Origin of the sequence: Hymenobacter sp. PAMC 26628 (assembly GCF_001562275.1) — a bacterium.
In the GTDB taxonomy this organism is placed as follows: Bacteria; Bacteroidota; Bacteroidia; order Cytophagales; family Hymenobacteraceae; genus Hymenobacter.
This window is the reverse complement of the sequence record NZ_CP014304.1, coordinates 3,753,742-3,810,051: the sequence shown is the minus strand read 5'-3', so window position 1 is coordinate 3,810,051 and position 56,310 is coordinate 3,753,742. Positions and strand designations below refer to the sequence as shown.

At 64.4% G+C, this 56,310-nt stretch carries 55 protein-coding genes (2 of these 55 cut by a window edge); 35 read left to right on the top strand and 20 right to left on the bottom strand.

Annotated features, from left to right (window positions below; all coding sequences use genetic code 11):
• From AXW84_RS16580 to AXW84_RS16570, 3 genes are all read right to left on the bottom strand, one after another.
• On the bottom strand, positions 1-814 hold the 5' portion of the coding sequence (locus AXW84_RS16580; protein ID WP_068235689.1) for a UbiA family prenyltransferase. It extends 59 nt beyond the left edge of the window; only the first 814 of its 873 coding nucleotides appear in the window; its start codon is at positions 812-814; the stop codon falls past the left edge of the window.
• Positions 815-935: 121 nt separating this feature from the next.
• Positions 936-1,727 (bottom strand): hypothetical protein, encoded by a 792-nt coding sequence (locus AXW84_RS16575; RefSeq protein WP_071891450.1) that lies wholly within the window; start codon positions 1,725-1,727, stop codon positions 936-938.
• Positions 1,728-1,820: 93 nt separating this feature from the next.
• Positions 1,821-2,975, bottom strand: a complete 1,155-nt coding sequence (locus AXW84_RS16570) for an NAD(P)/FAD-dependent oxidoreductase (protein WP_068235683.1) — start codon at positions 2,973-2,975, stop codon at positions 1,821-1,823.
• Between the two features lie 95 nt (positions 2,976-3,070).
• Between AXW84_RS16570 and AXW84_RS16565 the strand changes: the two genes are divergently transcribed.
• The 10 genes from AXW84_RS16565 (at position 3,071) to AXW84_RS16520 (ending at position 12,819) form a co-directional block, all read left to right on the top strand.
• A complete protein-coding gene (locus AXW84_RS16565) occupies positions 3,071-5,209 on the top strand; it encodes a hypothetical protein (protein ID WP_157887084.1) in 2,139 nt (712 codons plus the stop codon).
• A gap of 178 nt (positions 5,210-5,387) precedes the next feature.
• Positions 5,388-6,077, top strand: coding sequence for a hypothetical protein (locus AXW84_RS16560; RefSeq protein WP_068235675.1), 690 nt, complete (start codon positions 5,388-5,390; stop codon positions 6,075-6,077).
• Positions 6,074-6,370 carry a winged helix-turn-helix domain-containing protein gene (locus AXW84_RS16555; protein WP_068235672.1) on the top strand — a complete coding sequence of 99 codons (297 nt, stop codon included), beginning with the start codon at positions 6,074-6,076 and terminating at the stop codon, positions 6,368-6,370. Before AXW84_RS16560 ends, AXW84_RS16555 begins: the two co-directional genes overlap by 4 nt.
• A gap of 140 nt (positions 6,371-6,510) precedes the next feature.
• A complete protein-coding gene (locus AXW84_RS16550; RefSeq protein ID WP_068235669.1) occupies positions 6,511-8,121 on the top strand; it encodes a DUF4153 domain-containing protein in 1,611 nt (536 codons plus the stop codon).
• A 56-nt stretch (positions 8,122-8,177) separates the two neighbouring features.
• Positions 8,178-8,396 (top strand): hypothetical protein, encoded by a 219-nt coding sequence (locus tag AXW84_RS16545; RefSeq protein ID WP_157887083.1) that lies wholly within the window; start codon positions 8,178-8,180, stop codon positions 8,394-8,396.
• Between the two features lie 30 nt (positions 8,397-8,426).
• Positions 8,427-8,939, top strand: a complete 513-nt coding sequence (locus AXW84_RS16540; RefSeq protein ID WP_068235663.1) for a hypothetical protein — start codon at positions 8,427-8,429, stop codon at positions 8,937-8,939.
• Between the two features lie 39 nt (positions 8,940-8,978).
• Positions 8,979-9,338, top strand: a complete 360-nt coding sequence (locus tag AXW84_RS16535; protein ID WP_157887082.1) for a hypothetical protein — start codon at positions 8,979-8,981, stop codon at positions 9,336-9,338.
• A 137-nt stretch (positions 9,339-9,475) separates the two neighbouring features.
• The gene (locus tag AXW84_RS16530; RefSeq protein ID WP_068235656.1) at positions 9,476-9,868 is read left to right on the top strand and encodes a hypothetical protein; all 393 of its coding nucleotides are present in this window, start codon (positions 9,476-9,478) and stop codon (positions 9,866-9,868) included.
• Positions 9,869-9,921: 53 nt separating this feature from the next.
• Entirely contained in the window at positions 9,922-10,350 is a 429-nt protein-coding gene (locus tag AXW84_RS16525) for a hypothetical protein (protein ID WP_068235653.1), read from the top strand.
• 84 nt (positions 10,351-10,434) lie between these two features.
• On the top strand, positions 10,435-12,819 hold the full coding sequence (locus AXW84_RS16520) for a transglycosylase domain-containing protein (RefSeq protein ID WP_082773945.1): 2,385 nt from the start codon (positions 10,435-10,437) through the stop codon (positions 12,817-12,819).
• A 5-nt stretch (positions 12,820-12,824) separates the two neighbouring features.
• On the opposite strand, the gene AXW84_RS25395 is transcribed toward AXW84_RS16520, so the two are convergent.
• The 4 genes from AXW84_RS25395 to AXW84_RS16505 form a co-directional block, all read right to left on the bottom strand.
• Positions 12,825-13,172: a hypothetical protein gene (locus AXW84_RS25395; RefSeq protein WP_162268272.1), complete on the bottom strand. Its 348-nt coding sequence runs from the start codon at positions 13,170-13,172 to the stop codon at positions 12,825-12,827.
• Between the two features lie 15 nt (positions 13,173-13,187).
• On the bottom strand, positions 13,188-14,114 hold the full coding sequence (locus tag AXW84_RS16515) for a TIGR01777 family oxidoreductase (protein ID WP_068235650.1): 927 nt from the start codon (positions 14,112-14,114) through the stop codon (positions 13,188-13,190).
• Positions 14,115-14,197: 83 nt separating this feature from the next.
• The gene (gene folE / locus AXW84_RS16510) at positions 14,198-14,857 is read right to left on the bottom strand and encodes a GTP cyclohydrolase I FolE (RefSeq protein WP_068235648.1); all 660 of its coding nucleotides are present in this window, start codon (positions 14,855-14,857) and stop codon (positions 14,198-14,200) included.
• Positions 14,850-15,257: a 6-pyruvoyl trahydropterin synthase family protein gene (locus AXW84_RS16505; RefSeq protein ID WP_068235645.1), complete on the bottom strand. Its 408-nt coding sequence runs from the start codon at positions 15,255-15,257 to the stop codon at positions 14,850-14,852. Before AXW84_RS16505 ends, folE begins: the two co-directional genes overlap by 8 nt.
• A gap of 270 nt (positions 15,258-15,527) precedes the next feature.
• On the opposite strand from AXW84_RS16505, the gene AXW84_RS16500 reads away from it, so the two are divergent.
• Together AXW84_RS16500 and AXW84_RS16495 are read left to right on the top strand one after the other, a co-directional pair.
• On the top strand, positions 15,528-16,235 hold the full coding sequence (locus tag AXW84_RS16500; RefSeq protein WP_068235643.1) for a hypothetical protein: 708 nt from the start codon (positions 15,528-15,530) through the stop codon (positions 16,233-16,235).
• A gap of 127 nt (positions 16,236-16,362) precedes the next feature.
• Positions 16,363-16,770 (top strand): hypothetical protein, encoded by a 408-nt coding sequence (locus tag AXW84_RS16495; RefSeq protein WP_068235640.1) that lies wholly within the window; start codon positions 16,363-16,365, stop codon positions 16,768-16,770.
• Positions 16,771-16,930: 160 nt separating this feature from the next.
• Here the strand turns inward: AXW84_RS16495 and rplS are convergent, their stop codons facing one another.
• The 9 genes from rplS to AXW84_RS25125 all read right to left on the bottom strand — a co-directional run bounded on the left by rplS (position 16,931) and on the right by AXW84_RS25125 (position 27,156).
• Complete coding sequence (gene rplS / locus AXW84_RS16490) at positions 16,931-17,314, bottom strand: 50S ribosomal protein L19 (RefSeq protein WP_068235637.1); 384 nt, start codon at positions 17,312-17,314, stop codon at positions 16,931-16,933.
• A gap of 152 nt (positions 17,315-17,466) precedes the next feature.
• Positions 17,467-18,156, bottom strand: coding sequence for a tRNA (guanosine(37)-N1)-methyltransferase TrmD (gene trmD, locus AXW84_RS16485; RefSeq protein WP_068235634.1), 690 nt, complete (start codon positions 18,154-18,156; stop codon positions 17,467-17,469).
• Between the two features lie 15 nt (positions 18,157-18,171).
• Complete coding sequence (rimM, locus tag AXW84_RS16480; protein ID WP_068235631.1) at positions 18,172-18,747, bottom strand: ribosome maturation factor RimM; 576 nt, start codon at positions 18,745-18,747, stop codon at positions 18,172-18,174.
• A 91-nt stretch (positions 18,748-18,838) separates the two neighbouring features.
• Entirely contained in the window at positions 18,839-19,387 is a 549-nt protein-coding gene (locus AXW84_RS16475) for a 30S ribosomal protein S16 (protein ID WP_068235628.1), read from the bottom strand.
• Positions 19,388-19,778: 391 nt separating this feature from the next.
• On the bottom strand, positions 19,779-20,552 hold the full coding sequence (locus AXW84_RS16470) for an acyl-CoA desaturase (protein WP_068235626.1): 774 nt from the start codon (positions 20,550-20,552) through the stop codon (positions 19,779-19,781).
• A 220-nt stretch (positions 20,553-20,772) separates the two neighbouring features.
• A complete protein-coding gene (locus AXW84_RS16465; RefSeq protein WP_068239580.1) occupies positions 20,773-21,483 on the bottom strand; it encodes an RluA family pseudouridine synthase in 711 nt (236 codons plus the stop codon).
• 155 nt (positions 21,484-21,638) lie between these two features.
• Positions 21,639-23,102 (bottom strand): cell envelope integrity protein CreD, encoded by a 1,464-nt coding sequence (gene creD / locus AXW84_RS16460; RefSeq protein ID WP_068235623.1) that lies wholly within the window; start codon positions 23,100-23,102, stop codon positions 21,639-21,641.
• Positions 23,103-23,257: 155 nt separating this feature from the next.
• Positions 23,258-24,073 carry a 3-methyl-2-oxobutanoate hydroxymethyltransferase gene (panB, locus tag AXW84_RS16455; protein ID WP_068235620.1) on the bottom strand — a complete coding sequence of 272 codons (816 nt, stop codon included), beginning with the start codon at positions 24,071-24,073 and terminating at the stop codon, positions 23,258-23,260.
• Positions 24,074-24,138: 65 nt separating this feature from the next.
• The gene (locus AXW84_RS25125) at positions 24,139-27,156 is read right to left on the bottom strand and encodes a putative LPS assembly protein LptD (protein WP_068235617.1); all 3,018 of its coding nucleotides are present in this window, start codon (positions 27,154-27,156) and stop codon (positions 24,139-24,141) included.
• Between the two features lie 97 nt (positions 27,157-27,253).
• Here AXW84_RS25125 and AXW84_RS16445 point away from each other — a divergent pair, with 97 nt between their 5' ends.
• The 12 genes from AXW84_RS16445 to AXW84_RS16395 all read left to right on the top strand — a co-directional run bounded on the left by AXW84_RS16445 (position 27,254) and on the right by AXW84_RS16395 (position 39,521).
• The gene (locus tag AXW84_RS16445) at positions 27,254-28,033 is read left to right on the top strand and encodes an N-acetylmuramoyl-L-alanine amidase family protein (RefSeq protein ID WP_071891447.1); all 780 of its coding nucleotides are present in this window, start codon (positions 27,254-27,256) and stop codon (positions 28,031-28,033) included.
• An 87-nt stretch (positions 28,034-28,120) separates the two neighbouring features.
• The gene (locus AXW84_RS16440) at positions 28,121-29,131 is read left to right on the top strand and encodes an MlaD family protein (RefSeq protein ID WP_157887080.1); all 1,011 of its coding nucleotides are present in this window, start codon (positions 28,121-28,123) and stop codon (positions 29,129-29,131) included.
• A 91-nt stretch (positions 29,132-29,222) separates the two neighbouring features.
• Positions 29,223-30,857 carry an acyl-CoA carboxylase subunit beta gene (locus AXW84_RS16435; RefSeq protein ID WP_068235611.1) on the top strand — a complete coding sequence of 545 codons (1,635 nt, stop codon included), beginning with the start codon at positions 29,223-29,225 and terminating at the stop codon, positions 30,855-30,857.
• Positions 30,858-30,874: 17 nt separating this feature from the next.
• Positions 30,875-31,915: a hypothetical protein gene (locus AXW84_RS25120; RefSeq protein ID WP_157887079.1), complete on the top strand. Its 1,041-nt coding sequence runs from the start codon at positions 30,875-30,877 to the stop codon at positions 31,913-31,915.
• A 19-nt stretch (positions 31,916-31,934) separates the two neighbouring features.
• A complete protein-coding gene (locus tag AXW84_RS16430) occupies positions 31,935-32,234 on the top strand; it encodes a HigA family addiction module antitoxin (protein WP_068235608.1) in 300 nt (99 codons plus the stop codon).
• 69 nt (positions 32,235-32,303) lie between these two features.
• Positions 32,304-33,461, top strand: a complete 1,158-nt coding sequence (locus AXW84_RS16425; RefSeq protein WP_068235605.1) for a hypothetical protein — start codon at positions 32,304-32,306, stop codon at positions 33,459-33,461.
• 322 nt (positions 33,462-33,783) lie between these two features.
• Complete coding sequence (locus AXW84_RS16420; protein ID WP_068235602.1) at positions 33,784-34,644, top strand: ABC transporter ATP-binding protein; 861 nt, start codon at positions 33,784-33,786, stop codon at positions 34,642-34,644.
• Entirely contained in the window at positions 34,628-35,398 is a 771-nt protein-coding gene (locus AXW84_RS16415; protein ID WP_068235599.1) for a hypothetical protein, read from the top strand. Before AXW84_RS16420 ends, AXW84_RS16415 begins: the two co-directional genes overlap by 17 nt.
• 2 nt (positions 35,399-35,400) lie before the next feature.
• A complete protein-coding gene (locus AXW84_RS16410; RefSeq protein ID WP_068235596.1) occupies positions 35,401-35,802 on the top strand; it encodes a GntR family transcriptional regulator in 402 nt (133 codons plus the stop codon).
• The gene (locus tag AXW84_RS16405; RefSeq protein WP_068235592.1) at positions 35,789-36,508 is read left to right on the top strand and encodes a hypothetical protein; all 720 of its coding nucleotides are present in this window, start codon (positions 35,789-35,791) and stop codon (positions 36,506-36,508) included. The genes AXW84_RS16410 and AXW84_RS16405 overlap by 14 nt, the downstream gene beginning before the upstream one ends.
• Positions 36,509-36,701: 193 nt before the next feature.
• Entirely contained in the window at positions 36,702-38,429 is a 1,728-nt protein-coding gene (poxB, locus tag AXW84_RS16400) for a ubiquinone-dependent pyruvate dehydrogenase (RefSeq protein ID WP_068235589.1), read from the top strand.
• A gap of 228 nt (positions 38,430-38,657) precedes the next feature.
• Entirely contained in the window at positions 38,658-39,521 is an 864-nt protein-coding gene (locus AXW84_RS16395; RefSeq protein WP_068235586.1) for a transglutaminase-like domain-containing protein, read from the top strand.
• A 136-nt stretch (positions 39,522-39,657) separates the two neighbouring features.
• On the opposite strand, the gene AXW84_RS16390 is transcribed toward AXW84_RS16395, so the two are convergent.
• Both AXW84_RS16390 and AXW84_RS16385 read right to left on the bottom strand, forming a co-directional pair.
• On the bottom strand, positions 39,658-40,257 hold the full coding sequence (locus AXW84_RS16390) for a redoxin domain-containing protein (RefSeq protein ID WP_068235583.1): 600 nt from the start codon (positions 40,255-40,257) through the stop codon (positions 39,658-39,660).
• An 11-nt stretch (positions 40,258-40,268) separates the two neighbouring features.
• A complete protein-coding gene (locus AXW84_RS16385) occupies positions 40,269-40,961 on the bottom strand; it encodes a 4'-phosphopantetheinyl transferase family protein (protein ID WP_068235580.1) in 693 nt (230 codons plus the stop codon).
• Between the two features lie 54 nt (positions 40,962-41,015).
• On the opposite strand from AXW84_RS16385, the gene AXW84_RS16380 reads away from it, so the two are divergent.
• From AXW84_RS16380 to AXW84_RS16330, 11 genes are all read left to right on the top strand, one after another.
• Positions 41,016-41,936: a WD40 repeat domain-containing protein gene (locus AXW84_RS16380; RefSeq protein WP_068235577.1), complete on the top strand. Its 921-nt coding sequence runs from the start codon at positions 41,016-41,018 to the stop codon at positions 41,934-41,936.
• Positions 41,937-42,028: 92 nt separating this feature from the next.
• The gene (locus AXW84_RS16375; protein ID WP_068235574.1) at positions 42,029-43,039 is read left to right on the top strand and encodes a DivIVA domain-containing protein; all 1,011 of its coding nucleotides are present in this window, start codon (positions 42,029-42,031) and stop codon (positions 43,037-43,039) included.
• A gap of 321 nt (positions 43,040-43,360) precedes the next feature.
• Positions 43,361-43,717 (top strand): dihydroneopterin aldolase, encoded by a 357-nt coding sequence (folB, locus tag AXW84_RS16370; RefSeq protein WP_068235571.1) that lies wholly within the window; start codon positions 43,361-43,363, stop codon positions 43,715-43,717.
• A 182-nt stretch (positions 43,718-43,899) separates the two neighbouring features.
• Complete coding sequence (locus tag AXW84_RS16365; protein ID WP_068235567.1) at positions 43,900-44,328, top strand: BlaI/MecI/CopY family transcriptional regulator; 429 nt, start codon at positions 43,900-43,902, stop codon at positions 44,326-44,328.
• Positions 44,315-46,804, top strand: coding sequence for a M56 family metallopeptidase (locus AXW84_RS16360; protein ID WP_068235564.1), 2,490 nt, complete (start codon positions 44,315-44,317; stop codon positions 46,802-46,804). Before AXW84_RS16365 ends, AXW84_RS16360 begins: the two co-directional genes overlap by 14 nt.
• 200 nt (positions 46,805-47,004) lie before the next feature.
• Entirely contained in the window at positions 47,005-47,559 is a 555-nt protein-coding gene (locus tag AXW84_RS16355; RefSeq protein WP_068235561.1) for an RNA polymerase sigma factor, read from the top strand.
• Between the two features lie 32 nt (positions 47,560-47,591).
• Positions 47,592-48,485 (top strand): HEAT repeat domain-containing protein, encoded by an 894-nt coding sequence (locus AXW84_RS16350; RefSeq protein ID WP_068235558.1) that lies wholly within the window; start codon positions 47,592-47,594, stop codon positions 48,483-48,485.
• A gap of 41 nt (positions 48,486-48,526) precedes the next feature.
• Complete coding sequence (locus tag AXW84_RS16345) at positions 48,527-49,369, top strand: DUF4097 family beta strand repeat-containing protein (protein ID WP_157887078.1); 843 nt, start codon at positions 48,527-48,529, stop codon at positions 49,367-49,369.
• Between the two features lie 165 nt (positions 49,370-49,534).
• Complete coding sequence (locus AXW84_RS16340; RefSeq protein ID WP_068235552.1) at positions 49,535-50,416, top strand: DUF4097 family beta strand repeat-containing protein; 882 nt, start codon at positions 49,535-49,537, stop codon at positions 50,414-50,416.
• A 174-nt stretch (positions 50,417-50,590) separates the two neighbouring features.
• Positions 50,591-53,176: a DUF5916 domain-containing protein gene (locus AXW84_RS16335; protein ID WP_157887077.1), complete on the top strand. Its 2,586-nt coding sequence runs from the start codon at positions 50,591-50,593 to the stop codon at positions 53,174-53,176.
• Between the two features lie 82 nt (positions 53,177-53,258).
• The gene (locus AXW84_RS16330) at positions 53,259-54,536 is read left to right on the top strand and encodes a gliding motility protein GldB-related protein (protein WP_068235547.1); all 1,278 of its coding nucleotides are present in this window, start codon (positions 53,259-53,261) and stop codon (positions 54,534-54,536) included.
• Between the two features lie 18 nt (positions 54,537-54,554).
• Here the strand turns inward: AXW84_RS16330 and AXW84_RS16325 are convergent, their stop codons facing one another.
• On the bottom strand, positions 54,555-56,009 hold the full coding sequence (locus AXW84_RS16325) for a carotenoid oxygenase family protein (RefSeq protein ID WP_068235544.1): 1,455 nt from the start codon (positions 56,007-56,009) through the stop codon (positions 54,555-54,557).
• A gap of 135 nt (positions 56,010-56,144) precedes the next feature.
• On the bottom strand, positions 56,145-56,310 hold the 3' portion of the coding sequence (gene meaB / locus AXW84_RS16320) for a methylmalonyl Co-A mutase-associated GTPase MeaB (protein WP_068235540.1). It continues 818 nt past the right edge of the window; the window shows 166 of its 984 coding nt (coding positions 819-984); its start codon lies off the right edge, out of view; it ends in the stop codon at positions 56,145-56,147.

Here is a 56,310-nt window from a genome sequence, read left to right as displayed (position 1 = left end):
TCATGCGCATCGTCCAGGTGAAGTTGGCGTGGGCTGCGTCGTGCCATGACAGCCAGGCCCAGCGCCCAAACAGCGCCACCACGGGCCCCGTAGCCACCAGAAAAACGAGGATGTTGCGCGGTTCGCCCCGCAGCCAGTAGGTGAACGCCAGGGCCCCGGCGCCGGCCAGCAGCCCCACCGCCGCAAACACAAATGTGCCCCGGATGCCCAGCCGGAGGCTCAGGGTGCGGTCGCCGCGGCGGCCGTCTTCGGCGTGCTGGTACACTTGAGTGAGCGGGTAGGAGCCGCACAAAAACAGCGTGCTGACGACGGCCAGTAGCAGGTTGGTTTTCTCAAAAAGCTGCGCCGGTAGGGCCCCGGCGCCCACCTGCGTCATCAAAAACGTGAAGGCGCCCTGGAACACCACCACCACGGCCGTGCTCAGCAGCGGGTACTTTTTCAGGCGGATGCCGTCGTAGCTGTAGGCCTTGGAAACCAGCAGGTACACCACCACCAGGGCCGCAAAGGTGGCCGAAATCAGCGCCGCCCCTACCACCGCCAGCAGGTCGAACAGCCGCACCAGGTGCAGCAGCTCGGGCGTGACCTTGGGCGGCGTTTTCAGGCCGCCGATGCTGTCTTCATCTTTGTCGTAGTAGGAGTTATAGCCGTTCGACGCGGGGTAGGCCAGCAGGTGCAGCACCACGAACACACCTGCGGCCCGCACGCCGCTCCAGGGCCCCCGCAACGCGCTGAGCCCGAACCAGAACACCGGCATCAGGTACAATGAAAACGGGATGCGCAGCAGCGGCAGCGCCTTTCGGTAAGCAGTTAGCATTTAGCAGCGGGTATTTATCGGGCGCGGAGGGCGCAAAGGTGGCAAGAACAGCCCGCCCGCGCTGCCCGAAATGGCTCGCCCAGGGAATAGACAGTAGCCCGCAGCGGGGCAACGGTGGCTGCTACGCGGCAGCCGGCCAGCCCACCAGGTACGTGACCTGGGGGCCCCACCAATGGCTTTTTTTGCCGGCTTGCCAGTGGTAGCAGCCGGTAGGGTCGGCCAGGCTGGCCAGGGCCAGCAGCTCGTCCGGCGAGTACATGCGCAGCAGCGACACGGTCCCATCCCAGATGGTGCAGAGCGGAATAATGGGCACCAAGTACGTGAACACCAGGCGGCTGAACCGGAAGGGGCGGAAAAAGGGCGTCAGTAGCAGTTGGGCCACGGGCAGCGCGGTGCCGGCCAGCAGCAGCTCAGCCCAATGCTTGCCCGCGCCCTCGAACACGCCGATGCCGGTGCCGGCCTGTACGGCGTCGCGCAGCAGGGCCGTGGCCGCGGTGGGCGGGAAGTGGTGAAACGCCGAAAAAATGACCCGCAGCCCCGGCAGGTGCCCGGGCACGGCCAGCGCGTTCACGGGCGCGGGCTCGGCCGAAATGGCGCCGGCCGTGCGTCGGCTGATGTCGGCCCAAGCAGCGGGCTGGGGGTAGAGGTCCGTTAGGGTGATGGTAGCGGCGGGGCAACCCTGGGCGCGCAGGGCCGCCAGTACGGTTTCGGTGCCGCCGCCCGCGCCGGCGCCCAGCTCCAGCAGGCGGGTTTGGCCGGTGCGGCGCAGGGCCTCGGCCAGCAGCGGCACAATGGGCCGGTAAGTGCCCAAGGTGGTAATCATGAACCGCAAATAGTCCATCATCCCGGCCCGCACCACCGCCGGGAACCAGGACAAATCTTCAAATTCAAACAAGCGGAGCCGTAAGCGCATGCAAGTATAGTTGTCAGTTGTTTGTTGTCCGTTAGCAGGACGGCCTGGGGCCCTAAACCCTGCTAACGAACAACGGACAATAAACAACTAAAATCAGCCCACCAGCCGTTGCAGCCAGCGGCCGATGGGCGGCACCTGGGCCAGGCGCACCCCGGCGTTTACCAGCCACGGCTTGTTGCCCAAAAACCGCATGATGCGGTAGCTGCGCGCCAGCTGGGGCCCCAGGCGGGCCTGCACGGCGCGGGCGTACTGCTGAAGAAAGTCGGCGCTGAAATCCTGCGCCTCGAAGCAGGCCACGGCCTGGGCGGCGGCCAGAATGCCGCTGCGCACGGCCGTGTCGATGCCGTGGCCCTGCAACGGGTCGATAAGCGAGGCGGCGTCGCCGCACAGCAGCCAGCGCGGGCCGGCCAGGGCGTGGGCCGGCCGGCCGGTGCCCAGCGGCAGCCCGAAGCCCACGACGGGCCCCAGTAACCGGGCCCCGGCGAAGCGCGGGGCCAGCTGCGGGTGCGTGCCGAGCAGCTCCAGCAAGGTTTTCTTTAGATCAATATCTTGGGCAGTAATGTCTTTCGAGAGCATGCCGAAGCCCACGTTGTGCACGCCGCCGCCCACCGGAAATACCCACAGGTAGCCGGCGGGGTACTTTTTGAGGAAGAAAAACTCGGTGGTGCCGCCGTCGGCCCCGGCCACATCGGCGTAGTAGGCGCGCACGGCGGCGCAGTGGTGGGCCCGGTCAATTTGGCGGTGGGCGAGCTGGCGGGCGGCCACGGAGTTGGCCCCGTCGCAGGCAATGAGCAGCGCCGCCCGCAACTCCTGGCCGTTGGGGGCCGTCAGCGTCACCGCATCGAGGGCCCCGGCGATGGTTTTGACGGCGAAGTTTTCGAGGACGTCGGTGGCGGTGTGGCGGCGCACCAGGGCCAGCAGGGCGGCGTCGAAGTGCAGGCGCGGGCTGTTGAAGGTGGGCAGGTGCCAGCGCACGCCCAGGCCGCGGCCGTTGGGGGCCACCACGCGGCTGGTACGGGTTTCGGCCTTGGGGTGCAGGCCGGCCAGCAGCTCGGTGGCGTAGGCGGGGTCGAGCTGGCGCAGGGCCTTCAGGGCCGGGCCGGGGATGGCGTCGCCGCAAATTTTGTCGCGCGGAAACCGGGCTTTGTCCACCAGTGCCACCCGCAGGCCGGCCCCGCGCAGGGCCAGGGCGCAGGCCGTGCCCGCCGGGCCGGCGCCAAGAATGGCAACATCGTAGGATTCGGGCACGGCGCGATTAGAATAAATGCCTAAAAGTACCGTTTTCATGTCAACAGCCCGGGCCCCCGCTTACTTTTGGTCCCGATAAGTTTCTATTTGAACTCATGCGTTTATCAATTCTTTGGGCGTGCGTGCTGCTGGGCTTGGGGCTACCCCTGGCCGGCCCGGCCCGGGGCCAGGCCGCCGCGCCGGGGGCCCTGGTGCAGGGCGTCACCCTCACCCTCGACACCACCCGCTACGCCCTGCCGGCTCAGCAGTTGACCGTAGCCGGCGAACCGCGGCTGTATTTCTACTACCGCACCGACGACCAGGCCGCCGAGCTGCGCGCCACGCCCACGGGCCCCGTGAAAGGCCTGCGCCTGCTGCCCTCGGCCGATTTCAAGCTCCAAGACTCGCTGGTGCGCGCCGCCGATGGCAGCTACCGCGGCACCGTGCGCTTCCGCAACCTCACGGCCACGCCCTTTGTGCAGCTGGTGTTCGTGGCCACCGCCGACTCGGCGGGGCGGCCCGCGCGCCAGCAGCAAATCGTGAGCCTGCTGCCCCTCACCCGCAGCAGCCTCGACATGCGGGTGCCCAATCCCGAACTGTTCGTGGGCGAGGAGCGCGTCATCGACCTCAGCACCGACAACCCCGCCAACGTGCGGGTGACCAACACCTGGACGCGCGGCCAGGACATTGACTACAAAATTACCCGCGAGGGCGCTGGCCTGCGCCTGCACCTGCTGCCCAACGACCCGGGGCCCCACCCGCTGGTGCTGAACCTGCTGGCCGAGCGCCCACGCCTGGGCCCCGACGGCAAGCTCACGTACGCGTACCCGCCGCTGCGCCAGGATTTTGTGGTGAAAGCCAGCCGCTTGCGCTTCCTGAGCGTGGACCGCAAGGACATTGCCTTCGACGAGGCCGGGCGCTTGCAGGGCACGGAGCTGATCCTGGACGACGGCCAGTCGTTCGACCTGCACCGCACCTATCGGCTGGAGGCCCAGCAAGACCCCGGCGGGGCCCTGGTGGCCGAGCTTTATACCCGCAACTACCTCACCAACAACCGCGTGCTGTGCCAGCTGCGCGTCTTCAACCCCCACCGGCAAACGGCGGGCTACCTCTACATCAAGGACGGCGACGTGGCCCGCTACATCACCAACTTCGACATTGCGCCGCGGCCCCGCATCACGGCCGTGAGCGTGCTGCACCGCGGCGGCGACTGGACCCAGAACCTGGCCGTGGGCCCCGGCGAAATCGTGGACGTGCGCCTCGAAGGCGAGTCCTTGCTCAAGGGCCGCTTCCACGTCGAAGACCTGCTCTCGGTACCTTCCGACTCGTCGGTACGTTCGGATAACTCGTTGATTTACCGCATGCAGGTGCCCCTGAACGTGGTGCGCCGCCGCCTGGCCATCCTGGAAGGGGCCAACCCCACGGGCTTCGTGCTGACGGTGCGCGAGGCCCAGCGCCCGCACCCGCTCAACTTCGTGAGCGTGAGCTACGGCGAGGGCCCCGTGCCCGTTACCCGCCTCAGTGGGCCGGTGCTCTACCAGCACAGCATCCCCGACGTGGTGTTTTCCTTCAACAACGCCGCCATCGACGGGGCCACGGCGCTCTACGGCAAGCAGTACCTGACGCTGGACGTGCGCGTGGTGGACGCCAAAAACAACTTGCTCGACCAAAAAACCGTCGATAACCTGGTGATTTGCCCGTGCGAGCCGTCGCCGCGCGCCGCTTACTACCAGGACAAGCAGTGCCAGAGCGGGCCGTTTAGCCTGAACACGCTACTGGCCCGCAAAACCTACGACCTCGACGATTGGGCGCGCATTACCATTACCATCAGGCACAACGCCAGCCAGTACGGCGAGCCTGGCTACACCCAAGTGGTGGACCTGGTGCTGAGCCGCCGCGCCAGCTTCGACATTGACGTCAGCTTTCCCGCGGGCCTGCTTACCAAAAACCAGAACGGCGAGTACGGCAGCTTCAGCGGCATCAGCATTGCCACGCTGGCACAGCTTAGCTTCTATTCGCCTGGGCGCATTAACCATTTGCGGCCCTACAAGATAGGGGCAGGTTTCGTAGCCCTGAACGCCTTTAACCTGTCCCAAAATGCAACGGACCGCGACCTGGGCGTGGTGGTGCTGGGGTCGGTGACGCCGCTGCACACGGGGCGCCTCACGTTCCCGCTCTACCTGGGCGGGGGCTACAAGCTGTCGGCCGGCCAGTGGTTTTTCCTGCTGGGGCCCGGCATTGGGGTGAGCTTGTAACGGCGCGAGGCGAACAAAAAAGTGGTTCCGCGCGCTGCTTTGGCATGCGGAACCGCTTGATGGTAATACACTCGTTGGGTAGTAGCGGGGCCCTAACTCGCCTGTGGTGTCGAAGAGCAATCAGGCAATAGTGAATCTCGATTTTCCTCTTAACTTTGCATCACAAAGCACTTCGTGTATGCAGCTCGACCCCTTAGCCCAACTCACCGAAATCCGCGCCATTATGGAGCGCAGCTCGCGCTTTTTGTCGCTTTCCGGCCTGAGCGGGGTGGGGGCGGGCGTGGTGGCGCTGCTGGGCACGGCGGCCGGCCACTTCTACTTGCAGGGCCACTACCCCAGCGAATACGGCGCCAGCGGCTACCAGCACCTGCTGGCGAGCACCGCCGAAGAGCGGCAGGCGGCGCTGCCGTTTCTGCTGCTGCTGGCGGCTGCGATGGTAGCGGCGGCGCTGCTCGTGGCCTGGTTTTTCACGCGGCGCCGGCAGCAGCAGCAGGGCCCTGGCCAGCCGCTGTGGAACAGCCTGACGCGGCGGTTGCTGGTGGCCTTGGCGCTGCCGCTGGCAGCGGGCGGGCTGTTTTGCCTGCGCCTGTACCTGGGCGGCGACGCGGGCCTGGTGGTGCCCGGCCTGCTCGTGTTTTACGGCCTGGCGCTGCTGAACGCCAGCAAGTACACCTTCGACGAAATCCGTTGGCTGGGGCTCACGCAGCTCGGGCTGGGGCTGGTGGCGATGCTGCTGCCGGGCTGGGGCGTAGCGTTTTTTGCGCTGGGCTTTGGGCTGGGCCACATCGGCTACGGCCTGCGGATGTACCAGCGCTACGAGCGGCCCGGCCCGGCCGGGGCCCCCGCCGCATCCGTATTGGGCCGGTGAAGCACCTTATCCACACCCTCAACAAAGCATTTGACCACCGCGTGCGGCTGGGCGTCATGGCCGTGCTTTTGGCCACCGACGCCGTCAGCTTCAACGACTTAAAAGAAGTGCTCGACCTCACCGATGGCAACCTCGCCAGCCACGTGGCCGCCCTCGAAAAAGCCGGCTATGTGCTGGTCAGCAAGCAGTTCATCGGCAAAAAGCCCAACACCACTTACACCGCCACCGCCGAGGGCCGCGCCGCCTTCCAGCAGCATTTGGAAGCCCTGGAGAAGCTGCTGCGCCCCGGTTAGCGCATCACCGCCGGGGCCCCAGCTTGGGCCCGTAAACGAATTTTCCGGCCTGTCGGCCGTTGCCTCCGTGCCTGACCCGCACGTTTCTTTTTGTCCTTTTACTTTGAAATACAAAGTTCTTTATTAAAAAAACCCCTCTTATGGAATTGCCCCAAACATATGAAACCCTTTGGCGCGACGTCAGCCCCCGGCCGGCTGCGGTCCCGCTCTCCGCCGCCCAGAAGCTGCTGCTGCCGCTGGGCCTGCTGCTGTTCAACTGGCTGTTTTGGGCCGAGAAAACGGGCCTGAACGTGCTCGTTTACAGTCTATTTGTGGTGGGGGCCCAGGTGGGGCTGCGGCCGCGCCACGCACCGGCGCGGCGGGCGGGGCTGTTTTGGCTGGCGGCGGCGGGCAGCCTGTTTAGCGGGGTGATGGCGGCGGTGTACGGCTCGGGGGTGGCGGTGCTGGCCAGTGCGGCGTCGCTGCTGCTGCTGCTGGGCTACGCCAACCAGCCCCACCTGCGGCTGCTGGCCTACGCGCTGCTGACGGCTGCCGGCGGCACGCTGCGGGCGGCGCTGGCGGTGCCCCGCGCCTGGCAAGGGCGGCTGCTGAGCGGGGCGGGAGCACGCCGCAGTTGGTACTACGGACGGCTGCTGTTGGGGCCCCTGGCGGTGCTGGCGGTGTTCCACGGGCTGTTTGCGGTGGCCAACCCGCGCTACGCCGACCTAAGCGGGCGGGCGCTGGCGGCGGTGGGCGCGTGGCTGGCGCGCCTCTGGCCCGATTTGACGCTGGGCCACTTGCTGTTTCTGGGGCTGGGCTACGTGCTGACGGCGGGGGCCCTGGTGGCCGTGCCAGTGTACTACTTCGCCGACCACGAGTCGCGGCTGGGCGAGTTTGTGCGGCGGCAGCGCGACCGGGTGGCGTCGCTGGGCGTGCGGCGGCCCGATTTTCGGGCGCGCGCGTTTGGGGCCCTGGGCCTGCGCAAGGAGTGGCTGATGGCCGTGGCCGTGCTCGGGCTGGTGAACGCGCTGCTGCTGGCGGTGAATATTATCGACATCAACTGGCTGTGGTTTGGCTTCGTGCCCGCGCCGGGCTTCGACCTGGCGCAGTTCGTGCACGAGGGTACGTACGTGCTCATATTCAGTATTTTGCTGGCGATGGCGCTGGTGCTGTGGTTTTTCCGGCGCAACCTGAACTTCTACGGTCCTGGGCTGCCGTGGCTGCGCGCTGGGGCCACGGCTTGGGTGCTGCAAAATGCGGTGCTGGCCGTGTCGGTGGGCCTGCGCAACTACTACTACATCGAGCACCGGGGCTTGGCTTACAAGCGCCTGGGCGTATGCTTCTTCCTGGTGCTCACGCTGTTTGGGCTGGGCACCATGCTGCTCAAAATCTGGCAGCGCCGCTCCGTGTACTTCCTCGTGCGCCGCAACGCGCTGGCCGCCTACGCGGTGCTGCTGGTGCTGGCGGCCGGCAATTGGGAAGTGTGGATGGCCCGCTACAACCTCCAGCTGCGCTTCCAAACCGTCGATGTCGGCTTCCTGCTCGACCTGCCCGGCCGCGCCCTGCCCGAGCTGCTAGCCGACCGCGCCCGGCTGAATAGCATTCCGCAGCTCACCAGTGAGAGCTACAGCGGGGCCGTGGTCGTCAGCGCCGCCGATGCCCAGCGCCGCCTCGATGCCACGGTGGCCGCCTGGCGCCAGCGCCAACGCACCTACGCCGGCTGGCAGGGCTGGAACTACGCCGACTGGCAGGCCGCGCAAGCCCTGCGCTAAACGGCCCGGGGCCCCAATATGCACTTAAAAAGGCTGTCAATTAATCCATTAATATAATGACAATCAAACAATTTGCCTGTTTGGCGCTGTGCCTGGTGACTTGCTTCGGCGACCTGGCCACTTTCGGGTTTTTGCTTTCGTGGCGCGACCGGGCGGCTACGCCCGGCCTGCGGCGGGCGCGGCTGCTGCGCGGGGTGCTGCCGGGCGCGGTAGCGCTGGGGGCCCTGCTGCTCGCGGCCCTGGTGCGCACCATGCTGCTGTGGTCGGAGCAATAGGAAAACAGTTCGTTCAAAGCCTTTATAATCATGCCATTCGTTCGCGCAACCAAGCTGAATGCCTACCAGGTGCTGGCCCGCAAAATCATCGTGCACGCCCGGACGTCGTTCCTCATCCCCATTTTCCAGCGGCTGTACGGGCGCGAGCCGGCAGGCATCCGGCTAGCCGAATTGCAAAGCCTGCCGCCCGGTACCTTGGGCCGCGGCGTGGCCGACGTGCTGGCCCGCCACGGCCTGCAACTGATTCCGCACTACGAAGACCACGACCTGAAGCACGTGTTGCTGGGCTACGACATGACGCCCGAGGACGAGCTGAAGCTCAAGGCTTTCACGCTAGGCAACGGCGACTGGTTCGTCACCTGCGTGGGGTTTTTGCTCTTCGCCGTGCTCACGCCCGAGGGGTGGCCCGGGCTGCTGCGCCACTACCGCCGCGGCCGCCGGGTGCCGCCCGTGTTCCACTGGAAGCTGGCCGATTATGTAGCCCACGACCTTGCCTATCTGCGCCAATCTATCGGCCTGCGCGTGGGCGCTGCCAGAAGCTAGGTCGCCGTACAGAACCCAGCGCAACTCGTTCAGGGCCCCATGAAACCACTCGCTACTCCTCGCTCTGCGCACTGGCTGCCGCCGTGGCCGGTGGTGCCGCCGCGGCTGTGGGCCACGGCCGCCGTGGCGGCGCTGGCCGTGCTCAGCCTGGTTTTTGAGCGCGAGCTATGGACCCGCCCGGGCCCCGCCTGGCTCGTGAGCGCCGCAATGCTGCTGGGGGCCCTGGTAGCGGCCGGCCCGCAGATGGCGTGGGTGCTGTGGCGCTGGCCGGCGGCCTACGCGGGGCCCCGGTGGCTGGGCATATTGTTCGAAATAGGGGCCCGGGCGGTGGCCGTTGGGTTGCTCGTGCTGGAAGCGCTGTGCTGCCTGGGGCTGGCGTTGCTGCTGGCCGGCGGGTGAAGCGCCAGGGTGCGGGCGGCTAACGTGCAAGCCGGCTGATTTTTTGGCGCGATTTGGTTAGTTTCGCCGCGCCGGCCGATTCGGGCTCCGCCGCGGAGCAGGGGCCCCGGTCGCTCTTCCTTAACCATCTCCCACCCATGGCCCGCTTTTTCCTATTGCTGCTGCTGTTGGTGGCCATTGTGCTGGAGCTGGCGCTCACGGGCGGGGCCTTTTTTGCGCCGGCCTTCACGCTGGGCAAGTTTGGGGTAAAATACGGGCCCAATACGGCTTTTTTGGGCTACCTCACGGGTTGGTTTCTGCTGTTGGTGTCGGCGGTGGCGATACAGGCTTTTGCCTGGGTGTGGCAGCGGCGGCCGCATTTTGCGGCCCTGTGCTACCTGCTCGGGGCCTGGTGGATTGGCATTGGCGTGGGGATCTACGTCGTTTTCGGCAAGCCCGACAACCTAGTGCTCGACTCGCTCAAGGGGACCCTGCTGGTGTTGCTGGCCTGGCGTTGCCAGGGCGGCCGCATGCCGCTGCGGCGCTACTAAGCCGGCGGGGGCCCTATCTTGGGGCCGGGGCCGGTTGCGCCCCGCCGCTGCTTATGCTTCCTCCGCTTTCGCTGCCCACCCCGCCCAAACTCTCGCGCCTGGGCCGGGCGCTGGCCGCTGCCCAGGCCGCCAAAGAAACCCTGAGCTTCCTGCTGCTGGTGCTGCCGCTGGCCCTGGAGGCCCCGTTGGTGCTGGTATCGGCCCTGCCCGGGCTAGGGCTGTACCTGCTGCACCTGTACCTGGCCGGCGGGCGGGCCAGCCGGGTGCTGGCCGTGGCCGCCTGGGTGCTCACGCTGGCCGACGAGTTGTGGGCCGTGCTGCTGTACCACGACCTGGGGGCCCCGCTGCCGGCGCGGCGCCTGCACCTCAGCCACTGCCTGGGCATCGGCCTCAGCCTGCTGGCCCTGGCCGAGTTGGCGTGGCGCTGGCCGCGCCGCCGCCGGCCGGCGGCCCCCGCGGGCCCGGGCCCGCGCCTGGCGTAGGGGCCCCGCTGCCGGCCCGGCCAGCGGTATATTTGCACTTCCGCGTGGCGGGGCCTTGGCCCCGCCTTCCACCTGCGTTCCTGCATGGCTGTTCCTTCCCCGCCGCTCCCACCCGCCTCGCCGGCGCGCTTACCCACCCCTTCTGGCCGCTGGCCGCGCCGCCTGGTGCGGTGGGCCTGGGTGCTGTTTGGGCTGAGCCTGGTGCTCTTCCTGGTTTACCCTATCCTGGTCAGCACCAACTTCTTGTTCCTGTTTGGGAAGTCGCCGAGCTTGGCCGAGCTGGAAGATCCCAAAGTAGAGCAAGCATCTGAGCTGTATACCTCCGACGGGGTGCTGATGGGTAAATACTTCCGCGAAAATCGCTCGCCGGTGCCGCTGAGCAAGATTTCGCCGGTGCTCATCAAGGCCCTGGTGGCGACGGAAGACGTGCGCTTCTACGACCACGCCGGCATCGACGGCCCAGCCCTGCTGGGGGCCCTGGCGGCGGCCGCGCGCGGCGAAAAACGCGGCGGCTCGACCCTCACCCAGCAGCTGGCCAAAAACTTGTACAAAACCCGGCGCGGCGAAACCCGCGGCGGCCTCGGCCACATCGCCGGCGTGAGCACCATCATCAGCAAAACCAAGGAGTGGCTGACGGCCGTGGAGCTGGAGCGCCGCTACACGAAGGAGGAAATCCTGCGCATGTACCTGAACACGGTGGAGTACGGCTCGAACTCCTACGGCATCAAGGTGGCGGCCAAAACGTACTTCAACACCTCGCCCGACAGCCTGTCGGCGGTGCAAGCGGCCATGCTGGTGGGCGTGCTGAACAACCCCACGGCTTACAACCCGCGCTTCCACCCCGAAGCCGCCCGCCGCCGCCGCAACGTGGTGCTGGAGCGCATGGGCCAGGCCGGCATCCTCAAAGCCAGCGAAGTAGGGGCCCTGCAAGCGCAGCCCGTGGCGTTGGACTACCACGTGGAGCGCCACATCGACGGGCCCGACAACTACTTCCGCGGGGCCATCGGCCAGGTCGTCACCAAGTGGTGCGACGACCACGACCTGGACCTGTACCGCGACGGGCTGCGCATCTACACTACCCTCGACTCGCGGATGCAGGACCACGCCGAGGTGGCCCTGCACGAGCGCATGAAGGCCTTGCAGGGCAACTTCGACAGCTTCTGGCGCAACCGCCACCAAAACCCCTGGGTGGACGAAAAAGGCGAGGAAATTCCAGATTTTATCAATACCCAAATCAAGCGCACCGAGGTCTACAAAACCCTCCACAACCGCTACCACGGCAACCAGGCCCAGATCGAAGCGGCCCTGAACCTGAAGCGCCCGATGAAGGTGTTCACCTGGAAGCACGGCGACGGCGACACCACACTGGTGATGTCGTCGCTTGATTCGCTGGCGTATTACAAGCACTTTTTGCAGGCCGGCATGATGACGATGGACCCCTATACGGGCTCCATTAAGGCCTGGGTGGGGGGCCTGGACTACCGCTTTTTCCAGTACGACCACGTGAAGCAAGGCCGCCGCCAGGCCGGCTCCACCTTCAAGCCTTTCGTGTACCTCACGGCCCTCGACAACGGCTACTCGCCCTGCGACCGGATTCGGGACCAGCGCGTGACGATTAAGTACGTCGAGAACGGCAAGCCCATGGAGTGGCAGCCCGACAACGTGACCCGCGAATACACGGGCATCAACATGACGCTTCGCCACGCCATGGCCCGCTCCGTCAACTCCGTCACGGCCCAGCTGACGGAGCTGGTGGGCTGGGACAAAGTGGCTGTGTACGCCCGCAAGGTGGGCATTACCAGCCCGTTGCTGCCGGTGCCGAGCATCGGCCTGGGCTCGGCTGGCGACGTGAGCGTGTACGAAATGGTGGACGCCTACAGCACGTTTCTGAACACGGGCTTCCGGTCGCAGCCCCGCCTCATCACCCGCATCGAAGACCGCCACGGCAACGTCATCCAGCAGTTCGACCCCGTGCAGCGCCGCGCCATTTCGCCCGAAACGGCTTGGCTGATGACCTACATGCTGCGCGGCGGCATGGAGGAGCCCGGCGGCACTTCGCAGGCCCTGTGGGACTACGACCTCTGGCACAAGGACAACCAAATTGGGGGCAAAACCGGCACCACCTCCAACTACTCCGACGGCTGGTACATGGGCCTCACCAAAGACCTCGTGACCGGCGTGTGGGTGGGCGGCGAAGACCGCAGCATCCACTTCGTGGGCTCGCAGCAGGGCGAGGGCGGCCGCACGGCCCTGCCCATCTACGGCAAGTACATGGAGAAGATTTACCAGGACAAATCCCTAGGCTACGACTACGGCCACTTCCCCGCCCCCACGGTCAAAATCAACAAAAAGTACACCTGCGTGTCCCCCAGCGAGCCCCGCCGCCGCGAAGCCGCTGTAGATACCATCGCCGCCGACAACCTCTTGGAGCGCATGAACGGCAACGGCGTGCCGGACAGCGTGCGGTAGAGTTTTTAAAGAAGCTCTACTGTGACCGTTCTGTTTTCATAATCAACTCTTATCCAATCGTCATTATCAATGGGGGGGACGCACGCTTGCATGTCGTTCCCTCTCATGTAATAGCGGATAGCTTTCTTCCCGAATTTTATAATCAATCTATAGAGTTCCTGTCCACTTTGGCCAAACCAAGCCTGTGTTATTACTTGCTTGGTGTTATTCAGCTGTTTAAGTGAATAAGCTTCTGTTAAATCAGGCATTGAAACGCCGTCGCACCAATGCCGTCTTCTGTTTGGATCCGCAGAGGCTGATAGAGACTTCGATATTTGATACTCTAGATAATTACAGAATTCTTGGTCGAACATTCTCCAGCTTTGTTTTTAGCGTTGCCGCGATAATTGCTTATCCGCGCTATACAGCTCCTTCAGGGCCCCGCGGAGCACCGGGTAATCGAACTCGAACCCTTGCGTCATTACTTTTTCGGCGCTTACGTACTGGCCAGCCAGCACTATTTCGCTTTGCTCACCTAGCAGCAGCTTGAGGGCAAAGCCGGGCACTTTGGGCAGTAGCAACGGGCGGTGCAGCACCTCGGCCAGTACTTCGGTGAAGGCTTCGTTGGTGGCGGGGTAGGGGGCCACGGCGTTGTAGGGGCCCTGCCAGGCATCGTCGGCCAGCATGGCCATGAAGAGGTGGCACAAGTCGTCGAGGTGAATCCAGGACAGGTACTGCTGGCCAGTGCCGAGGGGGGCCCCCAGGCCCAGCTTCACGGTGGCGGCCAGGGGCACCAGGGCCCCACCCTTGGTGCTGAGCACTACGCCGATGCGCGGCGTGACGAGCCGGATGCCCAGGGCCGCAATGGGTGCGGCGGCCTGCTCCCAGCGCTGGGTTAGTTCGGCCAGGAAATCGTGCGCCGGGGGCGTTTCCTCAATTGCCAGTTGGTCGCCGGTGTTGCCGTAGTAACCGATGGCCGACGCCGAGAGCACGGCTTGCACGCGGTGGCCGGGCTTGGCCAGCTCGCGGTGTAGCAGGGCAAGGCTGTCGAGGCGGCTGGCCGTCAGCTCTTTTTTGCGGGCCTCGGTCCAGCGGCCTTCGCCCACGTTGGCCCCGGCCAGGTTCACCACCACATCGGCAAAGGGCACGGCGGCCGGGTCGATGGTGCCCGCGCCGGGGGCCCAAACAAACGTTTTATAGGGCCCCGCGCTGCTTGCCTCGCGGCTGAGCAGCGCCACTTCGTGGCCGGCTTCGGTGAGCAGTTGTGACAGGCGGGTGCCCACGAGGCCCGTGCCGCCGGTGATGAGGACTTTCATACAGAAGCGAGTACCGTTAGATAAAGAACCGCATCTACGACAAATGTTGCCCAGTGGTACCACCACGCCAACCGCCCCAGGGCCTACTTCCCGATTTGCCGCAGAAACTCAGTACGCAGCGCCGCATCGGTGGCAAAGCGGCCGCCGTATTCGCTGGTGAGCGTCGAGCTGCTTGTGTCGTTCACGCCGCGGCTCATCACGCACAGGTGGTCGGCCTCGATGAGCACGGCCACGTCGGGCGTGCCCAAGCTTTGCTGAAGCTCCTCGGCAATCTGGCGGGTGAGGCGCTCCTGCACCTGCGGGCGGCGGGCATAGTGCTGCACTACGCGGTTGAGCTTGCTGAGGCCTACTACATTGTCGGCCGGCAAGTAGGCCACGTGGGCCTTCCCCACGATGGGTACGAAGTGGTGCTCGCAGCACGAAAACAGCGTGATGTCGCGCTCTACCAGTAGCTGGTGGTACTGGTAACGGTTCTCAAACAGCTTCACGTCGGGCCGGTGGGCTGGGTTGAGGCCCTGGAACCACTCTTGCACGTACATTTTAGCCACCCGGCGCGGCGTGCCGGCCAGGCTGTCGTCGGTCAGGTCGAGGCCCAACTCCTGCATAATGGCCGCGAAGTGGCCCGCGATGGCCGTGATTTTGGTTTCGTCCGCCGCGTCGAAGGCGTCGGGCCGCAAAGGGGTACGCAGGCCAGCGGGCAGGTGCGCGTCGGGGGCGGGGCGGGCCCCGGAGTCGTTATCCATGGTATTCGACAAAGTTACGCTCCGTCTCGTGGAGCGTGACCGACAGCGCCAGCTCGGCCGCCAAGTGCGGGCGCAAGCGCTGCCAGATGGCCACGGCGATGTGCTCGGCCGTGGGGTTCAGGGCGCGAAATTCCTCCACGTCCAAGTTGAGGTTGCGGTGGTCGTAGCGGTCGAGTACCTCGCGCTTGATGAGGTCACTCAGCCGCTTCATGTCGTACACGTAGCCCGTGTCAGGGTCCACGGCGCCGGTGAGGCGCACCACCAGGTTATAGTTGTGGCCGTGGTAGTTGGGGTTGTTGCAGGGACCAAACATGCGCTGGTTCCGGGCGTCGTCCCAGGCGGGGTTGTGGAGGCGATGGGCAGCGTTGAAGTGCTCGGCGCGGCAGACAGTTACGAACATAGTTACACTTAACCGGGCCTTCATTAATTTGTTTAGCGGCTGGCCAAGTAAAAAATGCCGCCCAATGGGCCCCGTTATTCAAAGTCCAATTCTATGATGTAAGGACGAGGGAATTTAAATTATCTAATAAAAATACAGTTTTAGACTAAATTTTTGGTACTTTATGGTGCAGGCTTGCAGAATAAGCATAAATTTGAAATACCAAATCAATCCAGTATCCTTTACGCGTTTACAGTCCTATCTTTTTAGCTTTTTCTAATATTTACTCTCATGATCCAACGCTTACTTTTCTTCCTGTTCGCGTGCCTGGTTTCCTTCGGGGCCCTGGCGCAACGCTCGCCGGTGGACGAAACTGACAACACCATCGACGGCATTCCGCGTAAAGGTCAGCGCGTAACCATTCAGCTCGACAACCGCCGCGTAGAAGCGGCTTGGCTTAAATACCTCAACGACAAATATCCTGGCAAGGTGAAGAACGTCAAGGGCGTTGTTAAGCTCGACGGCGTGGTGATTGAAGACGTTGCGCCCACACCGGTGCGCGTTATTTCCAAAGTTGACGGCATCCCGACGGGCACCACCGTGTGGTGGAGCATCGACTTGGGCAACGCTTACTTGGGCCGCGAGGCCACTCCGGTGCAGTGGAAAGCAGCCGAGAAGTACCTGAAGGACTTTGCCCGTGGCATGTACCGCGAGGACGTAGTAGCGCAGATTTCGGAGGCTGAGAAGGCCTTGGTGCAGTCGCAAAACAACCACGCGGCCATCATCGCCAAAGTCGAAGTCATCAAGAAAGACGTGGACAAAAACAAAGCCCGCAAGATGGAAATCCAGCAGCAATTGGCCCAGAACGCGGCTGAATTGTTGCAATACAACAACATGGTCGACGCCAACCTGAAAGAGCAGGAGTCGGCCCGGGCCGACATTGTGAACATGCGCGTGTCGCTGGAATCGGTGAAGGACCGCATGAACAAGATTGAGTAGGCCCCCCGCCCGCCCCGTCCCGCAGGGGCCCCGCTAGCAGCTGGCGGGGCCCCTTTTTTTGGCCTCGGCCAACCCTAAGCGGCGTTTCTGCGTTTGGATCAGACGTTTTACATACGATTCAGTACCCATGGAAAAGACCGAAGTTCAGCACCAGAACCACCTCGACGGCGCCGTCAACATTTTGTCGCAGGACTTGGTGGAAGAAGCCAGCCGCGCCGGCCTCGACAACCACCTGCAACGCTGGATTGAAGACCTCAAGGCCGTTAGCAACCCCCAGCTGCACCAGTTGATTGTGGACCTGCAAGAGCTCAAGGCCCACTTTGGCAGCGGCACCTACGACAAAGACACCATCAGCCGCCTGCTTTCGCGCCTGGGCAAGAGCACGAGCCAAGCCGCCGTGTTCGCCGAAGGCAACACGCAAACGCGCGTGGAGAAGCTGGGCGAAGCCCTGACCGCCGCCGCCAAGCAAGTGCAGGACAGCGACAAGAGCACCCCCGCCAGCGACCTGGAAGCCGATTCGGCCAGCAGCAAGTAAGCGTTGGAGCTTAACGCAAAAAGCAAAAGGCCAGCTCCTACATAGGGGCTGGCCTTCTTATTGGCCAGTGCCCCAGCTGTAGGAACCGCTCTGCGGGGCACAAACAAAGCCGGCCTTCTCCGCGAGGAAAAGGCCGGCTTGGCAAACAACCGAAGGTGCCTTAAGCGGCGGCTACGGGCTTGATGGCGTTCAAGCGGCGCTCTTTGATGCGGGCTTGCTTGCCCGAGAGGCCACGCAGGTAGAACAGGCGGGCGCGGCGCACCTTGCCGCGGCGGATCACCTCAATTTTGTCGATGTTGGGCGAGAGGAGGGGGAAAATCCGCTCGGTGCCGATCTGGTTCGAAATCTTGCGCACGGTAAAGGTTTCGCCGTTCGAGCTCGGGTTGCGGCGCTGGAGCACCACGCCCTGGAACTGCTGGATGCGCTCCTTGTTGCCCTCGCGGATTTTCACGTGCACGTTCACGGTGTCGCCGGCGGCGAAGAGGGGGAAGCTGGCGCGGCGCTCCTGCGCTTCGGCATTAATAAAGTCAAGTAGTACGCTCATGGCGAAAGAAATTGCGAAGGGACGGCGCCGCCGGCCCGGATTGATTTTACGAAACGGAGCGCAAAGATAAGGATTCTAGCGCACGATAGCAAATGCGTAGCAGATGAGGCGGATAGATAAGGCGTTATCTACTGAAAAACCGGGCCGGGGCCCTATTTTTCCTCCGTACCATCCAATAAATCGGGCCGCCGGGCCTGGGTGCGGGCCAGGGCTTGGGCGTGGCGCCACTCTTCGATGAGCGGCGTGTTGCCCGACAGTAGGATGGCGGGCACCGCTTGGCCGCGCCACTCCGCCGGCCGCGTATACACGGGCGGGGCCAGCAAATCATCCTGAAACGAATCGGACAAGGCCGATTCTTCGTTGCCCAGCACGCCGGGCAGCAGCCGCACCACGGCATCGACCAGAATGGCGGCCCCCAGCTCGCCGCCGCTCAGCACGTAGTCGCCCACGCTGATTTCGTGGGTGATGTAGGCCGCCCGCAGGCGCTCGTCGATGCCCTTGTAGTGGCCGCAGAGCATGATGACGTTGGTGAGCAGCGAGAGGCGGTTGGCCAGCGGCTGGCGCAGGGTTTCGCCGTCGGGCGTGAGGTAAATCACGGCGTCGTAGGGCCGCTGAGCCAGTAGCTCGTCCAGCCAAGCCGCAATGGGCTCCACGCGCAGCACCATGCCGGCCCCGCCCCCAAACACGTAGTCGTCAATCTGCCCGTGCTTGTTGATGGCGTGCCGGCGCAGGTCGTGCACGTGGATTTCGGCCAGGCCTTTGTCCTGGGCCCGCTTCACGATGGAGTGGGCGAAGGGGCTGGCCAGCAGCTCGGGCTGGCAGGTGATGATGTCGATACGCATTGTGGGGCCCCGGGGCTAGGCGGGTTCGTCGGCCTCGTCCTGCTGGCGGGTCGTGGGAGCGAGATAAATGTCGAGCAAGCCATCAGGCAGGCGCACAAACACCTGGCGGGCGGCCATGTCGGCGCGCAGCACGATTTCGTCCACCACGGGCACCAGCACCTCGTGGCCCTGGTAGCGCATGGCCAGCATGTCCTGCTGGGGCAGCTCGTAGAAGTTTTCGACCAGGCCCAGTTCGCCCAGCGCCTCGTCAATCACCGTAAAGCCGATGACGTCGTGGTAGTAAAACTGGTCGTCGTCGAGGGCGGGCAGGGCCTCCAGCGGCAAGTGCAGCGTAGCGTTGCGCAGCGGCTCGGCCTCCTCGATGCGCTCGATGCCCTGGAGCTTGAGCAGCACGCGGGTGCCCGATTGGGGCTGCACCTTCTCCACGGCGTGGGCCACGAGCTTGGTGGGGGCCCCGGGCAGGGCCAGGTACACGGTTTTCAGTTTTTGGTACGCGGTGGTGTCGTCCACGTCAAAATCGGCGGCCACGAAGCCGCGCAGGCCGTGGGGCTTCGTGATTTTGCCGAGCTGGTAGGTTTCGTCGGGGAGCATGGCGGGCGAAAAAGGGGTGAAAAAAGAATCCGGCAGCCGCTGCCCGGGCGGACAACAACTGCCGGACTTTTCAGTCGCTAAGCGGCAAAAACTAAGCGGCGTCCTCGGCCGATACTTCGGCGGTTTCGGTCGTCTCGGTTTCGGCAGCGGGAGCCGGGGCCGGAGCAGCAGCGGCCAGGGCGGCGGCTTGCTTCTGGCGCTGGGCTTCGCTGCGGGCCTCTTTCACCTTGGTTTCGGCGGCCAGGGCAGCGGTGCGGGCATCCGATTTAGCGTCCACCAAACCGGTGCGCTTGCCTTCGATGCGGGCATCCTTATCGGTTTTCCAATCAGCGAAGCGCTGGTCGGCCACGTCCTGGGTGAGGGCGCCTTTGTCGACACCCAACTGGAGGTGACGGCGGTAGAGCACGCCGCGGTACGAGAGCATGGCGCGCACCGTGTCGGTGGGCTGGGCGCCGGTCATCATCCAGTAGAACGCACGATCAGCGTCGTAGTTGATGGTGGCGGGGTTGGTGTTGGGGTTGTAGGTACCGAGTTTCTCGATGAAACGGCCGTCGCGGGGCGAGCGGGCGTCAGCTACTACGATGTCGTAAGTCGCGGCTTTTTTACGGCCACGGCGGGCGAGGCGGATTTTGACTGCCATAAACCTTGGGGGTTGTGCAACGCAACTCGTGCGTTTGGTTGAAAATTATTTGGGCCCGCAAAGGTACGCACGAAAAGGCGACAAACCGTGGAGCTATTCATTAATAAAGTATATCCCCCACGGCTGGGAAAGCGGAAAACACCAAAGGCAGTAGGAGCAAGTAATTCTAGGCTCCGCGTTGGTTTTTCTCCCTCTTTTTTTAAACGCGTAATTTTTTGCTGGCCGCTAGCTAGCCATTGCTCGTTGGCAGGAGCAACCCAACCTGCGCCCGCACTCGCCCGGCGAATAATGGCGTGCTGGCATTGCAGAAGTAGGGCTGGGGCCCCAAACGCAAAAAGAGGGGGCCCCTTCCGCAGAAGGGGCCCTCTCTTTTTACTTGGGTCAAGCAGACTTAAGCCGATACGGCTACTTTTTTAACGCGCTGCTTGGGCTGCACATTTTTGCGCTTGATTTTGATGATGCGGGCCTTGTCTAGGGTCCAGATGACCGAGTAGGTGGGGTCCAGCTCCCACCACTTCACGCCGAAATTCACGCGCATCGGCAGCTTGTGGTGGTTATTTTGGAACAGCTCGCCGAAGGCCAGGAAGTCCAGGGCCAGCGTGTTCTTGCTCTTGTCGTGGTTGTCGAAGTTTTGGTAGCCGTACTTGTGGCCGCCCCAGTTCACGATGGCGCCGTGGATGGGGCCCATCAGGAAGTGAATTGGGAGCAGCAGGTACTGCCACCAGGCCGTGGCGAAGTTGATGTAGAACAGCACGTACGCCGTGCCCCAGCCCAGACGTGAATACACCGTACCGCCGAACGCCTCCAGCGACTTCCACTCCGGAATGTCGCCCTCGAAGCGTTTGGCCTCCTCGTGCTTATGGTTCACCACGTCGTTGTAGATGTTTTTCGTCTTCCACATCATGTCGAACGCGTTGTTCGAAAAGTGCGGCGAGTGCGGGTCCAGCGCCGTGTCGGAGTAGGCGTGGTGCATGCGGTGCAGCAGGGCGTAGGCCCGCGGCGAGAGGAAGCTGCTACCTTGGCAGACGTAAGTGAACAGGAAGAAGAACCGCTCCCAGAACTTATTCATCGTAAACATCTTGTGCGCCGCGTAGCGGTGCAGGTAGAACGTCTGCGTAAACAGCGACAAGTAGTAATGGGCAACGAAGAAAACAAGGATAGCCATAGGTGTAGGAAGCGTGAATTGCCCGCACAAGTAAAATACCCGGCGGTTGGTTCAGCGGCTGTACTACAAAATTACGGCCAGCGCCCCAGCTTGGACTTCGCGTGAGCAAAAACCCCCAAATCTTGCACGTAACGCGGTTACTATCAATAAATGTTATTCAGCAATAATCATTTATGATGCCCGCCGGGGCCCCGGGGCGCAGCCGGGCGCGGGGTGTTTTTTAGCAGAAAAGCTCACGGGCTGCGTCCCAGTGGGGAGCGTCGGGTAGGGGCGCCACGAAGGTCATGGCCTCTTTCGTGACGGGGTGCTGAAGCTGGAGCTGGCGGGCGTGCAGGGCAATGCTCACGTCGGGCAGCGGGGCGATGAAGCCGTACTTCACGTCGCCGATGATGGGCGTGCCCAGGCCGGTGGCCAGCTGCGTCCGAATCTGGTGGGGGCGGCCCGTGATGGGGTTGATTTTCAGCAGGAAGCGGTTGGCCGCGGGGCCCAGCAGCTCATAGCGCAGCTCGGAGCGCAGGCCCTGGGTGTGCTTTTCGGGGTAGGCTTTGGTTACGTTGCGAATCGTGTCCTTCACCAGCCAGTGCACCAGGGTGCCGCTTTCGGGCACGGGCGGCTTGCCGGTGAGGGCCCAGTAGGTTTTGGTCATCAGCGAGTCGCGGAACATCTCGTTCAGGCGGCTCAGGGCCTTGCTGGTTTTGGCCAGCACCACCACGCCGCTCACCGGTCGGTCGATGCGGTGGCACACGCCCACAAAGGCCTCGCCGGGTTTCTTGTACTTGAATTTCAGGTACTCAGCGGCTTTCTTGGACAGGGGCTCGTCGCCGGTGGCGTCGCCCTGCACGAGCAGGCCCGCGGGCTTGTTGATGACGAGGAGATGGTTGTCTTCGAACAGAATTTCTCTGCCTTCGGACCAGATATTGGGACGGTTCACGCGGCGAATGCGGGCGGAAAATGGGAAGTAGGGGCGCGAGCAGATCAGGGCCCTGGGGGCCACCGCACATCGTCAGACCACACCAATCGGATACCCCGCTTTTGCTTTTGCTAGGGCGAAGATACACGCCCGGGCGGAAGCAAAACCTCGCCGCCTTAGGTGGCGGCCGGCGGAGCCGCCGGCTGGTACCAGTCCACGTTGCGCGAAAGGAACATGACCGCGCCCAGCACCACCACCAAACCCAGGCTGCCCACCAGCAGCGCGTAATCCTGCAATTGCAGCACCACGAACAGAAACCCGTACACCAGCGCCAGTACGCCGGCGGTGGCGGCCGCGGGGCGGCGCTGCCGGAAACTCGCCGCCGCGTAGGCCGCCACCAGGCCCACGATTACCGCCGCGGACAGGCCGTACGCCGCATCAAAGGGCATTTGTTCGGACAGGGCCAGCAGCAATACGTAAAAAATGACCAGCGCCAGCCCCACCAGAATGTATTGGAACGGGTGAATACGGCGGCGGTTCAGCACTTCCACGAAGAAGAACACCAGGAACGTGAGCGTGAGCGGCAGCAGCGCGTACTTGGCGGCGCGCATGGTTTTCAGGTACTCGTTGACGGGCACCAGCAAGCGCACGCCAAAAGTCGACGCGTCGACGTTGGGCCGCTCGCCGTCGGTGCGCCAGTGCTGGGGGTAGCTGCGGTTGAGGTGCAGCACCTGCCAATCGGCCGTGAACTGCCGGGGCCCCACGGTGTGGCGGGCCGGCAGAAAGGCGCCGATAAAGCTCGGGTCGGCCCAGGGCGCGCTCAGGTGCAGCGTGGTTTGGCGGCCCAGCGGCGCCACCAGCAGGCCATTGCTGCCGTTCAGGTCGAGGTCGAAGGCAAAGGTGTGGCGGCGGACCAGCGCCGCGGCGTCGGGCACGGGCACCAGCGTGTTGAGGCCGTTGGCGGTTGGGCCGCCTGTTGCGCCATCGTCTGCGGTGGGGGCCCTGGACAGGCGGCCGCGCTCGTTCACCACCGCTGTAACCTGGGTGGTGGTGCTGGGGGCCGTGCCCACCGGCAGCACGCTGGCGCTGGGCACGCCCGGCTCGAAGCTGCGGGCCTGGCCGTCCCAGCGCAGCACCAAGCCGTTGCGGATGCCCTTCATGTCGGAAATGCCCAGGGTTACGAATGCTTCGGCCCAGCGCACCGCCCCGGCGGCTACGCCCACGTCGGCCAGCGGCGGGGCCTGGAAGGCACCTTGTACGTGTAGCCCCGCCCGGTACACCACGGCCTCGTAGATGCCGCGGTGCCGCCGCTCGGGCACCAGCGTGCCGGTGGTGGCCAGCGTGTCGGGCAGCAGGCTCAGGTACTGCGTGGTTTCGCTCACGCGGCCCTTGTCGTCGGTGCTGCGCGCGGTGTAAGGCAGCACGAGCACGGGCCCCAGCACCAGTTGCGGCCCGCCCCACTGGCCGCTGATTTCGGCGGTGGCCGCGTCGCGGTTCTCGGCCCGCTCCGTGATCAGGCCCTGCACCATGCTCGACGGGATGAGCAGCAACAGCAGCAAGATGCCGATGCTGATTAGCTTCAGCGTGACCGAGTTACTCATCCAGGCATTGAGGCGGTCGTAGGCGGTGGGCGAGGTCATGACGGATAGTTTTATAAAGTACTTTGTTTAACAAAGTAAATAACAAAACGTCATCGTTGGTGCCTATCAGAAAAATAAATAAGCCGGGGCCCCAGCGCAACTGCACTGGGACCCCGGCTTGCGGTTTGGTGGCGAACGGACGGGGCCCCGGCGGGCTAGTAGCCTTCCTCTTTGCTGGGGAAGTCGCGGCTTTTCACATCGGCCACGTAGTGCTGCACGGCTTCGGTCATGATGTCGTGCAGCTCGGCGTAGCGGCGCAGAAAGCGGGGCTTGAATTCCTTGGTGATGCCCAGCAGGTCGTGCACTACCAGCACCTGGCCGTCCACGTCGGGGCCCGCGCCGATGCCGATGACGGGGATGGTGAGCTCCTCGGCCACGCGCTTGGCCAGGGCGGCCGGAATTTTTTCGAGTACCAGCGCGAAGCAGCCGATTTCCTGAAGCAGGCGGGCGTCTTCGAGCAGCTTTTGGGCCTCGTCGTCTTCCTTGGCGCGCACCGAGTAGGTGCCGAACTTGTAGATGCTCTGGGGCGTGAGGCCGAGGTGGCCCATCACGGGGATGCCCGCGGTGAGGATGCGGGTGATGGAATCCTTGATTTCGGCGCCGCCTTCGAGCTTCACACCGTGGCCGCCGCCCTCCTTCATGATGCGGATGGCCGAGCGCAGGGCCTCCGAGCTGTTGCCCTGGTAGGAGCCAAACGGCAAATCGACCACCACAAAGGCGCGCTTCACGCCGCGCACCACGCTCTGGGCGTGGTAAATCATCTGGTCGAGGGTGATGGGCAGGGTGGTTTCGTGGCCGGCCATCACGTTGGAGGCCGAGTCGCCCACGAGCAGCACGTCGATGCCGGCCCCGTCCAGAATCTGGCCCATCGAGTAGTCGTAGGCCGTAAGCATGGAGATTTTCTCTCCGCGCTGCTTCATGGCCAGCATCTGGTGGGTGGTGACGAGCTTGATTTCTTTGTGCTGCGACATGGCAAGGCGGGGCAAGAGGGGCGGGTGGGGCGCAAAGGTGGCACTGCGCGCCCAAACCCGGGGCCCTACTGGTACTGCACGTTGCGGTTGCGGTTGTATTTCAGGTCTTGGAGCAGGCTGCTCTTGGCCGAAATCGTGAAGTTGTAGCCCCGGTACGTGCCGAAGGGCGTCCACTGCCCGGCCACCTGCCAGCAGTGCAGGTCGCGGAAAAAGCTGATGGTGGTGAGCGACGCCTGGCTGCTGTGGAAGTCGTAGCCCGTGGTGTAGGTCAGCTTCAGGTTTTCGGTAAGCTTGACGCTGCCCGTGGCGCTGAGCGTGGACAGGGCCAGCAGCGGGTTGGCGGCCAGCAGGCGGGCGTTGAGGACGCGCTGCTGGAGGGGAATGGCGTTGGTGGTGTAGCCGGCGGTGTAGCTCAGGGCTAACTCCCACGGAATGTCGAAGTCTACGTAGTCGGCGTACATGGCTGGGGGCCCCACGCCACCCAGGGTGGGGTCGTTGGCCGGGGCCACCTGGCGCGGCACCACGCTTTTCTTCTTGCCCGACACGGGGTTGAAGGCGTAGCTGGTGGTGAAGCTGGCCGACGAGAGGCGCAGCAGCTTGCGGCTGCCGGGCTGCTGAAACAGGAAGCGGTTGAGCATGGCCCCGGAGCTATCGCGCTGGTAGGCCTCGAAGCTGGCGTTGGAAATGAGGCTGAGCTTGCGGGCCACCTGCGTGCGGAACGACACCGAAAGGGGCGACAGGTTGAAGGCCGGGGCCAGGAAATTGTAGGAGCCGTTGAAGTCCAGCCCGTCAATTAGGCTCACTTTTTTCACCGGGTTAGTGCCCGTGGTGTCCTTGTCGTCGCGCACCTTCATTTCCACCGCGTTTTGCAGCGAAAAGCCAATCTGGCTCACCGCGCCCGAGCTGGGGGCCCCGTACAGGAAGCCCTGGTAGCGTGAGTAGTTGCGCGGGTCGAGAAACACCCCGGTAGCGTCGCGCAGGCCAGCAATTTGGTTGCCGGCAGCGTCCCGAACAACGTCGGTGCCGTTGGCGTTGAGCTGGGCGAAGTACGTTTTTTGAAATGCCGAGCCCCGGGTTAGGTCGGGCGAGTAGCTGTAGTTGAGGCTGGGCGTGACTTTGTGGCGCAGGGCCTGGATTTTGTGGGTGCCCTTGCGCACCAACGTGCCGTAGAACGTGGTGTTCAGGCTGACGCTGGCCGAATACGAGTAGGCCCGGCTGAAGCCCGGTATAGTGTCGACGCGCACGGCTTGGGCCCGGTCTACATACTTGTAGTCCAAGCTTCGGGCGTACCAGGTTTCGCCGTAGTTGAAGCCCGGGCTGATGTGCAGGAACTTGTAGGTGTAGGAACCCAGCGAGATGCCGAATTGGTGCTGCATGCCGTTTTGGGCGTTGCGCAGCAGCGAGCCAATGTTTTTAAAGCTAATCGGCAGGGTGCTGCCGGCCGTGGAGCCGCCCAGCAGCGGCACGCTGCCGTCGAGGGTACGGGCGGCCACGGTGTTGGTAATCTGGTTCTGGGCCACCAGGTTGTAGCTGATGCTGATCTGGTCGTAGAACGGCCGCGCCTTCAGCTTGAACCACTGGTAGGGGTACTGCCGGGCCACGCCCACGCTCACGTCGGGCAGGGTGAAGGCCATGACGCCGGTTTGGGTGTTCTGGCTCTGGCTCAGCTTCAGGCTGTAGTTGATGGGCAGGTAGCGCAGCTGCTTCGTGTACGACACGCTGGAGCTGAACGTGGGTGAAAGAAATGCGCGCGATGATAAGCTGTTGGTGCGGTTGTAGCTGCTGCTGCCGGCCTGCACGCTGGCCGAGAAGCGCCCCCCGCCGGGCCGCGCCACCGGCGTGTGGCTCCAGCTGATCCAGAACGTTTGGGCCGAGGGCGGCTTCACGTAGTCGAGGCTGGTGTTGAGTGAGGCCGAGGACAGGATTTGGATGCCCGGGCGGTTGGTGTAGCGGAAGTTGAAGTTGCCCTGGTACTGATAGCGCTTGAGGTAGCTCACGTCGGCCGTGACGCCGTAGCCCCCGAAGGTCTGGGCGTTGCCGGCGTAGATGTCGCCGGTGAGGCGCACGCCGATGTTGTCGTTGGGCGCAAAGTAGTAGCCGCCGTTGCTGAGGTAGTAGCCCCGGTCCTGGGCCTGCCCGAAGGTGGGGATGATGACGCCCGAGCCCCGGCTTTTGTTGGGCATGGGGAAGAAGCCGAACAGAAAGCCCAGCGGCGTGGGCACGCCGCCAATCACCAGGTTGAAGGGCCCCGTCACCACCTTGTCGCCCGGAATCACCTTCATCTTGGTGGCCTGAATGTAGAAGTGCGGGTGTTCCAGGTTGCAGGTGGTATAGCGGCCGCGTACCCCAAACAGGTCGTTGTTGGCGGCCTTTTTAATGCTCTGGGCGCTCACGTAGCCCTCGCCCTGCTGGGTTACGGTTTCGGTAATCTTGCCGCGCTTGCTCTGGAAGTTGTAAGCAATTTTGCCCGCCGCGTACTGCCCCGCCCCGTCCTTGAACACGGGCTTGTCCACCACTTTGTGCTTCACCGAGTCGCGCCGGCCCTCGGCCGTCATCACGTGGGCGGCGTAGTCAATGGTAATCAGGGCCGCCTTTAGGTCCATGGCGCCGTAGTTCACGTCGGCCTTGTTGTAGAGCTTGGCCTCCTTGCGGGTCACGTCGAATTGAATCGAATCCTTGGCCACGTAGTGCACCGTGGTTTCGATGGGCCCCTTGGGCTTGGCGGCCAGCTTGATGGAATCCTGCTGGGCCTGCTTCACCAGCACGCTGTCGGGGATGCCGGCCACGGGCTTGCGCGACGTGCCGGGGGTGCTGTGCTGGCCGGGGTTGGTAGTGCCGGGCGGCGGGGGCCCCTGGGGCAGGGTGGGGTCGGGCGAAATGACGCGCACCGGGGGCATGGGCGCGCTGCCCGGCCGCTGCCCGGGGATGGAGTCGGGGTTGGCCGTGCAGGCGCGCTGGGCCAGGGCCGTGCCGGCGCTCAGCAGCAGCCAGGCCAGTGCCAGCCCGCGCAGGGCCCCGCCGGCAGTGCCCGACCGCCGCCAAAGCGCAGCGCAGCAACGGAGAACGTGGGATATAGCGGGCAATTCGGTTACTTTTGAGGCTTCTACAAAGGTAGCGGGTTGCTACCCGACCTCAACGAACGACGTGCGGATTATTGCTTCCCTGGCCGGTGCCGCGCTTTTGCTGGCCGCGGCCCCGGCTCCTTCCCGGCCCGCGGCCGGCCCCCCGGCCCTGGGCCGCTACCGCCTGCGCACGGTGGTGCTCGACGCCGGCCACGGCGGCAAAGACCCCGGCTGCCACGGCCTCAAGGCCCACGAGAGCGACATCGCCCTGGCCCTGGTGCTGGCCCTGGGCCGCCAAATCGAGCAAAATATGCCCGAAGTGAAGGTGATTTACACCCGCAAAACCAACGTGTTTGTGGAGCTCGACGAGCGCGCCGCCATCGCCAACCGCCGCCACGCCGACCTCTTCATTTCCATCCACTGCAACGCGGGGCCCCACGACAGCCACGGCACCGAGGTGTGGACGATGGGCCTGCACAAATCGACGGCCAACCTGGGCGTGGCCCAGCGCGAAAACTCGGTTATTCTGCAAGAAACCGACTACAAGGCCCGCTACGACGGCTTCGACCCCCGCTCGCCCCAGAGCCACATCCTGTTTTCGCTCTTCCAGTCGGCCTACGTCACCAACAGCCTGCGCTTTGCCCAGCGCGTGGACGGCCAGCTGCGCCGCGATGTGGGCCGCGCCTCGCGCGGGGTGAAGCAGGCCGGCTTCATCGTGCTCTGGAAATCGACCATGCCCTCGGTGCTCATCGAATCGGGCTTCCTCACCAACCCCACCGAAGAACGCTACCTCAACGATAAAGCCAACCAGACGTATATGGCCGCGGGTATCTTCCGCGCCTTTCGCGCCTACAAGCGCGAACTGGAAGGCTCCTCGGCCGACGCGGCCGACGATTAACGTGCGCGGGGGCCCCGGCCCGGCTTTGACCGCCGCGTCCGCATTTGCGTATCAACCGTTTTTCTGTGCATTCTAACTTTTCCCTCCGTGCTATCTAAAGAAATAAAAGTGGGCGTATTGGCCCTCGTGGCCCTCGTAATATTATTCGTGGGCTTCAACTACTTGCGCGGCTCCAACGTGCTGTCCAGCAGCCACACGTACTTCGCTAAATATGCTAGCGTCGACGGCCTCAACATCGGGGCCCCAGTGGTGTTCAACGGCATTAAGGTGGGCCAGGTGAAAAACCTGGAGCTGCTGCCCGAAGAAGGCAACAAAGTAAAAGCCACGGTGGAGCTGGAGAAAGGCATCGTGGTGGGCGACTCCACTGTGGCCAGCCTGGCGGGTTCGCTCCTGGGCACGAAAACCATCACCCTGTTCATGGGCAAAAACAGCAAAACCTTCACCGGCGGCGAGGAGCTGAAGTCGTTCACCGTGTCCAGCATCACCGATGCCTTTCAGGCCAAAGCCCTGCCCTTAATCGGCACCGTGGACTCGACGCTGCTGCGCCTAAACGGCTTCCTGAACAAGGACGCCAAAACCAGCATCCAGGCCACGCTGCTGAACGCCCAGGGCAGCACGGAGGCCCTGAAAAACCTGATTATTCAGAACCAGCGCAACATCAACGAAATCACCACCAACATGGCCCACCTCACCCGGGCCCTGAATGGCAGTTCCAAGAAGCTGGATAAAATCGCCGCCAACTTCGGCCAGCTGTCCGACTCGCTGAAAAATGCCCCCGTGGGCTCGGCCGTGCGCCGCCTGAACGCCACCATGGCCGAGGCCCAAACCACCGTGGCCGGCCTCAACAAGGCCCTGAACGACAAAAGCGGCTCGATGGGCAAGCTGCTCAACGACTCGACGCTCTACAACAACCTGACCGCTACCACCGCCAGCACCAACTCGCTGCTGGTGGACTTCAAAGAAAACCCCAAGCGCTACGTGCACTTCTCGGTGTTCGGCGGCGGCAAGGACAAAACCAAGAAGGAAACCACTAAAAGCCCCGACGGCACCGTAACCACCGAAACCAAAAAGGTGGAAGCATCGTCGTCGCTGAAGTAGGGCCCCTAGGGCCCTGCGCCCCGCGCCGTACCTTTGAAATCCGCCTTCGGGCGGATTTTTTTGTGCCCGTTCTTTCCCCAAATCCCGCCCCATGTCGCCTACCGTCGAGTTCAACCGCAACGAAGACCAACTTAAGCAACTCACCTTTCAGCTCCGCCAGAAGCTGGCCCGCGTGGCCCTCGGCGGCGGCGATAAGCGCATCGCCGCCCACAAGGCCAAGGGCAAGCTCACGGCCCGCGAGCGGATTGCTTACCTGCTGGATAAAGGCGCGGCGCAGGTGGAAATCGGGGCCTTTGCCGGCGAGGGCATGTACCAGGACGAAGGCGGCTGCCCCGGCGGCGGCGTGGTCGTGGTCGTCGGCTACGTGCAGGGCCGCCAGTGCGTGGTGGTGGCCAACGACGCCACCGTGAAGGCCGGCGCCTGGTTTCCCATCACCGCCAAAAAGAACCTGCGGGCCCAGGAAATCAGCCTCGAAAACCGGTTGCCCATCATCTACTTGGTCGATTCGGCCGGTGTGTACCTGCCCATGCAGGACGAGATTTTCCCCGATAAGGAGCACTTTGGCCGCATTTTCCGCAACAACGCGGTGATGAGCAGCCTGGGCATTGTGCAGATTTCGGCCATCATGGGGCCCTGCGTGGCCGGCGGGGCCTACCTGCCCATTATGAGCGACGAGGCGATGATTGTGAGCGGCACGGGCTCGGTGTTCCTGGCTGGCTCGTACCTGGTGAAGTCGGCCATCGGCGAAACCATCGACAACGAGGCCCTGGGCGGCGCGGCCATGCACTCGGAAGTGTCGGGCGTGACGGACTACAAGTTCGACACCGACGAGGAGGCACTCGACCACATCCGCAACATTTTCGACAAGCTGGGGGCCCTGCCCACGGCCGGTTTCAGCCGCAAGGCGCCCGCCGCGCCCGCGCTGCCCGAGGCAGAGATTTACGGCCTGCTGCCGTCGGACCGCGCCAAGCCCTACGACACGATGGAGCTCATCAACCGGCTGGTGGACAACTCCGAATTTGAGCCCTACAAGGACCTTTACGGCCAAACGCTCATCTGCGGCCTGGCGCGCATCGACGGCTGGGCCGTGGGCATTGTGGCCAACCAGCGCAAGATTGTGAAGAGCAAGAAAACCGGCATGCAGATGGGCGGCGTCATCTATTCCGACTCGGCCGACAAGGCGGCGCGCTTCATCATGAACTGCAACCAGAAGCGCATCCCGCTGGTGTTTCTGCATGACGTGTCGGGCTTTATGGTGGGCTCGGCCAGCGAGCAGGGCGGCATCATCAAGGACGGCGCGAAGATGGTGAACGCCATGGCCAACAGCGTGGTACCCAAGTTCACGGTTATCATCGGCAACAGCTACGGGGCCGGCAACTACGCCATGTGCGGCAAAGCCTACGACCCGCGCCTCATCGTGGCCTGGCCGACAGCACAACTAGCCGTAATGAGCGGCGCCGCGGCCGCCAACACCCTGCTGCAAATCCAAGTCGCGTCGCTCAAAGCCAAGGGCGAAGTCATCACCCCCGAAGCCGAAAAGGAACTGCTCGACCGCATCAAAGCCCGCTACGAGGAGCAATTATCGCCCTATTACGCCGCCGCCCGCCTCTGGGTCGATGCGGTAATTGACCCGCTGGAGACGCGCAAGGTTATTTCGGAAGGAATTAGCGCGGCTAATCATGCGCCGATTGAAAAGGCGTATAACGTGGGCGTTATTCAGGTGTGACTTAGGATTTAGGAATTATGCCAAGCAAGCAACACCGCGAAATATTTGCCAATCCTTGTTGGGTTAGCTACCTTGCACCATTCAAATTAATTGTTCCAAATGGAGAAAAACCATTAGAAGTACCCCTTGAAGAAATTAATTCCAATACTTATAACCACGGAAAATTATGTCGCATTGTTGAAAAATTGCCGCTTAAGGAAATTGAGGGTTTTTCAACCTTGGTGTGTTACGATGGAGCTATTGCAGTCCCAAAATTCGGCCGACTTTCTTCAAAAGAAAATGCTGTGAATTTTTATAATCGATTGTTCGCTGCTCTTATTTTAGGAGGAATTATGTGCGAAGCAGTTGATAAAAGGGATATTGTTTCTGGTCAACTTCACGAGAATAGAGCTGTGTGGCCAGTTGATTTGGGTGGTAGCGCGTCTTCACATCTACATGCCAAATTGAGGATGAGATATGCCAGTAACCTAGACTCGATTTTATTACTTAAACCCAGTTACGTGTTCTTGGTAGATTTTATCCACGCACTCAAAGTAGGTAACCAAGTGTTGGACATGGTAAAGAATCTTACAGCTACGTTTTTAGTAAGAGGCATTACTGAAATCAGCTATAAGAACTGGGCTACTGCTTTGTCTAATCTTTGGATATCCGTTGAGCAAATAATAGACTTTGTGTGGAATAGGGGGTTTTTGGGAACAGATAAGTTTAACGGCGTGGACATATCGTCTAGACCTAAAAATATGCGAGAAGATAATCGTACATGGAGTATGTCAGTAAAACAGGAACTACTGTATCAATCAGGCTTGCTCAGTGCTGCTAATTATGCCCTTATTTATCCCGCTAGACAAGCTAGAAACAAACTTGTTCACGAAGGAAAAGCTGTAGAACAAGAGGTTGTACTTAATCTGTACTCTGCTATCCGTTCAATGCTTACGGAGTTAACTGGCGAAAAATCATTGTTAATTGATATCGTAACAGTAATGAATAACCACCCAAGTGGACAAAATGCCGGCTTTGGTGTTGAACATTTCAAAAGCTGGCCGAAGCATTCAACATAGCTTTTTGTTGTGACCGTATATGAACCGTCTCCTCAACATTCACCCCTGCGAAGTTTTACAAGAAGAATTCCTAACCGAACTCAACCTCACGGCTTACCGCCTGGCGCAGGACCTGCGCATTCCCCAAACCTGCGTTGCGGCCATACTGAAAGGCAAGTGCCGCATCACGGCCGATACGGCGCTGCGGCTGGGGCGCTATTTTGGCAACTCGCCCAAGTTCTGGCTGGGGTTGCAGAACGACTACGATTTGGAAGACGAGCAGCTCGCTCAGGGCCCTGCCATCGAAGGTATTAGGCAATTCTCCGGCGCGGCAGTCTAATTCGCGTTTGGTTTCCGCGGTGGGAAAACGGCTGTAATTTGCGCCGTCAGCCTTCCCCATCCGCTCGTCATGGCCAAGAAAACTGCCCCCAAGCCCAAGCCCCAGCTGGTGCACATTCCGTCGTTCAGCGCCGATAACCCGCGGCTGTCCAAGGCGCAGAAAGAGTTCAACCGCCTCACCAAGCGCATTGCCCAGCTGGAAAAGGACGTGCAGGAGTTCCGTGAGGCCGCCACCCGGCTGCGGCAGCGGGTGCAGAACGAGTACCGGCCACTTCAGGCCGAGCACAACGGCGTGCGGGCCGACCTCGTGCGGCTCTTCGACCAGGCCCTAGGCACATACAAGCTCACCAAAACCGAGCGCAACAAAATCCTGGACCTGCTGCTCAACGCCTGCGCCGACCTGCTCGACCGCGGCCACGCCGACTTACAGCCCATCTTCGACAAGTACGCCCCGCCGCCCGCTTCGGAAGAGGAGGAGGCCGATGCCGACCGGCAAACGTCGGAGGCCATGAAGCAGCTCTTCACGCTGCGTTACGGCATCGAGTTTGACCCGGCGGTGGACGTGAGCACGAAGGAGAAATTCCGCGCCTACGTGGACCAGAAAATGGCCGAGCAGCACGCTGCGGACGCCGAGGAGGAAGCCCGCGACGCCCAGCGCCGCGCCAACCGCAAAAAAAGCCCCAAGCAGCAGGCCGCCGAAGCCAAAAAGCAGGCCGAGGAAAAGAACATCACCAAGTCGGTGCGCGCCCTCTACCTGGACCTGGTGAAGGTGCTGCACCCCGACCGCGAGCCCGACGAGGCCGAAAAAGCCCGCAAAACCGGGCTGCTCCAGCAAGTCACGGCCGCCTACGAGGCCAACGAGCTGCTGACGCTGCTGCGCCTGCAGCTGGAATTGCAGCGCATCGACCAGAGCCACCTCGAAAACCTGGCCGAAGACCAGCTCCGCTACTACAACCAGCTGCTGCGCGAGCAGGTGCGCGACCTGGACGACGCCTTATACGGCGAGCAGGTGGACTTGTCGCGCTTCACCGGCCAGCCTTACTACGCCTTGGCTTCGCCGGCCGCGCTGGAGTACGACTTCCAGCGCCAGACCGCCCAGCTGCAAGCCAAAATCAAGCAGCTCGCGGCCGAGGTGCTGGCCTTCGAGCACGACCCGGCTGCGCTCAAAGCGTGGCTGAAAGTGTACAAGATTCCGAAGGGTCCGGGCCTGGTGATGGTGCAGATTTAGGCGGACCTGGGGAGATAGGGGCGACGGGTGGGACGGGTCCGGTGATTTTTCCCAGCGTCGTGTTGCCCGCAACCCTGGCGAAATCTTTCCTGAGAAGCTGTTCAAATCAGCGTTTTAAGTCCCAGGGCGGGGTAGAGACGCATCCTTGCGTCTCAGGGTCGAACGACTTGTCCGGACACCGTTTAAGCCCGAGACGCAAGGATGCGTCTCTACCCCGCCCTGGAGACCCAAACAATAAAAAAATTCGGTAACAATTGAATATCGAAAAACTTACTTATGTTTGTGGTGTACTAGAACATTAGTACACTAAAACAACAGACATATGGTGCGCATCAGAAACCTCCATTTTGGGTACTCGCGGCGGGTGCCGCTGTTTGAAAACCTGAGCCTGACGCTGGAGCGAGGCCACATCTACGGCTTGCTGGGCAAGAACGGGGCGGGCAAATCGACGCTGCTCAAGAACATCGTGGGGCTGACGTTTCCGCAGGCGGGTACCTGCGAGGTGAACGGCCAGCCGGCGGCGGCGCGGCTGCCGGCGGTGCTCGAAGACTTGTTTTTCCTGCCCGAGGAGTTGCACGCGCCCGCCCTCACGGCCGACCAGTTCGTGGCCCACACGGCGGGCTTCTACCCTAAGTTCAGCGAAACGCAGTTCCACCGTTACCTGGCCGAACTGGAGGTGCCACGCCAAACAAAGCTGCCCAAGCTCTCGTTCGGGCAGCAGAAGAAGTTCATGATTGCCTTTGCGCTGGCCGCCAACACCGGCCTGCTGGTGCTCGACGAGCCCACCAACGGCCTGGACATTCCCTCCAAGGTGCAGTTCCGCAAAACCCTGGCGGGGGCCCTGAGCGAAGACCGCTGCATGATCATCTCGACCCACCAGATGCGCGACTTGGACAGCCTCATCGACACCGTGCTGGTGGTGCACAACCGCGAAATCGTGCTCAACGCCGGCCTCGACGACCTATCTGAGCGCCTCACCTTCGGCACCGCCGGCCCGGCCGACGGCGCGGGGGCCCTGTACGCCGAGCCCTCGGTGCGCGGCCGCCAGGTGGTGCGCCCCAACCTGGGCGGCGCCTACGGCAAGGTCGATTTGGAGCTGCTGTTCAACGCCGTGGCCGGCGAGAGCGCGGCTGTCGTCAATTACTTAAACACTATTCCCGCCCGCCATGAGCCAACTGTTTAGTTTTTCGCGGTTTCGCCGCTTGTTCCGCCGGCACACGGCCGAGTATCTGCCCAGCTACGCCATGGCCACGGCCGTGCTGGCGGGCGGCATTGGGCTGGTGCTGGGCTTCGTGGTGTACCTGAACGTGCTGGCCCCCACCATCCAAGGCATGCTGTTCATGCTGGGGCTGCTGGCGTCGGGTGCCCTGTTTACGGCCGGCATTTTTGCGCAGTACGGGGCCCCTAAGCAGGCCACGGTGGCCCTCACGCTGCCGGCCTCGCAGCTGGAAAAATACCTGGTGGGCTGGGTGTATTCGTTCTTGATTTTCAGCGTGGTGTACACGGCCTGCTACTACTTGGTGGACTGGCTGATGGTGGGCCTGGACGACTGGTACGGCCGGCCTAAGGAGCTGTTCAGCCTGTTTAGCAGCGACCACAAAGTGTATGAGGTCTTTTTCTACTACGCCGCGCTGCACGCCGGGGCCCTGTGGGGCGCCATTTTCTTCGAGAAGAACCACTTCATCAAAACCGCGTTTGGGGCCCTAATATTAGCGATAGTGTTAGTCGCGGCCAACTACCAGGTGGTGAAAGCCTTCGCCGGCGACAAGCTGCAAATGGCCTCGCCCTTCAGCAGCATCACCCTCAACGACGCCACGGGCTTCTACCGCGTGAGCCTGCCCGACGCGCAGGCCCAGTGGTACATCCTGCTGCCGCTGGCGCTGGCCGCGCTGCTGTGGCGGGCCACGTACCTGCGCCTGACGGAAAAACAGCTCTAGCGATGGAATTCAAAGACAACGAGGCCATTTACCTGCAAATAGCCGGGTACGTGAGCGAGCAGATTTTGCGGCAGCCCTGGGGCCCCGATGAGAAAATCCCGTCGGTGCGCGACCTGGCCAGCGAGCTGCAAGTGAACCCCAACACGGTGATGCGGACCTACGAATTCCTGCAAAACCAGGGCGTGGTGTACAACAAGCGCGGCATCGGCTTTTTTGTAGCCCCCGACGCCGAGGCCCGGGTGAAGCAGTTCCGCCGCGAGCGGTTTTTGCAGCAGGAGCTGCCGGGGTTTTTCAACACGATTTCGCTGCTGGGCATCGGGTTTAGTGAGTTGCAGCAGCGCTACCAAGAGTTTCAGGCCGGGCAAGCCGCCCTCATTCCCACCACTTCCGATGAAAAACAGTAACAAATGGGTGCTGGCGGCCGTGCTGCTGCTGCTCGGCTCGCTCACGGCCTTCAACATGAGCCTGCGGGCCGAGTACCGCACCGGCAATTATAAAGACCCGCTGCACAACTTCGCGGCGCTTAATTTCAAGAACTTCACCAGCGTGAGCGTGCCGGCGGCCACGGCCTTGTCGGTGAAAATCGTGCGGGGCCCCTTCGGCGTGCGCGTGAACAAGGACGTGGCCGCGGAGGTGCGCGTGGCCCAGCGGGGCGGGCAACTGGTGGTCACGGCCAGCTTCACGGGGCAGCGCCAGTACCGGGGGCAGCGCGAGATGCTCATCATTTCGTGCCCGCGGCTCGACAGCCTCACCACCGATGCCGTGTACCAGCTCGATGGCAAGCCCCAAACCGACAAAAACGGCACCATGGGCCGCGTGGCGGTGGAAGACTTTGTGCAGGACAGCCTAGTGCTGCGCCAGCACCGCACCAGCCGCGTGGCCCTGGCCGGCAACACCCTGCGCTACCTGCGCGCCGAAGTGGGCAGCGGCCCCGGCGGCGCGGCCCTCGACCTGAACGGCAGCAACCACATCGCCGCCGCCGACCTCGACGTGCGCCGCCACGGCGAGCTGGCCATCAGCAACCTGGTCATTCCCAGCCTGCGCTACCACTTTGCCGATAGCGCCCAGGCCACGCTCGCGGGCACGGCGGTGAGCCAGCTGGTGCGTTAGGGCCCCGGGCGTGGGGGCCCCTGCGGTGGGGCCCCGGCTACCGAGCATTTGCCATTGCCGCAAGACTGGCCGGGGCCTCACCGCTTGCGGCCAGATTCAGAAGAAAGCCCGCGGAAACGGAAAGGGCCTGGCAACTTTTGCCGGGCCCTTTCTGCGGCCGTTGCGTACAACGGTTGGCTTTATCTCTGAAATTATGCCTCAAAAAACAGTAGCGGAAATCATCGTTGACACCCTGCAAGCGGCCGGGGTCAAGCGCGTGTTTGGTGTGGTGGGCGACTCGCTCAACGGCATCACCGACGTGCTGCGGGCCCGCGACGGCATCGAGTTCGTGGCCGTGCGCCACGAGGAAGGCGGCGCCTTTGCCGCCGGCGCCGAGGCCCACCTCACCGGCGATTTGGCCGTGTGCGCCGGCTCGTGCGGGCCGGGTAATACCCACCTCATCAACGGCTTGTATGACTGCCACCGCAGCCGGGTGCCGGTGCTGGCCATCGCCGCCCAAATCCCGAGCGTGGAAATTGGCACCGGCTACTTCCAAGAAACCCACCCCGAGCGGTTGTTTCAGGAGTGCAGCCACTACTGCGAGGTTATTGCCATGCCCGAGCAGGCCGTGCGCATGGTGGAGTCGGCCGTGACGGCGGCCCTGAGTTTGGGCGGCGTAGCGGTACTGGTCATCCCCGGCGACGTGGCCTACCTCAAAACCGAGGCCCCCGAAGTGCGCCTGCCTACGCTGCGCCGCTGCAGCGCCTTGGTGCCGTCGGCGGCCGACATCCGGGAGGCCGCGGCGCTGCTCAACGACTGCCAGAAGGTTACCATCCTGGCCGGCATCGGCTGCGCTGACGCCCACGCCGAGCTGCTGCAAGTGGCTGGGGCCCTGCAAGCGCCGGTGGTGCACGCGTTGCGCGGCAAGGATGTGGTAGAGCCGAACAACCCCTACGACGTGGGCCTGACCGGCCTGTTGGGCATGCCCGCCGGCTACCACGCCCTGATGGACGCCGACGCCATCCTGATGCTGGGCACCGACTTTCCGTACCGCCAGTTTTTCCCCGACGATGCCCGCGTGGTGCAGGTCGACAAGCGGCCCGAGCACCTCGGCCGCCGCACCCGCGTGGAGGTCGGCCTGGCCGGCGACGTGGCCGCCACCCTGCGCGAGCTGCTGCCCCACCTAGTGGCCAAGGGTGACGCCGACCACCTGAAAACCGCTCAGGAGCGCCACCGCAAAGACGCCGAACACCTTGCCGAGCTGGCCACCGGCGACGCTGGGGCCCCCGAGCTGCACCCGCAGCACGTGGCCCGCTTGCTGAACGAAATCGCCAGCGAAGACGCCATTTTCACCTGCGACGTGGGCACGCCCACCATCTGGGCCGCGCGCTACCTGCACATGAACGGCCGCCGCCGCTTGCTGGGCTCCTTCGTGCACGGCAGCATGGCCGGGGCCCTCTCGCAGGGCTACGGCGCCGCCCTGGCCTACCCCGGCCGCCAGGTGGTGGCCCTGTGCGGCGACGGCGGCTTCGCCATGCTGCTGAGCGAGTTGCTGACCGTGCGCCAGCACAAAGTGCCTGTCAAAATCATCATCTTTAACAACTCGGCCCTGGGCTTTGTGGAGTTGGAAATGAAAGCCGCCGGTACCCTGGAGTACGGCACCGAGCTCGACAACCCCAACTTCGGGGCCCTGGCCGAAGCCGCCGGCATCAAGGGCTACCGCGTGAGCGACCCCGGCCAGCTCGAAAGCGTGCTGCGCGAAGCCCTGGCCCACCCGGGGCCCGTGGTGGTCGACGCCGTGGTGCGCCGCCAGGAGCTGAGCATGCCGCCCACCATCGAGGCCAAACAAGCCGCCGGCTTCGGCCTCTACGCCCTAAAAGCGCTGATGGACGGCCGCGGCGGCGAGCTGCTGGAAGTGGCCAAAACTAACCTGTTCCGCTAGGGGCGGGACTTTTTAAAGCGCTTATCGTGAAGGTAAAAGGCCGTCATGCTGAGCCTGTCGAAGCATCTCTCCCGCAGCAGTAGTCAATTACTTACGCGGGGGAAGTGCTTCGACAGGCTCAGCATGACCGTTTTATATTCCGCTTCTACGCCGCTGACGGAACACAAAGCCCGGCTCCGACTGTTAAATTCGGCCCCGCCACCGCAGCGGCGGCTGTTTTTGCACCCGATGACGAACAAAGAAATCAAAGCCCTTATCTCGCTGCTCGACGACCCGGAAATAGCTCCCCAGGTCCACAGCGAAATCCAGAACCTGGGCGAGAGCATCATCCCGTTTCTGGAAGAAAGCTGGGAGGAAACCCTTGACGCCCAGCAGCAGCAGCGGCTCGAAGACCTCATCCACCACCTCCAGTTCGAGGGCTTGCAGCAGCGCCTGCGCGTGTGGCGCGAGGCCGGCGCTACCGACCTGCTCGAAGGCATGTGGCTGCTGAATACCTACCAGTACCCCGACGCCGACTACCAGGCCCTGAACCGCGCCATCGAGCAGCTGCGCTTCGAAGCCTGGACGCTGATGCGGCCCGAAATGCACCCCGCCGACCAGGTGCAGGTGCTGAATTACGTGCTGTTCCGCTCGCACAAGTTCGCGGCCAACACCCAGCACTTCCACTCGCCGGCCAACTCCATGCTCCAGCGCGTGATTGAAACCAAGCGCGGCAACCCGCTGGCGCTCTGCGTTATCTACCTGCTGGTGGCCCAACGCTTGCACCTGCCCGTGTTCGGCGTGAACCTGCCCAATCTGTTCGTGCTCACCTTCCGGCCCGAGCTGCCGGGTGCCGTGCCGTTCTACCTCAACTGCTACAACCGGGGCCTGGTGCTCTCGCGCACCGACATTGCCCACTACGTGAGCCAGCTCAACCTTTCGCCCAACGACATCTTTTTCGAGCCCTGCTCTAACCTCGACATTGTGCGCCGGGCCCTGCGCAACCTGCAAATGAGCTTCGAAAAGCTACAAGAGCCCGCCAAAGCCACCGAAGTATCCCAGCTGCTGGAAATATTGACGGAAGAAGCGCCGGACGAGGACGACGAGGATTAAAGCACTGGTTGAAATAGAAAAAGGCCGTCCCCGCAAATGCAGGGACGGCCTTTTTATGTAGCGTGGACGCTGCGAGTCCGCGCGGTTGAACGGTCAGGGGCCCCACGCGCGGACTCGCAGCGTCCGCGCTACTGTGCTACCGCTTGATGAGGCAGCCGGCGGCGCGCTTGTCGGCCACACCGGCGGGGCGGCCGGCGAGCAGATTATCGAGCACCTGGCGCAGGTAGGGTTGCTGCACGCCGCTGGCCACCTGGGGGTTATCGTCGATGGCGCCGCGGTAGCGCACCGCGAAGCCGCCAGCTTCAGGCTGGAGCACCACGGCCTCGGTGGTTTTGTTGATGCCCAGCTGGCCGCTTACCTGCTGGCTGGCATCGGTGAGGGTGGGCAGGTCGACTTCGCCGGGAGCCGCGCCGCCGGGGGCATCAAGGTTGATGGGCACGTTGACGAACAGGAACTGCACCCCGCGCCCGCCGAAGCTGCTGCTCAGCGAGGCCAGCCGCTCCTGGTAGAGGCGCGAGTAGGCGCAGGCGGGGTTAAGGAACACGACCACCACAGCCTTTTTGCCGGCGTAGCTCTTCAGCGACACAGTGGCATTGTTGGCCGTTTGCAGGCTGAAATCGGCCACGGTGCCCTGGGCCCGGGCTACGCCCACGGCTACCGTACAAAAGAGCAGCGCCGCGGCGGTAATAATGGAAAGGCGTCGAATCGACATGGTAAGCGGGTAGAAGAAGGGCATAAGCGGAGCGGCTAAGGGGTATCAATTGGGGCCCCGGGCTCCCAGCAGTGCGTAAGCACGTAGCCGGCAGCCGGTTGAAAATAGCAAATGCGGTGCCGGCTTTGGCCCTCGGCCAGGCACAGCACCATCGGGATTTCGCCCGCCGGCGCCTGGTCAAAGGGTTCGAGCAGCAATTGTTCTTTAAAAATAAGGCCCCGGCGCTCCGCCAGCTTATAGAGCGTTTCCTTGGCGCTCCACAGCAGCGTAAAATGCGCGTCGGTGGCCACTGCTTGGGCCGCCGCTAGCTCCGTAGCCGATAAGAATTTGGTAGCGATGCGCCGGGCCTTGTCGCGCACCAGCTCCACGTCGACGCCCACCCGGCCGCCGGTGGCCAGCAGCGCGGCGGCCCACACCCCGGAGTGCGACAGGGACACCACCGCGCCCGCCGGCACGCCGGGGCCCCCCAGGGAGGGCCGGCCGGTGGCCGCGTCGTTGCGCACCCACAGCGCGGGGGCCCCGGGCCACAGCGCGGCGGCCACGGCGTGGGCCAGCACGCGGCCAGCCAGCCATTGGCCCTGGCGCTCGGGGCCGGCGGTGGGAGGCAGCAGGGCGGCGTAGGGGGCCTCGGCGGGCAGCAGGGCCCCCAGGGCGGCGGCGGTTTCGGTGCGGTGCCAGAGGCCCAGTACGGCGGTGGGGGAGAGGCGCAGCAGGCGGTGCAGGGGCATAAATGGGCGCGGGGGGCAGGCCGCGAAGGTAGGGGCGGGCCGTACCTTCGCGGCATGGTTCGCCCGGAAGTCCACAAAATTGCCGCCCTCACCGGCCACCGCGACGCGGTGTACGCGCTGACCGGGGGCCCCGGCAGCGCCGTGTACTCGTCGGGGGCCGACGGACTGGTGGTGGGCTGGGACGCCGCCGACCCCGCCCGCGACGGCGAGGTGCTGGCCCGCGTCGAGAATTCGGTGTACGCCCTGCGCCACCTGCCGGCGCTGAACTGGCTGGTGCTGGGCCACAACTTCCAGGGCCTCCAGGCCATCGACTTGGCGCAGAAAACGCTGGTGCACGCCGCCGCCCTGCCGCCGGTGGCCATCTTCGAAATTGTGGCGTCGGAAAGCCGCCAGCGCCTGTACGCGGGCCTGGCCGATGGCACGCTGGCCGTGCTCACGCTGCCCGACCTGCGCCTCGAAAAGCTGCTGCGCGTGGCCCAGGGCAAAAGCCTGCGCTGCCTGGCCCTGCACGAGGGCCGCGCCGAGCTGGCCGTGGGCAGCTCCGACGCCCTCACCCGCATCCTCGACCTCGACTCGCTGGCCCTAAAATACGAGCTGGGCGAGAGCACCAACTCGGTGTTCTCGGTCGCCTATTCGCCCGACGGCGGGACGCTGCTCACGGCCGGGCGCGACGCCCAGATCCGGGCCTGGGACGTGGCCACTGGCTACGCGCTGGCCCAAACCGTGGGGGCCCACATGTACACCATCAACCACCTGGCCTTCAGCCCCGACGGGCGCTACCTGGCCTCCTGCAGCCTCGACAAAAGCATTAAAATCTGGGACGCCGCCGACCGTACGCTGCTGCGCGTGCTCGACCGGGCCCGGGCGGCTGGCCACGGCACGTCGGTGAACCGCCTGGTTTGGCCGGGTACCGAAAACCGGCTAGTTTCGTGCAGCGACGACCGCAGCCTGGCCGTGTGGCAGGTGGGCACTTAGTTGTCGGTTGGTAGTTGTCCGTTGTTAGTTTGGACTGATGACGGGCAGGCGTCCAATACCTGACAACGAGCAACTAATAACTGACAACTAAGATGAAACTCACCGCCCTCGACATCCGGCAGAAAACGTTTGAAAAGTCCTTCCGGGGCGTGGACCGCGACGAGGTGCAGGCCTTCCTCACCACCGTGTCGCAGCAGTGGGAGCGGCTGGGCGACGAAAACCGCGAGCTGCGCCTCAAGCTGGAGCACGCCCAACTGGACGTGCAGAAGATGCGCGAAGTGGAAAGCAGCCTCTACCGCACCCTGAAAACGGCCGAGGACACCGGCCACAGCATCACCGAGCAGGCCCAGCGCGAGGCTGCCCTGCACCGGCGCGAGGCCCAGCTCCAGGCCGAGCACGCCCTGGCCGAGGCCCGCCAGCGCGCCCGCGCCATCGTGGACGAGGCCTACCAAACAGCCGAAAAAACCGTGGCCGACATGCAGCGCCAGGCCAGCGGCCTCGGCCAGGAGTGCCAGCAGCTGGAGCAGCAGCTCGACGGCCTGGTGCGCGACTTGCAGCGCCTGGCCGCCGACGCCGCTGCCCAGGCCGACAAAGCCGGCCAGCGGCCCAAAGGCGGTGCGGCGGCCATCCTTTCGCGCGCGGCCAGCGTAAAGGTGGAGCGGCCCACCGAACCGGCCGCCCCCGAAACCCCTCCCGCCATGTTCACCGCTTCCGCTCCCGTACTCACCGCACCGGCCGCTACTGCGCCCAGCCCGTCGGCGTTCGTCGACCGCCCTGATCGGGGCCCCGCCCTGGTGTCCGCGCCGGCCGATTACAACCCCAAGCCCGGCCAGCAGCCCGACCCAGGTCAAGCCCCGGGCCCCGACATTGAGCGCCCCAACGCCCCGGCCGAAAACCCCGGCATTTCGCCCGCGCCCAACATCGAGCAGCCCGCCCCGTCGCAAGTGCCCGAGCCGGCCCCGCCCTACGTGGAGCCCGCCGCGCCCGACATCGTGCCCGTGGGCCCCAGCCGGCCTGAAATCGGCCAGCCCTCGCCCGTGACGCATCCCGGCCAGCCGATGGGCGCCGTGGCCGCCGAGAAGTCGTTTTTTGACGAAATCTAAACCACGGATTTATCGGATTAGCCGGATTGGTCGGATTTTGTGACCGATTCCTGTCTTTAAAAAGCCCGCGCCAAGCGCGGGCTTTTTTTGTGCCACTTTTGCGGAGGCAAAGCACTAGCGCGCTGTAGCGTGGACTTTGTAGTCCGCGGCTCTGAACGGTCGCTGAACGGTTCGTAGCGTGGACTCTGCGAGTCCGCGCGTTGCCTGGTTTGTTCAGCGATTACCGGCAGGACGAAGCGAGGGCCGCGGACTACAAAGTCCGCGCTATAGGCCGGGGGCCCTGGATGTTAATTTTTTTACCTAACCATTAACCTGAAAACCGTGGGCCAAATTGCACTTGAAGGGATGGAGTTCTTTGCCTTCCACGGCTACTACGACGAGGAACAGCGCATTGGCAACAAGTACGGTGTGGATTTGTACATCCGCACCGATTTGCTGGCCGCGGGCGCGTCGGACAAGCTCGATAATACCGTGAACTACGAGGTGCTGTACCGCCTGATTGCCGAGGAAATGCGGGCCCCCGCCCGACTGCTTGAGCACGTGGCCCACCGGGTGCTCGACCGCGTGATGGCCGAGCTGCCCCACGTGCAGCAGGTGAAAATCAGCGTCAGCAAGTTCAACCCGCCGCTGGGCGGCATTTGCCACCGGGCCCGCGTGACACTGAAGCGGAAGCGCTAGCTTGGATAAAAAGCGGGAATAAGCAATATTTATAGAAAAATATTTGCTTAATTAGCAGGCGATTAGCGAGGGTAAAGCGCATTATACGAAATAATTCGTATAATGCGCTTGTAACTACGAATCAGTTCGTAGCATATTTGCGTCGTTCTACGAAATGATTCGTAGTGCTTAGCTTTATCCGTATGAGCAAAGCCCCACCCAAACCTACTGATTCCGAACTGGAAATATTGCACGTGCTCTGGCAGCACGGGCCCGCCACGGTACGCGCCGTGAACGACGAGCTGGGCCAGCGCCGGCAGGCTGAGGTTGGCTATACCACCACCCTGAAGCTGCTCCAGCTAATGCTTGACAAGGGCCTGGTGCGGCGCGACGACGAGGGCCGCAGCCACGTGTACCGGGCCGCCGTGCGCGAGCAGGACACCCAAAACCTGCTGCTCGACAAGTTCGTGGCGGCCACCTTCGGCGGTTCGGCCCTGAAGCTGGTGATGCAGGCGCTGGGCAACCGCCAAACCTCGGCCGACGAGCTGGCCCAGCTGCGCCGGCTGCTAAACGACATCGAGATCCAAAATTCCTCCACCTCTACTACCGACGACGACCATGACCGCGCTTGAGCAAATGTTGTCGCCCGCCGTGCTGCGGGCGCTGGGTTGGACGCTGCTGCACTCGCTCTGGCAGGGCGCGCTGGCGGCGGCCGTGGTGGCGGTGGCGCTGCTGGTGCTGCGCCGCCGCGCGGCGGCCGTGCGCTACCGGGTGGCGGCCGGGGCCCTGGGGGCCCTGGTGTTGCTATCGTTGGGGACCTTCGGCTACTACTACGGGGCCCCGGAAACGCTTGCTGTGCCCACTTACGGCGCCGTTGAGCTGGCCCAGACTACCGCCGCGCCCGCGGCTGCTGTCGCTACGAATTTTGCGTTTTCTGAAACGGCCGCCATTGCCGCGCCGCGCCCGAGCTGGCTGGCCACGGCCCGCCAGCACTTCGACCAAAACTTGCCCTGGCTGGTGCTGGCCTGGGGCCTGGGCCTGCTGGTGATGAGCCTGCGCCTGCTGGGCGGGCTGCTGTACGTGCAGCGCCTGCGCCGCCACCGCACCCGGCCGCTGCCGGCCGCCTGGCAAGCACGCCTGGGGGCCCTGGTGGCGCGGGCCGGCCTGCGCCGCCCGGTGGGCCTGCTGGAATCGGGCCTGGTGGCCGCGCCCCTGGTGGTGGGGCACTTGCGGCCCCTGGTGCTGCTGCCGCTGGGTGCGGTGGCGGGCCTGCCGGTGGCCTGCGTCGAAGCCATACTGGCCCACGAGCTGGCCCACGTGCTGCGCCGCGACTACCTCGTGAACCTGCTGCAAACCGTGGCCGAAACCGTGTTTTTCTACCACCCCGCCGTGTGGTACCTGGGCCAGTGCCTGCGGGATGAGCGCGAAAACTGCTGCGACGATCTCGCCACCGAGCTGGTCGGCGGCGACCCGCTGCGCCTGGCCCGGGCCCTCACCGCCCTGGCCGAGTGGAGCCAAACCGCCGTGCTGGTCCCCGTGCCGCGCCTGGCCCTGGCCGCCACCGGCGGGCGCGGCTCGCTGCTGAGCCGGGTGCGCCGGCTGGTGCAGGGCCCCCCGGCCCGGCCTACCCGCGGCGAGAGCCTGGCCGCCGTGGCCCTGCTGCTGGGTGGCCTGGGCCTGCTGGGCACTGGCGTGGCACTGGCCGCACCCGCCGCTCCGGCTCCGGCTAGCCAGCGCCTGCGCCAGCTGGGGCCCGCCGCTCCGGTGGTGTGGCAATCGGTGTTCAGCCCCGCCGACACCGCTAAGCGCTTGGCGAAGGTGCCTTTTTCGCCCCTGCCGCCCGCCGCCCCGGCCGTGCCTGCCCTCCCCCCGGTTCCGCCCGTGCCGCCCGTGGCCGACGTGCCCGAAGCTCCTGACGCACCCGAAGTATCCCCGGTGCCCGAAGTGCCGGCAGCTCCCGACGCGCCCCGGCCGCCGCGGCTCCGCCGGTTGCGGAGTGGGCAGCAGGGCCCCGGCAGTACCGTTATCATTGAGAAAGACAAGAAAGGCCGCCTCACCCAGCTGATTGTGGACGGGCAGCCGGTGGAAACCCAGGGCCCCGGCAAGAAAAGCAAGAAGGGCAAAAAGACCCAAGTCGAAGTGATTCAGCTGCCTATGACGGGCGATGGTGCCCTTGTGCCCGGCGGGCCCGGGTCGCGGGTCCGTGGCCAGATGCGCGGCTGGACGATGGGGCCCCTGGTGCAAACCTTCGGGCCGGAAGCCAACCTCGAGCAGCAAACCAAAATGTTCAAGGAGCAGGAGAAGCTGTTCAAGCAGCGCGACAAACTGTTCCAGGAGCAAAAGCAGCTCTTCCGCCTCCAAAACAAGCAGCTCAACGGCTTCAACCTCATCACACCGGACATACACGTGGACCTGGACACCGACGCCATGGAGCGCGACGCGGTGGCCTCGGCCCGGCGCAGCCTGCGCCAGTCGTTGCAAAGCCCCAACCTGAGCGACGACGACCGCCGCGCCACCGAGCAAGCGCTGGCATCATTGGAAAACCGCCGCATCAGCCGCAACAACAACCAGGCGGAGAGCAACGCCCGGCAGGCCGAATCCAATAAGCGCCGCGCTGAAGCAAACGCTCGCCAAGCCGAAGCAAACGGTCGCCAAGCTGAAGCAAATATGCGCCGCATCGAAATGCAGGTGCGCCGCCGCGAAGCCCAGGACCAGCCCGGGGCGCCGGCCGACGACGTGCGGGAGCGCCGCCGCGAGCTGCAAATGCAAATTCGCGACGCCCAGCGTGAGCTGGCCATGTTGCAGCGCGAAGAAGCTGCGACGGGGGGCAACGCTGGTTCCTTCCGGGGCCCCCGCGCGCCGCAGGCCCCGCCCGCGCCGCCGGCCCCCACGTCGTCCAATAAGGTGCGCGACGAGCTGCGCCGCGACGGCCTGATTGGCGCCACCGAGAAAAACTTCTCGTTCCAGCTCGACGACAAGGGCGGCCGCGTGAACGGCCGGGCCCTGACGCCGGCGCAGTTCGAGAAGTACCGCCGGCTGTTTCTGCCCGCGGCCACGGGGCCGGGCAAATCCAAATCCGTCATTAGCATCAACGTCGACGAGCGGTAGCGCCCCGCATCGCCAACTGCCAGCACCCGGGCCAGTTTCTTGCAAGCCAAGAAGCTGGCCCTTTTTATTGACCAAAAACCCGCCTTTGCCGGTGACTGCTCTTATGCCGATAAAAATATTTTTCCGGGGCCCCGTAACGAACCGGCCGCCCGGCGGTACTCCTTCCAAACCCTTTCTTTTCGCCGTTTGCTTTCACGTGTATGCCGGTTGCCGTAGTTGATGCGCCCCCCAGCGACGAAGCCCTGATGGCCCGCGTGCGGGCCGACGAGCTGGACTGCCTCACGGCGTTGTTTGAGCGCTACCAGGGGCCCCTGTTCGGGTTCCTGGCCCGCCTGGCCAGCGGCGACCGGGACGTGGCCCAGGACCTGACCCAGAACGTGTTTGTGCGGGTGCTGCGCTACCGCGCCAGCTACCAGCCCGGGCAGCCCTTCCGGGCCTGGGTGTACCAAATGGCCCGCCACGTGTGGGCCGACCACTACCAGCGCCAGCGCCCCACCGCCGACCTGGACGACGTAGAAAAAACCGCCGCCCACGGCCGCGCCGCCCACGCCCAGCGCGCCGCCGCCGACGAGCACCAGGCCCTGCACGAAGCCCTGGCCCTGCTGCCCGCCCCCCAGCGCGAAGTGCTGGTGCTGCACCGCTTCCAGGGCTTCGACTACGCCGAAATCGGCGAGCAGCTGGGCTGTACCGCCGGCGCCGCCCGCGTAAAAGCCCATAGGGCCCTGGACGCGCTGCGGCGCATTTACCTGAGCTAATAAATTGCTAGATAAGATAATAATCCATTAACATGAATCCTGTTAAGCCCCATTCTTCTTCCAACCCGGCGTGCGCCGCCCTGCGGCCCTGGCTGCCCGACCTGGCCGACGGCTTGCCGCTGCCCGCCGGGGCCCAGGCCCTGGCCGCCCACCTGCCCGGGTGCCCCGCCTGCCAGGCCGAGCTAGCCGAGCTGCGCACCCTGTTTGCCGACCTCGATGCCCTGCCCGCCGAAGTGCCCCCACTGGCCTTGCGCGATAATTTCTTGGCCATGCTGGCCGAGGAAAAGGCGTCCTTGGCCGCTGCCGCTCCAGCCGCCACCCCGGCCCCCGGCCTGACGGCCCAGCGCGGTGAGCAGCCGTTGGCAAGCGCCCCGCAACCTGCCGCCACCGAGCAGCGCGCTGCCACCCAGCAGTGGCTGCGCATTGCGGCCAGCGTGGCGCTGGTGGCGGTGGGAGCCCTGCTGGGCCTGCTGTTGCGCGGCGGACAGCCCGCCTCCCAAGTAACGATGGCCCCCGGGCCGCAGGTGCCGGCCCTGGCCACCCAGCTGGCGGCCGCCGTGCAGCGGCCCGCCGCCGCCACCGACCGCCTCCGCCTGGTAGCCGAGGCCCCGGCCGCGGTGGTGGCCCCCGGCGACCCGGCCGTGGCCGCGCTCATCAATACCCTCAGCACCGACCCCAATCCCAACGTGCGGCTGGCTGCCTGCGAGGCCCTGTACCGCCTCCGGGCCGACCCCCGCGTGGGCCCCGCCCTGGTGGCCGCCCTGCCCCTGCAAACCGACCCCAACGTGCAGATTACCCTGATTGAAACCCTCGTGGCGCTGCGTGAAAAGCGCGCCGTGCCCCAGCTCGAACAGCTCAGCCAGCAGCCGGAGGTGCTGCGCGCCGTGCGCCAGCAGGCCGAGGCCGGCATCGGGCAGCTTATCTAAACAACAATTGATAAATACGTAAGAAAATGATTGACTTTGCGATGAATACCGCCGCTATAATTGCCCCGGGGCCCCACCAGGCCACGCGCCGGGGCCCCGCGCTGGCCGCGCCGCTCCTGCTGGCGCTGGCGCTGCTGGGGGCCCCCGCCGGCCTGCGGGCCCAGGAGTTCCACGCCAAATTTGCCAGTACCCAGCACCGCAAGGTGGTGCTCGACATGCACGGCAGCGACGTGACGGTGGAGGGCTACGACGGCGACGAGCTGGTGGTGCGCGGCAGCGGCGGCTACACCCCACCGCCGGCCCTTTCCAACGGCCTGCGCTCGGTGTACAGCGGCGGCGGTGAGGACAACACCCGCCTAGGCCTGGCCGTGGTGCCGGCCGGCGACAACACCCTGCGCGTGACGCGCACCTCGCGCAGCGACGGCCACTACACCGTGCGCCTGCCCCGCCGCACCGACGTGGTGTTTTCGCAGGCCGCCTGGGGCGGCTCCGACGACCTAACGGTGCGCGACATCGCGGGCCGGGTGGAGGTAAGCCTGAAATCGGGCGACATCCGGCTGCTGAACATTGGGGGCCCCGTGGTGGCCAACACCATCAGCGGCGACATCAAGGTGGTGTTCAGCGCCACGCCCGACGAGCCCAGCGCCGTGTCGACGGTGAGCGGCGACGTGGACGTGACCCTGCCCGCCAGCGCCAAAACCACGCTCTCCATGCGCTCGGTGTCGGGCGAAATCTACACCGATTTCGACCTGAGCCTGGGCGGGCCCGGCGGCCTGCGCCACGTGGGCGGCACCAGCACCATCGACGGCCGCACCAACGGCGGCGGCACCACCCTCAGCCTGAAAACGGTGAGCGGCGACATCTTCGTGCGCAAAGCGAAGTAGCTAATATTTATCAAAAAAGGCGGTCATGCTGAGCGCAGCCGAAGCATCTCTACTGCGGCAGTAATCAATGAATAGTTAGCGGTAGAGATGCTTCGGCTGCGCTCAGCATGACCGCCTTTTTCCTTCGTCCCTTTCCCATCACCTCCCCCTTAAAACCCTTCGCCCATGAACCGCTTTCTACTTGCTGCCGCCCTGCTGCTCAGCAGCCTGGCTCCGGCCCTGGCCCAGCGCATCATCACCCAGACGGCCGCTTTGGGCAGCGGGCAAGGCGTGTTCCTCGACCTCAAGCACGCCCACCGCATCCGGGTGCGGCCGGGCGGGGCGGGGCTATCGGTGCAGGCCACGGTGGTGGTGAACAACAACGAGCGCAACGACGCCGTGAGCCTGAAGGTGGAGCAGGCGGCCGCGGAGGTGAGCGTGGTGGAAACGCTGGACGAGGCACTGCTGCGCAAATTCCAGTTCTCGGGCGAGTGCAACGGCAGCGGCAACGGCGGCAGCACCTACAACTGGAACAACGACGGCAACGCGGGCAAGGGCTACCGCTACTGCCTGCAAATCGACTACGAGGTGACGCTGCCCGCCGGCACGGCCCTGCGCCTGGCCACCATCACGGGCGACTTGGACTTGCAGGACTTGACGGGCGAAATCACGGCCAAAACGGTGAGCGGCAACTTGCAATTTGCCGGCTTGAGCGGTGCCGTGACGGCCCGCACCATCAGCGGCGACGCGAACGTGGCGCACCGGGGCCCCCGCGCCGTGAACGTGAAAACGGTGAGCGGCGATGTGAAGCTGACCACCGAAAACGGCGCGGCCACCGACGTGGCCTCGGTGAGCGGCAACGTGGACGTGCGCTGGCCCGCCGCCGAGGGCGCCGACCTCAGCCTGCGCTCGGTAACGGGCGAGGTGTACGCCGACCCCGCCGTGGCCTTCAGCAACCGCCGCGAGCACTCGCTGGTGGGCTACACCCTGAAGGGCACCCTGGGCAGCGGCGGCCCGCTGGTGCAAATCGAGTCGGTGAGCGGCGACGTGTTCTTCCGCAAGCAATAACGCTTCTGGGTTTCCTTATGCGGTCCGGCCGCGCGTGGCCGCCCTGGGCGGTGGCCGGGCGGAGCCTTGCCCGGGGCGGGGCCTAGGGCCACAAAAAGATAATCCGTTTCTGAGACAACGGCCGGCATTTCCCGGCGTCTCTGCCCTAACGAAACTTCTCCCCACCCAATCTTCATGCGTTCTTTTTTGGCTTTGCGCTGGCTGCCGCGCCTGCTGGCGTGCGCCCTTTTGCTGAGCGCGGGCCCCCGGGCCGTGGCCCAGAAAGGCCCGGCCGGGGCCCCCGCGCCGGTAGTGCGCCGGCAGCTGGCCGCCCACCGCACGGCGGCGCCCATCAAGCTCGATGGCCTGCTCGACGACGCGGCCTGGGCCGGGGCCCCGGTGGCCGACCATTTTGTGGAGCAGCAGCCGCACCCGGGCCGCCCCGAGCACCAGCCCACCGAGGTACGCGTGCTCTACGATGACGCGGCTATGTACGTGGGGGCCAAGATGGTAGAAGCCAGTGCTGACAGCATCCGGCACGAGCTGACGCAGCGCGACGACATCGGCAACACCGATTTCTTCGGCATTTTCCTCGACCCCTACCGCGACCACCTCAACGGCTACGGCTTCATCGTGCTGAGCACCGGCGTGCAGTTCGACACCCGCTACTCGCCCGCCAACGGCGAGGACGTGGCCTGGAACGCGGTGTGGGAAAGCCGCGTGGCCCCGCTGCCCGGCGGCAAGGGCTGGAGCGTCGAAATCCGCGTTCCGTACTCGGCCATTCGCTTCGCCCAGGCCCCCGTGCAAACCTGGGGCCTCAACTTCATCCGGCAGCGCAAAAAGGACAACCAGCAGCTTTCCTGGAACCCAATCAACCCCGCCGTCGACGGCTTCGTGAACCAGTGGGGCGAGCTCACGGGCCTTGAAAACCTGCACCCGCCGCTGCGCCTCTCCCTCACGCCCTACGTGAGCAGCTACGTGAATCACTACCCCTACAACGAGCAGGGCAAGCGCAACTACAGCACCAGCTTCAACGGCGGGGCCGACGTGAAGTGGGGCATCAACGAGAGCTTCACGCTCGACGCCACGCTGGTGCCCGACTTTGGCCAAGTCATCAGCGACAACCAGGTGCTCAACCTCTCGCCCTTTGAGGTGCAATACCAGGAAAACCGGGCCTTTTTCACCGAGGGCACCGAGCTGTTCAACAAGGGCGGGCTGTTCTATTCGCGGCGCGTGGGGGCCCAGCCCATCGGTTTCAACGACGTGGGCGGGCAGCTGCAAAAGGGCGAATTCGTGTACCAAAACCCGGGCGTGACGCGGCTCATCAACGCCACCAAAGTATCGGGCCGTACCAGCAAAGGGCTGGGCATCGGCGTGTTCAATGCCCTGTCGGCGGCCAGCTACGCCACGGTGGAGGACTCGGTGGGCGGCGCGCGGCGCGAGGTGCTCACGCAGCCGCTCACCAACTACAACATCGTGGTGCTCGACCAAAGCCTGCCCCACAATTCCTACGTCTCGCTCATCAACACCAACGTGACGCGCGCCGGCCAGGCCTACGACGCCAACGTGACGGCCGGCCTGTTCCGCTTCGTGGATAAGTCGAACCAGTACGCCTTTAAGGGCCAGGTGAACTACTCGCAGCGACGCGGCCAAGTCCTGAATTCGGAGGCCTCCATCGACGACCGCAGTGGCTACAAATACTACCTGAACTACGGCAAAATATCGGGTAACTGGACCTGGAACGTCGACCACGGCATCGAGTCGAACACCTACAACCCCAACGACTTGGGCATCCTGTTCGGCAATAACAACATCTCGCAGTCGGCCACCGTGAGCTACAACAAGTACCAGCCGTTCTGGAAGGTGAACAACCTCTACACCTCGCTGGGGGCCTACCAGTCGCTGCTGTTCCGGCCCACGCTCTACCAGGACGCCGGCGTGTACGGCAGGGCCAACACCACCTTCTCCAAGAGCTTCATTACCACAGGCTTCAACGCCAACCTCGACCTGGCCAAGCACGACTACTACGAGCCGCGCACCGCCCCGCTGGGGCCCTACTACGTGCGAGTGCCCACCAGCGCCAACCTGGGCGCGTTCGTGTCGTCGGACGGTCGCAAGAAGCTGGCCTACGACGTGAACGCCGGCGTGCGCCTCTTCGCCCTCGACGAGCGCCTGGCGCGGCCGCGCCGCGCCAGCTACGGCCTCACCCTCAGCCCGCGCTACCGCGTGAGCGACCAGCTGAACTTTCGCTACACGTTTGATTACGGCTTGAAGGTGAACCAGATTGGCTACGTGAACGACGGCCTGGACGCTGGCAACCCGCTCGACCAGCCGCTGTTGGCCGCCTTCGGCTCCGACGTGCTGCTGGGTGGCCGCCGCGTGTCCACGTTCACCAATACGCTGACCACCAACTACACCTTCACCAACCGGCTGTCGTTCACCATCCGCCTGCGGCACTACGTGAGCGCCGTGCGCTACCAGGCCTTCGCGCGCCTGCGCCCCGGCGGCACCGAGGAAAACCTGCCCGAGTACAGCCGCAACCACGACAACAGCTTCAGCGCCTTCAATGTGGACGCAGCCCTGGTCTGGTGGTTCGCGCCCGGCTCGCAGGTGAGCCTGGTCTGGAAGGATGCCACCTCGTCGTACCTGCTCGGCAACGAAGCCACCCCGCTCTACTTCGACAACCTGGCCAACACCGCCAACACGCCGCACAACAACAACGTGTCCGTCAAGGTGCTGTATTACCTCGACTACCTCACGCTGCGGCCCCGGCGGGGCTAGGGTAGGGCGGCATTTGGCAAGGCTGCACGTTGGTAGTAGCTTAACCCGCAAAATATTATGCTGACCTATAACTGCATTGGTAATGAGTAAAAAGGTACTGCCCGCGCTACTGCTGGCGCTGCTGGCCCAGGCCACCGCCGCCCAAACTACCGCCGTGCCGCTCGACTCGCTGCGGGCGCGCGCCAGCCACACCCTACACGCCAAGCGCTACGCCGAGGCGGCTGCGCTCTTTCAGCAGCAGGCCGCCGCCGAGCCCTATCAATCGACCAAGGCCAGTGCCTACTACAACCTGGCCTGCGCCCGCGCCCTGGCCGGCCAGCCCGGACCCGCGCTGCAAGCCCTGGCCCAGGCCGAGCGGCTGGGATTTCACAGGGCCAGCCTGGCCCGCGAGGATACGGACCTCACCAGCCTGCGCGCCCTGCCCGACTTTGCCAAAACCGTAGGTCGAATGGAGCAGGCGGAAGCCCGGCTAACCGACCCCCAGAATGCCCAGCTGGTCACCAGCGACATCGATCTGTTCTGGCGTGCCTACGACCTAGCGGCCAAGGATACGGCTCACGCCGAGCAGATTTACCAGCGTGAATATTTTGACAAGGGTAGCGTTGGCTTGCAGGACTACGTGCAAATTAAAATTCAGTCCGCCAAGCTGTTCGTGGCGAACCAGCGGGCCAAGCCCAACTTCTACCGCGCCATCCGGCCCAATACGCTGCGCATCGCCACTATGACCCCGCAGATTCGGGCAGGCTTCGCCAAACTCAAGCAGCTCTACCCCGAAGCTCGGTTCCCGAACGTTTACTTCGTAATCGGGCGCTGGACTTCGGGCGGAACGGCTTCCGACAACGGCATGCTCATCGGGGCCGACCAGCAGTGCCGCACCCCCGACGTTCCGCTCACCGAGCTGAGCCTGTGGGGGCGCAACAACTTTGCCCCCCTCGACGGGTTGCCTAGCTTGGTGGCCCACGAGCAGATTCACTACATCCAAAAGGCCAGCAATGACCCCAGCCTGCTGCACGGGGCCATCCTGGAGGGCATGGCCGATTTCCTAGCCGAGCTGACTACCGCTCAAAACCCCGGTGCCCGCCTGCAAGTCTACGGCCTGGCCCACGAAAAACAGATTTGGGCCGACTTTACCAAGGAAATGGGGGGCAACAATTGGAAAAACTGGATTGCCAACGCCGACCAAGAAACCGCCGACAAACCCGCCGACCTGGGCTACTTCGTGGGCTACAAAATTTGCCAGAGTTACTACGAGGAATTGGCCGACAAGAAGCAGGCCGTGCACGACATCCTGAATATTAGCGACTACCCGGCCTTTCTGACCAAAAGTCGCTACGCCGAGAAACTGGCGGCCCGGTCGTAGCGCGGCGCGGCCGGGCCCCTACTTCAGCCACAGCCCGTGGAAGCCCAGCGGAATGTGGTGCGGCAGCCGCAGGCGCGCTAGCAGGCGCATATCGGCCGCATCGGCCACGATTAAATCGGTGGCGTCGTCGGGGGCGGAGTAGCGCAAGTAGACAAGGTAGCCGTCGTCTTCGGCAATGCTGCCGGGGCGGGGCACCACCACGGGCTCGCTGCACAGGGTATCGGGGGCGTAGGTGTGGCGCACTTCCCCGGTCTGCACGTCGAGCTTGAGCAGGTGGTCGAGCAGGGGCAGGGGGTGGGCCGGCGGGCGGCCGATGGTCCAGGCGTAGCGGTAGGGGCGGCCCACGCGGTCGGGGTGGATTTCGGGCAGCTCGCCCTCGCAGTCGGCCAGCGACTGCCGGGCCACGGTGCCGGCGGCCAGGTCGAGGCGGAAGCGCACGAAGCGCGCCTGGGGCTGGTCGTCGGGCAGGTGGCCGCTCAAATACGCCTTGATGCTGGCCGAGTCGGGGTAGTTGCCGAGCAGCAGCGCGTCGGCCACCAGCGTGCCGTCGGCGTCCTGGAAGCCGTTTACGAAGTGAAACGCGAAGCCAAATTCGGTGTGCAGCCGGTGGATGGTGCCGTCCGGGGCCACCACAATTATCTGCGTCGGCTGGGCGGGGTTCACCTTAATGGAGGCCGCCGGCGAGGTCAGCCCCGCGAAGGCCCGCAGCACGTCGAAAGCCACCGGGGTCAGAAAAAAAATCTGGTGCCCGCTCTCGGTCAGCACGAAGTCGTGAGCGAAAGTGGCTTCGGGCATGGGCAGCGCGTGGGCCAGCCGGGCCTCGCCGGTGGGGCTCACCTCGTAGAGCACCAGCCGGTGCTGGGTGCCGGCCACGGTGCCGAAGTTGTGCAGCACCCCGGTGGTGGGGTGCACCTTGGGGTGGGCCGAAAACGGCAGCTCGGGCGTGATGCGCCGGTCGAGCCACGAGAACGGGTTGCGTAGCACCCCGCCGTAGTCGAAGCGGCCGCGGGTGGCCAGCGTGGCGGGGTCGAGGGCGTGGGGCAATCCCCCTTCCCAGAGGGCCAGCAGCTGGCCGCCGTGCTGCACCAGGCTGGTGTTGGCGGTGTTCTTGAACTTGGTTTTGAGGAAGTTGGTGCGCAGCCCGCCGGGCAGGTTGGTGCCAAAGCTGCGGTAGAGCATCCGCCCGGCCTGCTCCTCGGCTACAAACTCGTCGGTGCGCACGTAGCGGTTGCGGTAGCGCACCGTTTGCCCGTCGAACACGAACCGCGCCACCATCCCGTCACCGTCAAACAGGTGGTCGTACAGCACGCCGTGCTGCTCGAAGTGGCCGTTGCCGTTGCGCAGCAGCGTACCCACTAGGTCGGGCGGCAGGGCCCCTTCTAGCAGCTCCAGGGCCACATCGTCGTACTCGGGCGTGGTGCGGCGGTTGGCCTCCACGTAGTTGTGCAGGGTCGGGTAGTGGCGAACGGGCATGGGATTGAGAATTAACAATGAGCAGTGGACGGTTCTGGGGCCCCAGGCCGTCCTGCAGCGCGCAGCGCTGCAGGACGGCCTGCCCGGCCTTATATGCTAACCCCGAAAGCCTTGCATCGGTTGTCCCGCGGCGTGCTACTCCGCCTCCAGCAGCCGTTCCGCCGCCGCCCAGGGTGTGAGCCGCCCGGCCGCCACGGCGGCGCGCACGCCCGGTAGGGCCCCCCGCACCCCGGCCCGGCCGTAAAACTGCGCCGCTAGCGCCTGCTGCACGGCGTCCTCGAACCACTGGAGCTGCTGCTCG

Coding starts and splice junctions, on each gene's coding strand:
- AXW84_RS16575 (WP_071891450.1), bottom strand. CDS start 1,727: ATGCGCTTACGGCTCCGCTTGTTTGAATTTGAAGATTTGTCCTGGTTC.
- AXW84_RS16565 (WP_157887084.1), top strand. CDS start 3,071: ATGCGTTTATCAATTCTTTGGGCGTGCGTGCTGCTGGGCTTGGGGCTA.
- AXW84_RS16560 (WP_068235675.1), top strand. CDS start 5,388: ATGCAGCTCGACCCCTTAGCCCAACTCACCGAAATCCGCGCCATTATG.
- AXW84_RS16550 (WP_068235669.1), top strand. CDS start 6,511: ATGGAATTGCCCCAAACATATGAAACCCTTTGGCGCGACGTCAGCCCC.
- AXW84_RS16545 (WP_157887083.1), top strand. CDS start 8,178: ATGACAATCAAACAATTTGCCTGTTTGGCGCTGTGCCTGGTGACTTGC.
- AXW84_RS16540 (WP_068235663.1), top strand. CDS start 8,427: ATGCCATTCGTTCGCGCAACCAAGCTGAATGCCTACCAGGTGCTGGCC.
- AXW84_RS16535 (WP_157887082.1), top strand. CDS start 8,979: ATGAAACCACTCGCTACTCCTCGCTCTGCGCACTGGCTGCCGCCGTGG.
- AXW84_RS16530 (WP_068235656.1), top strand. CDS start 9,476: ATGGCCCGCTTTTTCCTATTGCTGCTGCTGTTGGTGGCCATTGTGCTG.
- AXW84_RS16525 (WP_068235653.1), top strand. CDS start 9,922: ATGCTTCCTCCGCTTTCGCTGCCCACCCCGCCCAAACTCTCGCGCCTG.
- AXW84_RS16520 (WP_082773945.1), top strand. CDS start 10,435: ATGGCTGTTCCTTCCCCGCCGCTCCCACCCGCCTCGCCGGCGCGCTTA.
- AXW84_RS25395 (WP_162268272.1), bottom strand. CDS start 13,172: ATGTTCGACCAAGAATTCTGTAATTATCTAGAGTATCAAATATCGAAG.
- AXW84_RS16515 (WP_068235650.1), bottom strand. CDS start 14,114: ATGAAAGTCCTCATCACCGGCGGCACGGGCCTCGTGGGCACCCGCCTG.
- folE (WP_068235648.1), bottom strand. CDS start 14,857: ATGGATAACGACTCCGGGGCCCGCCCCGCCCCCGACGCGCACCTGCCC.
- AXW84_RS16505 (WP_068235645.1), bottom strand. CDS start 15,257: ATGTTCGTAACTGTCTGCCGCGCCGAGCACTTCAACGCTGCCCATCGC.
- AXW84_RS16500 (WP_068235643.1), top strand. CDS start 15,528: ATGATCCAACGCTTACTTTTCTTCCTGTTCGCGTGCCTGGTTTCCTTC.
- AXW84_RS16495 (WP_068235640.1), top strand. CDS start 16,363: ATGGAAAAGACCGAAGTTCAGCACCAGAACCACCTCGACGGCGCCGTC.
- rplS (WP_068235637.1), bottom strand. CDS start 17,314: ATGAGCGTACTACTTGACTTTATTAATGCCGAAGCGCAGGAGCGCCGC.
- trmD (WP_068235634.1), bottom strand. CDS start 18,156: ATGCGTATCGACATCATCACCTGCCAGCCCGAGCTGCTGGCCAGCCCC.
- rimM (WP_068235631.1), bottom strand. CDS start 18,747: ATGCTCCCCGACGAAACCTACCAGCTCGGCAAAATCACGAAGCCCCAC.
- AXW84_RS16475 (WP_068235628.1), bottom strand. CDS start 19,387: ATGGCAGTCAAAATCCGCCTCGCCCGCCGTGGCCGTAAAAAAGCCGCG.
- AXW84_RS16470 (WP_068235626.1), bottom strand. CDS start 20,552: ATGGCTATCCTTGTTTTCTTCGTTGCCCATTACTACTTGTCGCTGTTT.
- creD (WP_068235623.1), bottom strand. CDS start 23,102: ATGACCTCGCCCACCGCCTACGACCGCCTCAATGCCTGGATGAGTAAC.
- panB (WP_068235620.1), bottom strand. CDS start 24,073: ATGTCGCAGCACAAAGAAATCAAGCTCGTCACCACCCACCAGATGCTG.
- AXW84_RS16435 (WP_068235611.1), top strand. CDS start 29,223: ATGTCGCCTACCGTCGAGTTCAACCGCAACGAAGACCAACTTAAGCAA.
- AXW84_RS25120 (WP_157887079.1), top strand. CDS start 30,875: ATGCCAAGCAAGCAACACCGCGAAATATTTGCCAATCCTTGTTGGGTT.
- AXW84_RS16430 (WP_068235608.1), top strand. CDS start 31,935: ATGAACCGTCTCCTCAACATTCACCCCTGCGAAGTTTTACAAGAAGAA.
- AXW84_RS16425 (WP_068235605.1), top strand. CDS start 32,304: ATGGCCAAGAAAACTGCCCCCAAGCCCAAGCCCCAGCTGGTGCACATT.
- AXW84_RS16420 (WP_068235602.1), top strand. CDS start 33,784: ATGGTGCGCATCAGAAACCTCCATTTTGGGTACTCGCGGCGGGTGCCG.
- AXW84_RS16415 (WP_068235599.1), top strand. CDS start 34,628: ATGAGCCAACTGTTTAGTTTTTCGCGGTTTCGCCGCTTGTTCCGCCGG.
- AXW84_RS16410 (WP_068235596.1), top strand. CDS start 35,401: ATGGAATTCAAAGACAACGAGGCCATTTACCTGCAAATAGCCGGGTAC.
- AXW84_RS16405 (WP_068235592.1), top strand. CDS start 35,789: ATGAAAAACAGTAACAAATGGGTGCTGGCGGCCGTGCTGCTGCTGCTC.
- poxB (WP_068235589.1), top strand. CDS start 36,702: ATGCCTCAAAAAACAGTAGCGGAAATCATCGTTGACACCCTGCAAGCG.
- AXW84_RS16395 (WP_068235586.1), top strand. CDS start 38,658: ATGACGAACAAAGAAATCAAAGCCCTTATCTCGCTGCTCGACGACCCG.
- AXW84_RS16390 (WP_068235583.1), bottom strand. CDS start 40,257: ATGCCCTTCTTCTACCCGCTTACCATGTCGATTCGACGCCTTTCCATT.
- AXW84_RS16385 (WP_068235580.1), bottom strand. CDS start 40,961: ATGCCCCTGCACCGCCTGCTGCGCCTCTCCCCCACCGCCGTACTGGGC.
- AXW84_RS16380 (WP_068235577.1), top strand. CDS start 41,016: ATGGTTCGCCCGGAAGTCCACAAAATTGCCGCCCTCACCGGCCACCGC.
- AXW84_RS16375 (WP_068235574.1), top strand. CDS start 42,029: ATGAAACTCACCGCCCTCGACATCCGGCAGAAAACGTTTGAAAAGTCC.
- AXW84_RS16365 (WP_068235567.1), top strand. CDS start 43,900: ATGAGCAAAGCCCCACCCAAACCTACTGATTCCGAACTGGAAATATTG.
- AXW84_RS16360 (WP_068235564.1), top strand. CDS start 44,315: ATGACCGCGCTTGAGCAAATGTTGTCGCCCGCCGTGCTGCGGGCGCTG.
- AXW84_RS16355 (WP_068235561.1), top strand. CDS start 47,005: ATGCCGGTTGCCGTAGTTGATGCGCCCCCCAGCGACGAAGCCCTGATG.
- AXW84_RS16350 (WP_068235558.1), top strand. CDS start 47,592: ATGAATCCTGTTAAGCCCCATTCTTCTTCCAACCCGGCGTGCGCCGCC.
- AXW84_RS16345 (WP_157887078.1), top strand. CDS start 48,527: ATGAATACCGCCGCTATAATTGCCCCGGGGCCCCACCAGGCCACGCGC.
- AXW84_RS16340 (WP_068235552.1), top strand. CDS start 49,535: ATGAACCGCTTTCTACTTGCTGCCGCCCTGCTGCTCAGCAGCCTGGCT.
- AXW84_RS16335 (WP_157887077.1), top strand. CDS start 50,591: ATGCGTTCTTTTTTGGCTTTGCGCTGGCTGCCGCGCCTGCTGGCGTGC.
- AXW84_RS16330 (WP_068235547.1), top strand. CDS start 53,259: ATGAGTAAAAAGGTACTGCCCGCGCTACTGCTGGCGCTGCTGGCCCAG.
- AXW84_RS16325 (WP_068235544.1), bottom strand. CDS start 56,009: ATGCCCGTTCGCCACTACCCGACCCTGCACAACTACGTGGAGGCCAAC.